This is a genomic window from Nocardioides sp. NPDC006303, assembly GCF_040613175.1.
Lineage (GTDB): Bacteria > Actinomycetota > Actinomycetes > Propionibacteriales > Nocardioidaceae > Nocardioides.
Map to the genome: position 1 here is coordinate 1 of NZ_JBEXRR010000013.1, position 55,751 is coordinate 55,751.

Genomic DNA, 55,751 nt, shown 5'->3' on the forward strand with positions numbered 1-55,751 from the left:
AACCGTAGCGCCGAACGACGACTTCCTTTGGTAAAGAATCGCTGCCCCGACGAACTCTGGGTGATTGCGGCCGATCAGGCGTCGACGGTGATCAAACCTTGCCAAGGTTGAGGTCGCGAGTTCGAGCCTCGTCGTCCGCTCCACATCGAGGGCCGCCCGTTCGGGCGGCCCTCGATCAATTTCCCGTGGCGAAACCAGCATCTCGCCGCAACTGCTCTAGGATTTCATTGCTCTGGGATTTATGCGCCAGGTGTGGATGAGCCCGGGGGCGAGGCCGACAACCGAAGGACTGTGCGTGGGGGGCGTTGAGTGAGCGGGAAGTTCATCGACGCCTATGCCGTGCTCGAAATCGGTCCGGACGCGGACGACGCGGCCGTCCGAGCACGCCATCGTGAGCTCGCCAAGCAGTTCCACCCCGACCGTGGGGGTCGTGCCGCTGACGGCGAGTTGATGATGCGCATCAACCGGGCGCGCGACGTGCTGCTCGACCCGGTCGCCAGGGCCACCCTCGACGAGGAGCTCGCCCGGCGCCGCCGTAAGGCCGCTGCCTCGGCGGCCGCGGGGAAGGCGCCCGCGTCTGCTTCTCCTACTCCGCCGCTCAGCCGCGACCGGCGTTGGCGGGCCGAGTGGGGTGCCGCGACTCCGCGGCCCGCCCCGGCGCCCGGAGGCAGCTCGCCGGCCCCGGTTCCTCCACCCGCCCGGGTGCGCCCGTCGGCCAACCGGCTGCGGCAGGCCACGCGGCAGGCCCGAGCGGCCAACGCCGCGCTGTCCTCGCGACAGCGGACTCCGGCGCCGAAGCCTCCTCGCACCGTGACGGAGCCGCCTCCTTCGCAGCCCGCCGCCGCGCCGCAGCCCCCGAACCCTCAGCCGGTGGCTCCGCAGCAGGCTGCCCCGCAGCAGCAGACCGCGCCGTCCGCGGACAAGCCGGCCAACGCCTGGTCGCTCTATTCCGTGCCGCTCGACGCGGTCTCGGTCGCGTCGCTGCTCGCCAGCGTGCTGATGTGTGGCCCGCTCGGCTTCATCCTCGGCATCATCGGCTTGGCCCGCACCGCCGACGACAAGCGTCGCGGCCGCTGGGCCGCGGTCGCCGGCATCGCCATCAGCAGCCTGACGATGCTCGTCGCCGTCGGCTACGTCATGCAGGCGATGTCCGCCCCTGGACCCTGACGCTGGGCTCCGCCCAGTGGCCACTCGGCGATGGTCCGGCAGCCGTGGTTCGCGTACCACTGCAGGCTGACCCGGTCCGCGTGACATCGCGCGGGGAGAAACGGCGCCAGGGACGTACGTGTCGAGTCGAGGTCCACTCCCCCGGCGATGTGGTCGGCGGTCAGGTGCGGCACCGGTTCGAAGAGGCCGTCATAGGGCGGGCATTGCGGAAACGCCGCGCTCAGCTCGGCGGTCAGTGCCGCGAACGGCTCCGCGGGATCGGGATGCAGATAGATCGTGCCGCCGGCGAAGAGACGTACGTCGTCCAGTCGGAAGTCGAACGCGGCTGCCGCGGCCGCGATCTTCCCGACCCGCTCCAGATCGTCCGAGGCGGGCGAGGCCAGAAACGGTGCGAGCAGCGTGATGTGCGCGTGCACGAACGTGGGGTCAGCGGAGACGAACGAGTCGTCGTAGTGGCGCGTCCGCTCCAGGACGTACGTCTCCAGTTCGGGCACCGGCACGACGATCACCGCGTGCCCGGCGGGGGAACTGCTCATGGCGGGATTCTCGCCGTGATCCCAGGTTGATGACCACTCGACGCAGGCCGCGCTCCACTCGGCTAGGGTTCCCGGGTGTCTACGCCTGAGATGCCCGCGGAACTGCTGAAGCACGCTCTCGACGCTACGGGGTTCATGCCTCCCGAGGAGGGCATGGCGCTGTTCGAGTACGCCGTGGAGCGACTGCCCCACGGACCGGCGGTCGAGATCGGGACCTACTGCGGGAAGTCGTCGGTCTATCTCGGCGCCGCGGCGAAGCTGACCGGCGGCACGGTGTTCACTGTCGACCACCACCACGGCAGCGAGGAGAACCAGGCTGGGTGGGAGCACCACGACACGGCCCTGGTCGATGAGCGCACCGGGCGGCTGGACACGCTGCCGACCTTCCGGCGCACGATCGAGCAGGCCGGCCTCGAGGACGAGGTGGTCGCGGTGATCGGCGCCTCGACGACGGTGAGCCGGTGGTGGACGACGCCGGTCTCGCTGCTGTTCATCGACGGTGGCCACGGCGTCGAGCCCGCGCAGCTGGACTACCGCGGCTGGGCACCGAAGGTGATGCCCGGTGGCCTGCTGCTGGTCCACGACGTCTTCCCGGACCCGGCCGAGGGCGGCCGGCCGCCCTACGAGGAGATCTACCTCCCTGCGCTCGCTTCGAAGCAGTTCGAGGAGATCGACGCCGTCGGTTCCCTGCGGGTCCTGCGTCGGCTCAGCTGACCCCAGGCGCCACAGGAGTCACATCGCTCAGGGTATTCCTGCACTTCTCGGGTGTTGCATTGCCCGAGAAGTGCAGGGATACCCGGTTAACCGGGTATCCCTGCAGAACTCGTCTCGCACCCACACTCCAGCGCCAGCTCCTCGAACGGAGCGGCGAGGGAGGTGCCGCGCATGATGGCGGAGCCCGGGGTGGACCCGCCGTAGCGCTCCCCCAGCGCGTCCGCGGCCAGGATGACGGCGGCGGCGGTGAAGGTGGAGTGCTCCTCGGGCCAGTAGGCGTTGGGGTTCGGATTGGGATAGTCGGGCGACTCGTAGACCCAGCCGGTCCAGTAGCCGCCGTCGTCAGCGCGCATGTGCTGCATCTCGGTCAGCAGCCGCAAAGCGCGGCGGTGGTCGCCGATGTTGTCGAGCGCCATCGCCAGCTCGCAGGTCTCCGCGCCGGTCACCCACGGGTTGGTGTCGACGCAGAGGGCGCCGAGGCCGGGGCGTACGAAATGGTCCCAGCGCGACTCGATCAGGTCGTGGCCGTCGGCACCGACGACGGCGCCGCCGAGGACCGGGTAGTACCAGTCCATCGAGTGGTGCGACTTGTCCTCGAACGAGTCGCGGTGGTGGCGCAGCGCGTGACCGAGCCGGCCGCCGACGATCTCCCACTCCGGCTGCGGGTCGTCCATCAGGTCGGCCAGGGCGACCCCGGCGCGCAGCGACTGGTAGATCGAGGACGAGCCGGTGAGCAGGGCGAACGGGTCGCGCGGGGTCCAGGCGATCCCGCCGAAGGGCAGCTGCAGGCCGACCACGAAGTCGAGTCCGGCGCGCACCGAGGGCCACAGCCGCTCGACGAACGCCCGGTCACGGCGGATCAGCCAGTGGTGCCAGAGCCCGACCGCGAAGTAGGCCGACATGTTGGACTCGCCGATCGTCTCCACCGGCGAACCGGCGACGATCTTCATCGGCCAGGACCCGTCGCCGTTCTGCAGGGACGGGATCCAGTCGTACGCGGCCTCGGCCTCCTCCACCAGGCCACCGACGAGCAGGCCCATGGCCGCCTCGACGTGGTTCCAGATGTCGGTGTGCTGACCGGGGACCCACGGGATCGCGCCCGACGCCTCCTGGGCGCGGGCGATCGACCCGGCCGTGGCGACGATCTGGGCAGGGGTCAGCACCCCGTCGACGTACGGGATCTCGACTCTCATCCGCGAATCAGGCAGCCGAGGTGGGGTCGGTGGCGATGGGGCCCGGCTTGCGGAAGTAGAGGACCATGCTCTTGCCGATCATCGGGTCGAGGACCTTCCCGGCGAGGCGCAGCGGCAGCGGGTTCTTCATGATCTCCCAGACCAGGATCTGGTGGTACGCCTTCACCAGGACGTGCTTGTCGTTGTCGACGCCGACGGCCGACTTCAGCCACCAGTAGGGCGCGTGCAGGCCGTGGGCGTACGACTTGCCCTCGAAGATCATCGCCTCACCGGGGGTGCCGTCGTTGGGCCGGCCTGCTTTGGTGACCTTGTCGATGAGCTCGTGGTCGGTGTAGATGCGGATGTGGCCGCCGGTGGTGTTGTGGTAGTCCTCGGAGAGCTTCCAGTTGACGACCTCGGGCAGCCAGCGCGGCACCGAGATGGCGAGGGTGCCACCGGGACGCAGCACCCGGACGAGCTCCTTGATCGCGTCGACGTCGCGGTGGATGTGCTCGAGCACCTCGGCCGCCACGATCCGGTCGAACTCGCCGTCGCCGAAGGGTAGCGACAGGGCGTCGCCCTCCTTGACCTCCGCGTTCGCGCCCTCGGGGACCTCGTCGCGCATCGCGAAGAACCAGTCGCTGACCTTGGCCAGCTCCTCGGCGTCCTGATCGAACGCGATCACGTCAGCGCCGCGGCGGTACATCTCGAAGGCGTGCCGGCCACCGCCGGCACCCATGTCGAGCACGCGCTCTCCGGCTTGAAGGCCAAGGCGGTCGAAGTCAACGGTGAGCACGGCTCACTTCCTCTCGTCTGTGTGGAACTCGTCGATGGACTGCTGATAGAGGGCCGTCATCCGCTCGGCCACGGCGTGCCAGGAGAAGTGCTCCTCGACCCGGGCGCGCCCGGCGGCCGAGTAGCGGGCCCGGCGCTCGGGGTCGTCGAGCAGCGCCGCGATGGCCTGCTCGAGCTCCTCGGTCTCGCCCGGGGTGACCTGCTTCGCGCACAGGTCGTCGGGGCCGACGACCTCGGGGATCGCGCCTGCGCGGGAGACGACGAGCGGGGTGCCGCACGCCATCAGCTCGGCGGTGGGCAGGGAGAACCCCTCGTAGAGCGACGGCACGCAGGCGATCTCCGCGGAGCCCATCAGCTCGACGAGCTCGGCGTCGGAGATGCCGCTGACGAAACGTACGTGGTCCTTGATCGCGAGCTTCTCGATGAGCTGCTCGGTCGGGCCGCCCTTCTTGGGCTTGGAGACCAGTACCAGCTCCAGATCACGTTCAGTACGCAGCTTGGCGAAGGCCTCGAGCAGGAAGGCGATGCCCTTCAGCGGGGCGTCAGCGCTGGCCATGGCCAGGATCCGCCCCGGGATGCGGGGTCCGGTCGGCGGGACGAACTCCTCCGGTACGCCGAGATGCACGGTCTGCACCCGGTCGGAGGGGACGCCGAAGTCGGTGAGGATGTCGCGCTTGGAGTTGTCCGAGGGCGTGATCACGTGCCGCAGCTGCGAGGCGACCTTCGCCTGCATCTTCACGAACGAGTACCAGCGCCAGACGCCGAACTTCTTCTTCCAGCCTTGAGCGCTGTCCAGCTCGATGCGTCGGTCGAAGGAGATCGGGTGGTGGATCGTCGTGACCAGCGGCAGGCCGACCTCGTGCTCGATGCTCAGCAGCGGCGTGGCCAGGGTCTGGTTGTCGTGGACGATGTCGAAGTCGTCCTTCCGCTCCTTCAGCACCTTCAGGACGCGCTTGGCGAAGGTCAGCGGCTCGGGGAAGGCGCCGGTGCGCATCCGGGCCCATTCCTCGACGTCGACCAGGTCGCGCAGCTCGGAGAGCTTCGGGTTGCCGAACGGATTGGGCTCCTCGTAGAGGCCCAGGCTCGGCACCTTGGTGAGGGTGACGCCCTCCCCGACGAGGTCGAGCTCGGGATAGGGCTGACCGGAGAAGACCTCGACCGTGTGCCCGAGCTTGGCGAGCTCCCGACTCAGATGGCGGATATAGACGCCTTGACCGCCGACGTGCGGCTTGCTGCGATACGACAGCAGAGCGATCCGCATCCGCCACCTCCCTCAAACCTAGGCAGAGCAAAACTAGAACGTGTTCTATACTAGCAGGTAGCCAGCGCGAGTCACTCTAATGCAGGCGCTTCAACAGACGGTGTCGGGCTTGGCGTCTAGGCTGGTGGTGTGGAGGGTTTCTGGACCCGGTTCCGCCTCGACCCGAGGCAGGCCGACAACGCACGTATGCGCGCCTCCGATGCCGATCGGGAGGTTGTACGCGACGTTCTCACCGATGCCTTCGCCGACGGCCGGCTGACCCGCGAGGAGCACGAGGAGAGGGTCGGCACCCTCCTGGAGGCTCGTACGCTCGGTGAGCTGCCCGCGCTCGTGGACGATCTCGTGGTCGCCGAACCCGCTGCCGGCGAGCCCGGAGCGAACCTTCCCGAGACCCTCAGGTTCCGCGAGCAGGGTGCGGCCGCCTACCGCAAGGAGCTCCAGGAGGCGGTCGCCACCTTCTTGATGGTCAGCCTCATCACCTGGGGCATCTGGCTGTTCACCGCAGCCCCTGACGGGCATCCGTGGCCGATCTATCCGATGCTCTTCCTGGTCGTGAACCTGGTCGGCACCGGCGTACGCCGCGAGGCGATCGTCCAGCGCGAGGTGCACCGCCTCGAGAAGAAGGCCGCCAAGAAGGCGGCGAAGAAGGCGGCCAAGGCCGAGATCGAGGCAGCCCCCGAGACAGCTGCCCCGATCCTCGACCCGCCGGCCCAGTCCGAGAAGGACCGGCCCGGCGATCCCTCCTAGGCGCCCAGCAGCGGGTCGCTCACGGAGGGACGTCCGGTTTCCAGGTGGCCAGCGAACCCGCGTGCCCAGGTGGTGCCCGGGACGGTCAGGGTCAGGTCGTACCAGCCCCCGGTAGCGCGGGTGTCCAGGTGACGGGAGCGGATCTTGCCGGCGTACGCGCTGGTGATCTCGGCCTTGCGTGGCCCGGTCACGGTGAGCCGCTGCGAGCGGCCATCCCGCCGGAGGTTGGCGGGCGCTGGGTCGGCGCCCGCGGTGCCGGCGTAGGAGCGGAAGAACCCGTTGGGCCCGTGCAGGTGGATCTCGTAGTCGCCGCTGACCGGCCAGCGCACCGAGAGGGTGTCGCCGGCGCCGACGGTGTAGCTGTGCGGTGCACCCTCCGGGGCGAGCAAACGGGCCTGGAAGTGGGCGCCGACGCTGCCGGTGTTGCGGATCTCGACAGCGATCTCGCCGGCGGCGGCGATCTCGACGACCTCGAGCCGGTAGGGCGTCGGGCGAGCCGGGCGGGTGCCGCGCTCCTGCGTCGGCATCGTCCCGTTCGCCGGCGCCTCCGGGGCGTAGTCCGGGTGGCGCTCGCGGTCGGCGGGCTCCCACCCGCTCGTGTCGGGGAGCGCGGGCGGCTCGGCGGTGCGGGAGAAGTCGAAGGCCGAGGTCAGGTCACCACACACGGCGCGACGCCAGGGCGTGATGTTGGGCTCGGCGACACCGAAGCGCTTCTCCATGAACCGCAGGATCGAGGTGTGGTCGAAGGTCTCCGAGGAGACCCAGCCGCCGACGCTCCACGGGGAGACGACGAACATCGGCACCCGCGGCCCGAGACCGTAGTGGCCGTCGCCGTGGGTGCCGGTGTAGAGCTCGTTCTCGGTCGGGACGGTCGACTCCCCCGGCACCAGCGGGCTGTTGATGTGCGGCGGCACCAGGTGGTCGAAGAAGCCGTCGTTCTCGTCGTAGGTGATGAACAGCGCGGTCTTGGCCCACACGTCGGGGTTTGAGGTGAGCGCGTCGAGGACCTTGGCGATGTACCAGGCGCCGTAGTTGGTCGGCCAGTTCGAGTGTTCGGAGAACGCCTCCGGCGCCGCGATCCAGCTGACCGAGGGCAGGTTGTCGGCCTCGACGTCGGCGCGCAGGATCTCGAAGTAGTCCTGGCCGTCGATCGCGCGGGTGCCGGTGCGGGCCTTCTCGAAGAGCGGGTCGCCGGGCTTGGCGTCCTGGAATTTGTTGAAGTAGAGCAGCGAGTTGTCGCCGTAGTTGCCGATGTAGGCGTCCTTGGTCCAGCCCCACCAGTTGTCGCCCTCGGCGTTGAGGCCGGTGCCCTCGTCCTGGTAGACCTTCCAGCTGACCCCGGCCTTCTCGAGCCGCTCGGCGTAGGTGGTCCAGTCGTAGCCGGCCTCGTCGTTGTAGAGCACCGGCCCACCGCCCTTGCCGTCGTTGCCGGTCCAGCCCGAGAGCATGTAGTAGCGGTTGGGGTCGGTGTTGCCGATGAAGGAGCAGTAGTAGGCGTCGCACACCGTGAACGCGTCGGCCAGCGCGAAGTGGAAGGCGGCGTCCTGCCGCTGGAGGTACGCCATCGTGGTGGTGCCCTTGGCCGGGACCCATTGGTCGTAGCGACCGCCGTTGATCGCCTGCTGGCCGTCGGGCCAGCTGTGCGGGAGGCCCTCGAGGAACGCGGCGCCGAGGTCGTCGACCTCGGGATGGAACGGGAGCAGCTCGCCGTCACCGTTCGGCTGGTGCCACACCGGCTTGCCCGAGGGCAGGATCGCCGGGTGCGGGTCGCCGAAGCCGCGTACGCCGCGCAGGGTGCCCAGGTAGTGCTCGAAGCTGCGGTTCTCCTGCATCAGCACGACCACGTGCTCGATGTCCCGGATCGTGCCGGTCCGGCGGGCGGCGGGGATGGAGGCGGCTCGCGCGATGCTCTGGTCGAGCATGGTCAGCGCGGCTGCGCCGCCGGCGAGACCTAGGAACCGACGACGATCGATGTCAACCACAGAAGCTCCTTGACGTGGGGGTGGGCGGCCACCATCGCGGCTCAGATGTTCGCCGCGGCAACAGGTGACTGGTCGCCAGACGACCGGCGGGTGAAGAGTTCGCCGCCCGGGCGCAGCCGGCGGCGCAGCTGCGCGGTGACGTACGCGGCGACGACGAACATCACCAGGTCGGCCGCGATCAGCGCGAACAGCCAGGAGGCGTCGGCCGGTCCGTCGATCCGCTGCTGGATGTGGAGGTGAGCGACCATCGCCGAGACGATGAACCCGACGCCGGCATAGAGGGTGATGCGCAGGTCGGCTCGCTCCTCATCGACGCCGCGCACCCAATGGCGGCCGACCCGCAGGATCGAGAGCGAGGTCAGTGCCGCGATCACCGGCAGGAACGGCACCGCGTAGCGGGCGTGGATCCAGCCGCCACCGGCGTGGAACGAGGCCAGGTTGACGATGATGATGACGCAGTAGATCCCCATCAGCAACCGAACGGCCACCTCCAGGCGGCGCTCCAGGACGGTCGGCTCCAGACCGGGGATCACGACGCGGCGCATCACCCCGTCCGGCCTCGGCCGGGCCTTCGCGTTGACGTCGAGCACCATGCCGGTGACCGTGACGGCCAGGGTCGCCGCGGCGGCCACGATCCAGATCTTCGGGATGACGTCGTCGGCCCACAGCGAGCCGTAGAGGTGCAGGTAGAGCTCCGGGTTGACCAGCTGGAAGAGCGTGTCGCCGTGGGTCTGGCGGGAGAACTTCTCGAAGAGGGCCGCGGAGGCGGTCGCGTCGCCGTAGAGCACGATGTTGCGTACGTAGAACCAGCCGATCACCACCACCGGCGCCAGCCCGATCCGGATCGCCAGGACCACGCCCCGACGGAACGTACGCAGCGTCGGGTCGCGCAGCCACAGCGCTGCCAGCACGCACGCGCCCAGCACGAGCACCGCCACCAGGCCGGTCGAGCGGAAGCTGGCGGCCGCGACGCCGGCGACCGTCGCCCAGATCAGCCGGTCCCGGGTGACGCCCTCGCGGACCATCCGGAAGCCGAGCAGCAGGGTCAGCGAGGCGGCGACCGTGCCCCAGCCGTCGTTGTAGATCGCGCCGCCGTCGTAGGTCACCGCACCGCAGCCGAGCACCATCGCCGCGGAGAGGACCGGGACCACCCGGCGTCTGGGCACCAGCTCGCGCGCCAGCAGCCCGACCAGGATGATGCTCAGCGCGTAGCCGAGCGCGTTGAGCAGCCGCATCCCGAGCAGGGTCACCCCGACGTTGCCGACGGCGTCGCCGAGCCAGACCAGCGGTAGGCTCATCACGTAGAAGAGCGGCGGGTGGTTGGCGACCCAGATGTCGCGGCGCGGCTCGTCGAGCCCGAAGAGCGCCTCCGCGAACTGCGGGTAGCGCACCGGGTCGGCCGGGGTGTTCGTGTCGATCGTGGGCAGGACGCCCTGGGACAGCACGATGGCGTAGGCCGCGTGCTGCTTCTCGTCGGCCTTCAGCAGCGCCGGCATCCCGATCGCGTACTGCGCACTCATCGCGAAGCCGAGCACCCCGAGCAGGAGCAGGCAAACGGTCACCTGGGAGAGCGAGCGCGAGGGCTTGAGCACCTCGACAAACTAGTGGGGCCAGATGCCGTTCAGCCGGCGTCGTGGTTGGCGCTCAGGTGACGAGTGGGCGAAAACTCCGCGCTCGCTATCGGACCGAACCTCGGTCGGCGACCATCGAGGAGCCGGAGGCGACCTGCTCCCTGGTCGTACGCCGCCGCACGTCGCGCCGGTGACGCCAGATCTGCACCACCCCGAGGCCCCAGAACAGGTACTGCACCGACATCGCCCAGCGGAACGCCTCCGGCGTGTAGGAGGTCGAGGCCCCCGGCGTACGCCAGTCGAGGATCCAGCCGACCAGGACGATCACCAGCAACGCGGCGACGAAGCCGCCCTGGTTGATGATCCCGCTGGCGCTCGCCATCCGCGCGGGCGGGTTGCTGGTGCGACCGACGTCGAAGCCGATCATCGAGGCGGGACCGCCGAAGCCGACCACGGCCATCAGGAGCAGCAGCACCGGCAGTGGCGCCTCGCCCGGCCAGGCGAGCACGAGCGTCCACACCGAGACCAGGGCGGCGATCATCGTCAGCGCCACCGTCGAGCGGTGCCACGGGTGGCGTCCGGCCAGGATGCCCATCACCGGACCCGCGGCCAGGGCGGCGACGACGGTGACCGAGAGCAGCGTGCCGGCGAGGGTGTCGGAGAGCCCTTCGGAGGTCACCAGGAACGGGAAGCCCCACAGCAGCCCCATCAGGTGGGAGCTGAACGGGGTCGAGAAGTGGATCCAGAACCCGAGGCGGGTGCCCGGCTGGTACCAGGACGCCATCAGGCTCCGGCCGAGCTCGCGCGGCTTGAGGGTGGTGCCTCGGCGGTGCCTGTCACCGGGGCCGTCGTCGACGAATAGGCGCAGCAGCACCAGAAGCACCGGGCCGATCAACGCGGCCGTGAGGTAGGCCCGGGTCCAGCCGAGATGGCCGAGCGCCCACGTCATCGGCACCGCGGCCGCGATCGCGCCCAGCTGCCCGACGGTGCCGGTCAGCTGGCTGATCAGCGGCACCCGTCGACGCGGGAACCACGACGGGACCAGGCGCAGCACGCAGATGAACGTCATCGCGTCGCCCATCCCCACGAACGTACGCGCGAGCAGAGCCAGCGCGTAGGAGTCCGCGAACGCGAACCCGACCTGAGCGACCGCCAGGATCAGAGCGCCGGCGGAGAGGACCGTACGCGAGCCGAACCGGTCGACCAGCAGCCCGACCGGCACCTGCATGAGGGCATAGACGAGCAGCTGCAGCATGACGAAGGTCGCCAGCTGCCCGGCGCCGATCCCGAAGCGCTCCGTCGCCACCAGACCGGCCACCGCGAGGCTGCTGCGGTGGAAGACTGCCAAGCCGTAGACCGCGAGGGCGATACCCCACACGACCCATGCTCGTGTTGTCTGCTGGGGATCGTGCTCATTCACATAGTGAGGCTACTTTGCCTGCAGGCCCGTGGAGGTACGGGCGTCCTGGCGTGGACGCGCGATCTCGGTCACAGGAGCGGCGAGAGTGCGCGGAGCGTCGAAGGTGCCGGGCCGCATCCGCCGGCGCAGCTCGGTGGCGACGTACGCGGCGACCGCGAACATCACCAGGTCGGCGGCCACCAGGGCGACGAGCGCGAAGGTGCTGCTGACCGGCCCGTCGACGTACTGCTCGGTGTCGAGATGGCACACCAGACCGACGACCATGAAGGCCAGCGAGACACCCAGGCCGATGCGCAGGTCGCGGGCCTCGTCGATCGCGGTGACGCCGGTGCGCGAGCCGGTCGGGACCCGCAGCGGCAGGAGCCGCCCCAGGCGCAGCGCGGCGATCCCGGCACCGGCGGCGAGGAACGGCAGGAACGGCACCGCGTAGCGAGCGTGGATCCAGCCGCCACCGGCGATGAACCCGGCGACGTTGACCAGGATCAGCAGGCAGTAGCCGCCCAGGAGCGCCCAGATGGCCAGGTCCTGGCGGTGCTGCATCGTGCTCTGCGGGGCGAGCTGGATGCGCCGCAGGACTCCCGTACGACGCGGGTTGGCCTTCGCGGCGGCGTCCAGCACCAGGCCGACCAGGGTGAGCGTGAGCACGATGACGGCCGCCTGGCTCCAGGTGTTGGCGATGTTGCCGTCGGTCCACAGGCTGCCGAGCAGGTGGCCGTAGAACTCCGGGTTGACCAGCTGGAACAGGGTGGTGCCGTTGGGCTCGCGCCCGAACTTCTCGAAGAGCGAGCCCGACGCGGTCGGGTCACCGTAGATCTGGATGTTGCGCACGTAGAACCAGCCGAACACGGCCACCGGCGCCATCCCGATGCATGCCGCGATCCCGACAGCGCGCCAGAACGTGCCGCGCAGGAACGTACGCAGCGACGGCTCCCGCAGCCACATGGCCACCAGCACGCAGGCGCCGAGGAAGAGGACCGCGACCAGACCGGTCGAGCGGAACCCCGCGGCCGCGACGCCGACCGCGGCCGCGGCGATCAGGCGCTCGCGGGTCACTCCCTGGCGGATCATCCGGAACCCGAGGTAGAGGGTCATGAACGCCGCCGCCGAGGACCAGCCGTCGTTGTAGATCCCGCCGCCCACGAAGGTCATCGCGCCGCAGCCGATGCACATCGCCGAGGCGATCACCGGCACCGCCGGGCGTCGTGGCACCAGCTCGCGCGCCAGCAGGCCGACCATGATCGTGGTCAGGGCGAAGCCGAGGGCATTGAGCAGCCGCATCCCGAGCAGCGTCAGGCCTGGCGAGCCGACGGCGTCGCCGAGCCAGACCAGCGGCAGGCTCATCGCGTAGAAGAGCGGCGGGTGGTTGGCGACCCAGATGTCGCGGTGGGCCTCATCAGCCCCGAAGAGGCTCTCGGCCAGCTGCGGGTAGCGCGCCGGGTCGTCGGGGATGTCGGTGTCGATCGTCGGCAGCGTCCCCTGGGACAGCGCCACCGCGTACGCCGCATGAGCCCGTTCGTCGGCCTTGAACAGGGCCGGCATCGCGATCGCCACCTGGGCGCTCATCGCGAAGCCGAGCACACCCAGCAGCAGGACGCAGATCGTGGATTGGGACATCGAGACCCGTGGAACAGTCACATCGGCGACGGTAATCGCCGAAACTGACGAGACACACGAGCCACGGCTCACGGGCGGTGAACAGCACGCGACGGGCGGGTGAGCGAAGGTTGACGCAAAACTCGGTCGCATCGGTCCTTTACGGGCCGATAGCGTCCGGAGGTGTCATGACTACTTCACCGCAGCGGTCGTTGCCGCACCACATCGCCATGGTCGCCTCCCCCGCGATCAGCCATCTCCTGCCGAGTCTCGAGCTGATCAAGGAGCTGGTCGCGCGCGGCCACCGGGTCACGTACGCCACCCACGAGTCGATGTCCGACGCGATCAAGCCGACCGGGGCCGAGCTGGTTCCGGTGCCGACGGTGCTGCCCGTCGAGGACCGACTCTGGCCCGAGGACCCGGTCGCCGGGATGGGCGTCTTCCTCGACGATGCCATCCAGGTGCTCCCGCATCTGGAGGCGTTCTACGGGGCCGAGCCGGCCGACCTCTACCTCTACGACATCGGCGGCTATGCCGCCCGGGCTCTCGCGGAGAAGCAGCAGCGACCGTTCGTGCAGCTCTCGCCGACCTTCGTCGCCTGGGACGGGTACGCCGAGGAGGTCGGCGCCCAGGTGCGGCAGCTGCCGGGCTACGACGGCTACTTGGACCGGTTCGGCGCCTGGCTCGCGGACGCCGGTGCGATCACTCGTGACCCGGAGACGTTCGCCGGAGCGCCGAACCGGGCGCTCGCCCTCATCCCGCGGGCGATGCAGCCCCACGCCGACAAGGTCGACGAGAAGGTCGTCACCTTCGTCGGACCGTGCTTCGCGCTCGACTCCGACGAGAGCTGGACCCGCCCCGCCGGCGCCGATCACGTCCTGCTGGTCTCCCTCGGCTCGGCCTACACCGCCGACGCGGGCTTCTTCCGCGCCTGCATCGAGGCGTACGCAGCCCTCCCCGGCTGGCACGTCGTGATGTCGATCGGCACCCAGCTCGACCCGGCCGACCTCGGCGACCTCCCCAGCAACGTCGAGGTCCACTCCTGGCTGCCGCAGCGCGCCGTCCTCGCCCAGGCCGACGCGTTCGTCACCCACGCCGGGATGGGCGGGAGCAGCGAGGGTCTGATGGCAGGCGTCCCCATGGTGGCCGTCCCGCAGGCGGTCGACCAGTTCATGAACGCCGACCGTCTGGTCGAGCTCGGCGTGGCTCGGCGGATCGACGCCGAGGACGTCACTGCCGCGGCGCTGCGTACGGCACTGCTCGAGCTGCTCGACGACCACGACCGCGCCGCGCGGTCTGCTCAGCTGCGCGCAGACGCGATCGCCGAGGGTGGCACCCGTCGCGCTGCCGACCTGATCGAGTCCATGCTCGCTGGTTGACCCAACACCGCTGGTCGAGCCGCGAGCGCCAGCGAGCGTGTCGACCAGCGGAGCGGTCTACTTAGTGGCTTCCATCATCTGCCGCAGTTCCTTCTTGAGGTCAGAGATCTCGTCGCGGAGACGGGCGGCGACCTCGAACTGGAGCTCGGCGGCGGCGCCCTTCATCTGGTCGGTGAGGTCGCCGATGAGCTGAGCCAGGTCGGAGGAGGGGAGGCCGACGAGGCCGCGCTCGCGGGCCTCGCGGGCCGCGTCGCCGAGCATCGGGGTCGGGGACTTGGCGGCAGTCTTGCCCGCGCGGCCCTTGGCCTCGGTGCCGGCCCAGGTGTTGAGCAGCTCCTGGGTGCTCTCCTCCTCGCGGGCGAGCATGTCGGTGATGTCGGCGATCTTCTTGCGCAGCGGCTGCGGGTCGATGCCGTTGGCCTCGTTGTAGGCCATCTGGATCGCGCGGCGGCGGTTGGTCTCCTCGATCGCCGACTCCATGGAGGGGGTGATCTTGTCGGCGTACATGTGCACCTGGCCGGAGACGTTTCGGGCCGCACGGCCGATGGTCTGGATCAGGGACTTGTCCGAGCGCAGGAAGCCTTCCTTGTCGGCGTCGAGGATCGAGACCAGCGACACCTCGGGGAGGTCGAGACCCTCACGGAGCAGGTTGATGCCGACCAGGACGTCGTACTCCCCCAGCCGCAGGTCGCGGAGCAGCTCGATCCGCTTGAGCGTGTCCACCTCGGAGTGGAGGTAGCGCGTCCGGATCCCGGCATCGAGCAGGTAGTCGGTGAGGTCCTCGGACATCTTCTTGGTGAGCGTGGTGACCAGGACGCGCTCGTTCTTGGCGACCCGGTCGTTGATCTCGCCGATCAGGTCGTCGATCTGGCCCTTGGTCTGCTTGATGATCACCTCGGGGTCGATCAGACCGGTCGGGCGGATGATCTGCTCGACCACGTCGGGCTCGCCGCCGTCGCGGCTGACCAGGTCCAGCTCGTAGTTGCCCGGGGTCGCGGAGAGGTAGATCGTCTGGCCGATCCGCTCCAGGAACTCCTCCCATTTCAGCGGCCGGTTGTCCTGGGCGCTGGGCAGCCGGAAGCCGTGCTCGACCAGGTTGCGCTTGCGGGACATGTCGCCCTCGTACATCCCGCCGACCTGCGGGACGGCGACGTGGGACTCGTCGACGACGAGGACGAAGTCCTCCGGGAAGTAGTCGAGCAGACAGTTGGGCGCCGAGCCGCGCTCGCGGCCGTCGATGTGCATCGAGTAGTTCTCGATCCCGGAGCACGACCCGACCTGCCGCATCATCTCGATGTCGTAGGTCGTACGCATCCGCAGCCGCTGCGCCTCGAGCATCTTGCCCTGCTTCTCGAAGGTGTTCAGCTGCTGGTCGAGCTCGGCCTCGATGCCGTTGATCGCGCGTTCCATGCGCTCGGGGCCGGCGACGTAGTGGGTCGCGGGGAAGACGTAGAGCTCCTGGTCCTCGGTGAGGACCTCGCCGGTGACGGCGTGCAGCGTCATCAGCCGCTCGATCTCGTCGCCGAAGAACTCGATCCGGACCGCGTGCTCCTCGTAGACCGGGAAGATCTCCAGGGTGTCGCCGCGCACCCGGAACGTGCCTCGGGTGAAGGAGAGGTCGTTGCGGGTGTACTGGATCTCCACCAGCCGCCGCAGGATCGAGTCGCGGTCGTGCTCCTCCCCCACCCGCAGCCGGATCATCCGGTCGACGTACTCCTGCGGGGTGCCGAGACCGTAGATGCAGGAGACGGTCGAGACCACGATGACGTCGCGCCTGGTCAGCAGCGAGTTGGTGGCCGAGTGGCGCAGGCGCTCGACCTCCTCGTTGATCGAGGAGTCCTTCTCGATGTAGGTGTCGGTCTGGGGGACGTACGCCTCGGGCTGGTAGTAGTCGTAGTAGGAGACGAAGTATTCGACCGCGTTCTCCGGGAAGAGCTGGCGCAGCTCGTTGGCGAACTGGGCGGCGAGGGTCTTGTTGGGCTGCAGCACCAGCAGCGGGCGCTGCAGCTGCTCGGCGGTCCAGGCGACCGTCGCCGTCTTTCCGGTGCCGGTCGCGCCGAGCAGGACGACGTCCTTGACGCCGCCCTGGATCCGCTTGGTGATCTCCGCGATCGCAGCCGGTTGGTCACCCGAGGGCTGGTAGTCGGAGACCACCTTGAACGGGGCGACACGACGCTCGAGATCGGTGACAGGACGCATGACAACCAGGCTACGCGGGACCACCGACAGTTTCGCGTGTGCTTCCGCTTCGCCGCGGCTCCACGATGCGTGCGTGCACGGGTTCCGCCAGTTCGGCGCGTGGCCGCCAGAGCATCGGCAGCACCACCGCAGCGACCGCACAGATCGCCCCGACACCCAGAACCACGTACGGCATCGGCCGGAGCTCCGGGAGCATGAGATCCGCGCCCACGCGGATCTGGGTGCGCACCCAGACGGCGAAGGTGGCGGTCGCCATCCCCACCAGGAACGCCGAGATCAGCACTGCCGCGACCTCCTCACGCCGACGGACCTCGCCCCACGGCAACGCGTGGACGATGGCCAGCAGGCCGACGGAGAGCACGATCGCGACCAGCGGCATGATGGTCATCAGGTAGCGCTCGTGCGGGTTGCCGCCGCCGGAGCGGAACTGGGCGAGGTTGACAACGATCACGAAGGCGTGGGCGATCAGCACGAGCAGACCGACGGCCGCCACCGACGGGACCCGGGGCGCGCTGACGACGACACCCCGCTCGCGACCGTGGTCCCGCAGGCGTGCGAGGACTCCCAGGGCCAGTCCGAGCAGAGCGACGAGCGTGATGGCGTCGATCACCCAGTGCAGCGTCGTGCCGCGCAGCTGGAGCGGCACCCACAGGTGGTCGTACCAGCCGTGCCAGAAGCGCGGCGCGGTCATCACCTCGAACCAGGAGTCGATCTGCACCCGCTGGTAGCGCGCCAGCAGCGCCGAGCTCGCGGTCGCGTCGCCGTAGAGCACGATGTTGCGTACGTAGAACCAGCCGATCACCAGGCCGGGCACCCCGGTGGCGATCGCGGTCAGCCAGGTCGCCCGGGCGAAGCCCTTCCAGGTGCGGTCGCGGAGCAGCAGCGTCACCCCGAGCGCGGCACCGCACATGATCACCGTGATCACGCCGGGCGCCTTCGTCGCGGCGGCCAGGGTGCCGGCGACCGCCATGACGATCATCCGGTTCCGGGTCACCCCGAGGCGGAGGATGCGCAGGGTCGCGAGCACGGTCAGCGACGAGGCCGCCACCGCGACGCTGTCGTTCATGACGAACCCTGCCGCGATCGCCAGCACCGCCGGCGAGGCTGTGATCGCGGTGGCGAGCATCGCGGCGGCAGGGCGCCGTGGGGTGACCTCGAAGGCGATCAGGCCGACCAGGAACACCAGCGCCCCGTACGCCAGAGCGCTCGTCGCCCGCATCCCGGCGATCAGCACCTGCGGGTTGTCCAGCGCGTCGGCCAGGGCGACCCACGGCACGCCGAGGAGGTAGTAGAGCGGCGGATGGTTGGCGGTCCAGATCATCCGGTGGCGATCGAACTCCTCCCGGTTCGCGCCGCGGGTGATCTGGGGGAAGCGCTCCCGGTCCTGCGCCACCGGCGTGTCGATCGTGGGCAGCTCGCCCGCGTGGAGCGAGATGGCGTACGAGGCGTTCGGCCCCTCGTCACGCGCGTGGTACGACAGCGCCTGGGTGGTGGCGATGTAGAGGCTCATCGAGGCCGCGAAGGCGCCCAGCAGAGCGAGCACCGTGACCAGCCTGACCGACGGCCTGGCCGGCGCATCCGTCGGGTCAGCACTCAGCACCGCAGCGGCATGGTTCATCACATGGCTCCCGAGGTCGGACGGCGTCATGAGCCGCACACCCGTGAGCTCGCGTGGAACCGTAGGGCACCTCGATGGAGCAGCGGTGGATGCCGTACGGAATCAGAGGGTGAACGCCTGGCGAACCTCGTCCTCCGTCAGCCCGTAGTCGGCCAGGTTGTAGTCGTGCTTGGGTCGGGCGCTGCCCGATCGGGACTCGGCGTCGATGCGGGAGACCTCGGCTCGGGCGGCGTCGCTCCAGGGGATGTCGAAGTGGGCGTAGATGTTCTCGACGGTGCCGACCGGGTCCTGGACGAACCCGCGGTAGTCGACGTCGAGGAACTGCGCCGCGTCGTACCGCTTCCGGGTCTCACCGAACGAGCGCCACGAGCGGGAGAGCATCTCCAGCTGGGTCTTTCCGATGATCTCCCCGACGAACGTGGTCGACATCCCGGCGGTCGCCTCGGCGGAGAGCGAGCAGCCGGAGGCGACCGAGACGACCGGGTCGCGGTGGGTGACCACCACGAGTGCGTCCGGGTAGACCTCCATCAGCGCCTCGAGGGCGACCAGGTGCGAGGGGTTCTTGAGCACCCAGCGCTTGTCGGTGTCGTTGAGCCCGATGAGCTGCAGGGTGCGGCGGTGCAGCTCGTACGCATCGCGCCAGTCCTGCTTCGCCAGCCAGGCCGAGTAGCGCGGGACGTGGGCCAGCGACTCGAACGAGATCGACTTGCCGCTCTGGCGCAGCACCCGCCAGCACTCCTCGACGCTGGTGGCGTCCATGTAGTGGATCCCCATGAACTCGGGGTTGGAGACATGGTGCTGCCGGTAGGCGCCCTGCAGCGCGTTGAAGACCGGGTCCTGCTCCCAGGTCTCGCGCGGAGGCCGCGGCTGGGGGAACTCGGTCAGCCAGGTCTCCAGACCCTGGTGCGCGGGGTCGGCGGCCAGCAGCCGGTGCAGGGCGGTGGTGCCGGTGCGGACGAGTCCGGTGACGAAGATCGGGCGCTCGATGCGTACGTCCTGGTGCTGGGGGTACTCCGCGAGCCTGGCCTGGGTCATCAGCCGGCCGACGAGTGCCGACTTCACCTGGGACCGATGGAAGTAGTTGCCGACCGGGGTCAGCCCCGCCTCCGGCGAGGCGAGGTCCTCGACCAGGAGCCGAAGCCCCTCCTCGTGGTCTGTCCCACCGAAGTCATTCAGTCCCGTGGTGCGGATGGCGGCGCCGCAGATGTCCTCGTACGTCCCCACATCCGCCCGCTCGCGCTGTGTCGTCTTTCCTGGGCCAGTCTCAGTCATGGAACTCCCCGCAGTCCACGTTGAGCACAGTCCCGGTGACCGCGGAGGCCAGGTCGCTGCCCAGGAACAGCGCCGCCCGGGCGACCTCCTCGGGGGTCGCGAGCCGCTTCAGGTCGGTGGGTGCGGCCTTCTCGGCGTACACCTCCTCGTGGGTGCGCCCCGACTCCGACGCCATCCAGTCGAAGTAGGCCTTGTTGACGTCCTCGTAGATGTAGGACGGCGCGACCGAGTTGACCCGGATGCCGCGCGGGCCGAGCTCGGTGGCCAGCGAGGAGGCCAGATGGGCGAGAGCGCCCTTGGAGAGCTTGTAGCCCGCGAACTCCGGCTGGCTCTGGTAGAGCACCGCGGAGTTGATCATCACGATCGCGCCGCCGGGCTTGTCCAGCGTGGCCGCAAGCGCGTCGGCGAAGAGCGCCGAGAGCCGCAGCGGGGCGTACACGTTGGACTCCTGGGCCAGCCGGAGCGCGTCGAGCGGGATCTGGGTGAGCGGGTCCATCGGCGGGATGCCGAAGGCGTTGTTGAGGAGTACGTCGACGCGCCCGAACTCCTCCAGCGCTGCATCGACCAGGTGCCGGCGCGCGTCCTCGTCGGTGATGTCGGTCGGCACCACCAGCGCACGTCGCCCGTGCTCCTCGATGACACCGGCCATCTTCTGCAGCCGCTTCTCGGTGCGGCTGGCGAGCACCAGGTCGGCGCCCATCAGCGCCGCCTGCTCGCCCAGCGAGCGGCCGAGGCCGGGGCCGACCCCCGAGAGCACGACGACCTTGCCATCCAGGAGTCCAGTCATGGCGCCTAGACTAGAACGTGTTTCACTTTTGCGGAAGGGGTGTGCCGGGTCAGGTCGGGAAGCTGAACCTGGCGACCTCGTCGACCCAGGCGGCGTACGCCCCGACCTCCTGCGGCACCTGCTGCGCCCGGACGAGGTCGGCGTGGGCACGGAGCACCCGGGACCAGTCGGCGCACGAGCCACAGGTGGCCCGTCCGCAGCCCGCCGTGTGCTCGCGTGCGACCTTCTCGAGCAGCTTCCGGAACGTCGTACCGTCCTCCCCCGCCGCCAGCGACTCGACCACGGCCCCGAGCACCTGGACGGCCTGCGCCGGCGCCCCGACCAGGATCGCCATCAGAATGCCGAGGGCTTGGTGGCCGGCCGGCTCGGTGCTCGCGCTCGCCACCGGGGCCGTGCGCGCGAGCCGGTAGACCGCGAGCAGCTTCCGGGCCGCTCCGGGCGTCGGACAGAACCTGGCCAGCTCGCTCGCGAACAGCGCCTCGCCCGGGGTCATCTCGAAGCTCTCGACCGGGCTCGTACGCCCGGTCCGATCGCCGGTGCCGGTGGCCAGCGCGGCCGGCCACGACGGAACCGCCTGACGCATCAGCGACCGCATGAACCGCACCGCGGGGTCACCCGCGAACGCCCGCAGCCCGAACGGCACGTCGAAGACCCGGGAGAGGTACGCCGCGGGCTCCGCCACTCGGCCCCCGATCGCCCGCCGCAGCGTCTGGGCGTCCACAGCCGCCACGACCGCGACACCCTCCTGGCTGCTCAGCTCGTCGATCGCCTGCAACACCCCGGCCGCGGTCGCCGGGTCGCACCTGTCCAGGTCATCGACGTAGACGATGGTGCGGCTCGCCAGCGGCCCTCTCAATGAGCCGGCCGGCGGGCGCGGCGGCGGTCCGGGCGGCGCCGCCCGTAACGCCGCCTCGTAAGCCGCGACCTCGCGGTCCATGGCCGCCAGGGCCATCGTGGTGCTCATCGGCTGCGCGCGGCGCTTGCCGCGGTGCCCGTCGTCCTCCGGCACGCCCGCGAGCGCGGCCCGCAGCTCGGCGGTCCGCCGCTGTGCGGCCTGATGCTTCGCCACCAGCGGCGGCGGCTCGCTCTTCCCGGCGCTCCGCACACTCTCGAGCACCGCGCCCGCCACGTCTCCGTCGGCGTACTGGCGGGCGTCGATACGCACGTGGGTGGTGCGGGCGGGGTAGGTCTCGTCGTTCTCGGTGAGCCACTCGATGCGCTCCTGGACCTTCCGCAGGAAAGTCGACCGGCCGCTGCCGGGCAGTCCCTGGACGGCGACCGAGATCGGCAGCTGGGTGCGCGCGGAGGCGAGCAGGCGGGCCAGCCGGTCGACGTCGACCCGGTGGCCGAGGACGTCGTCGTCGGTCTGGTCGAGCACCGGCGCGGGGGCGATCACGGGTTCCGCCACCGGCTCGATCACGGGCTCGGTCACAGGCTTGACCACAGGGCCAATGACGATCGGGACCTCGGCCGTGTCCCCCGCCCCCGGCGACTCGGCCTGCGACGGGAGCGGGTCCGGGGCGACCTCGATGACATCTTCCCGGGGCTCGGACATGTCCGCGAGCGGCGTGACCGGCAGCCCGAGCTCCTCCTCGACTGCCTGGAGCGCCTTGGCGAAGTCGGCGGCGCTCCAGTGTCGTCCGGCCCGGCGCTTGAACATCGCCTTGCGCAGCGCCTCGTCGAACGATGCCGGGACGTCGTCGCGCTCGATGGGCAGCGGGTCGTACTCCCGGATCCGCTCCGACAGCGCCGCGGGGGCGTTGCCACCGCCCGGCCCCTCGAACGGCGTACGTCCCGCCAACAGCGTGTAGCAGGTCGCGGCCAGGCTCCAGATGTCCGCCCAGCCGCTCGGCTCGGGCGGATCGGAGAGCATCTCCGGAGCCATCCACGGCAGCGACGTCGAACCGGCACCGCCGGGGCGCCCGGCCGAGGAGAGCCCCCCGAAGCCGACCAGCTGCGGCTCACCGCCGCTGGTCAGCAGGATGTTGGCGGGCTTGACGTCACCGTGCAGGATCCCGTGCCGGGCGGCGACATCGAGCGCGCCCGCGACCTTGATCGTGATGCTCAAGGCCTCGGCGACCGAGAGCCGCTCGCGCTGCCAGCGGGCCTGCAGATCGCCGCCGGCGCGATGGTCCATGACCACGAAGCACCGGTCGTCGTCACTGACGCCGACGGCGTGCAGGGGCAGCACATGGGGGTGGGCGGCGAGCTCGGCGACCTCCTTGGTCTCCTTGGCGAGCGCGTCCTGGGTCTCGCCGCTGAGCTGGTCGTTCCAGACCTTGACGACGACGTCGACCTTCTCCTGCGGCCACTCGTAGAGGAAGACCTCGGAGGATCCGCCGGCGCCGATCAGTCGACGATGACGGAAGCCCGGGATCGTCGGTGGCTCGTGGTGGGGACTGGCCATGGGCGGCAAGCATAGGCGTCCTACGCCTTCGCGTCGCGCCCCCTCTCAGCTGAGCATCCTGCGCGCAACTGCCCGCTGACGTGCAGTGATCCGCTCGGCATACCCCCCGGGGCTCAACGCCTCGGTGTGCGGCAGCAGGTCGCGTACGTCATCCATGCCCACCTTGTGGACCACCGGCCCGTCGGCGGCAACGAGGTCGCGTTCGAGCCGCTGCCAGCGCAGCATCAGCGAGCCGGTGCGATGGCCGGTGGTCTCGAGCCAGTTCGCGATCGGCTTGCCGTCCAGGGGTGGGCGCTCGGAGATCACGAAGCGCATCACGCCGTCGGGGTCGGTGACGGCCTGGGCCTTGGTGAGGCTGGTCTGGTGGGTCTCGTAGTCGGTCGAGGCGTACCAGTCCGAGCCGACCTGGATGCCCTGGTAGCTGCAGTCGTCACAGCGCGGCACCTCCACCACGAGCGCCTCGTCCTCGGCAAGCTCGTAGTGACCGATCGAGGAGAACTGCGACTCCAGCCCGCCCGGGGTCCGGGCCGGGACGGTGAGTGTGTTGACCGGCTCCTTGTACTGGAAGAACTGGGGGAAGGCGAACCAGGTCTGGATCGAGCCGGTCAGCGACCGGGCGGCGACCTCGTACTTCTTCCGGAGCAGGTCCTGGGTGAGCGGGCGGCGCGGCCGGCCAAGGGTGTCGGGGCGCTCGATGGTGATCATGCCGCGGGCCTCGGTGTCCCAGTCGTTGAAGACCTCGCGCACGATCAGGGTCTTCGCGCCCGGCTCGGCCACATAGGTGAACTCGAAGGAGCCGTCGTAGTCGAGCTGGAGCTTGCGGTCGTCGAACGCCATCAGGCTGGTCGCGGCGGAGTACGCGGTGTAGGCGCCGCCCATCACCTGGAAGGAGAGGTCGGCGCTGGTCCCGCGACGGCCGCGGACGACGTACTCGACGCCTTCTCGCAGGTAGGCGTTGAAGTAGATCGCGTCGGGGTTGTCCAGACCCTGCTTGGAGAACTGGTGCGTCGGGTTCACGAAGAGCGGTTGCTCGAGGTCGTAGTCGAACGCCGTCTGCATCGCCATCCGGATCCGGCCGGAGAGGTACTCGTAACCCTCGAGCCGGTCGGCCTCGGTCCGGATGAACGGCGCGTTCGCGATGAGCTCCTCCGCCTCAGCGATCGCCCGCTGCAACGGCTCGGTCAGGCCGTACGCCGCGCTCTGCTCGGTCACTGCGCAGCCTTCGCGATGATGTTCTCCCCGTACCACTCCAGGTGCTTGATCTTCTTCTCCAGTGGCTCGGGGTCGGCGCCCTTCACATAGGCGTCGCGGAAGCCGACGATGCAGTCGGTGACGCCCTTGTCCTCGAGCCGCTTGATCCCGTCGAGGTCGTACGCGTCGTAGCTGATCACGTGGACCTCGAAGTCGTCCCGGGTGTCGCCCTCCTCGCGCCGGATCTCGGCGAGGCGGACCAGGAGTCGGTCGAGCTCCTCACCGTCGCCGCCGGCGTGCATCCAGCCGTCGCCCTTGAGCACCGCGCGGCGCAGGGCGGCGTCGGCGTGGCCGCCGACGAGGAGCGGGATCTTCTCGGTCGGCGCGGGGCGCTGCTGGAGCGGCGCGAACTCGTAGAACTCCCCCTCATAGCCGAAGAAGTCGCCACTCGGGTCGGTGAGGCCGCGCAGGATGTCCATGCACTCGTCCATCCGCTTGCCGCGGCGCTTCCAGTCGACGCCGAGGGCGGCGAAGTCCTCCGGCCACGGGGACAGGCCGACGCCGAGCCCGAGCCGGTTGCCGGAGAGGAAGGCGAGGCTCGAGGCCTGCTTGGCGGCCAGCACCGGCGGGCGTACCGGCAGCTTCACCACGAACGGCGTCAGGCGCAGCGTCGTGGTCACCGCGAAGAGATGGGCGCACAGGATGAACGCCTCGATGAACTCCTTGCCCTGCAGGAACTCCCGGTCGCCGGTGTCGGTGTAGGGATAGGTGGAGTCGGACTCCTCGGGATAGATCAGGCTGTCGGCCACCGTCATGCTGGTGTAGCCGGCGGCCTCCGCCGCTCGGGCCAGCGGTGCGTAGTAGTCGGCCTGCGTCATTGCCTCGGCATAGGTGAAGCGCATGTGCCAACACTAGAACGTGTTCTAAGTTTCTGCCAGAGTGTTCGTCATGTCGCCTTCTCTCGAACGTCCCGCAGGCCTCGACTCGCCGCTGACGGCGAGAATCATCAAGTACGGCTCCCGCGCCAACACCGCGCTGTTCAAGCTGACCGACGGCCGCATCGGCGGCACCTGGCGGGTGATGGCCGGCTGGCGCAAACCCGCTCCGGTCCTGCTGCTCGAGCACATCGGCCGCAAGTCGGGCCGGACCTTCACCACTCCCCTGCTGTTCATGCGCTCGGGAGCGGATCTCGTCGTGGTCGGCTCCCAGGGCGGGCTTCCGAAGGACCCGCAGTGGGTCGCCAACCTGCGCGCCCAGCCCGATGTCGCGGTCCGCGTCCCCCGTCAGGGGCGCCGGCTCGTCCGGGCACGCGTCGCCGACTCCTCCGAGCGGGCTGCGCTGTGGCCGCGGCTGCTCGAGACGTACGCCGACTTCGAGACCTACCAGACCTGGACCGACCGGGAGATCCCGGTCATCGTCCTCTCGCCCCGCTGAAGGAGACCTTTTCATGGACGTTCAAGAGCTGATCGACCGCGCGGAGATCACCGACGCGCTGACTCGCTACACGCTGGCCGTCGACGACGGCGACTGGGACGCGCTCGACACGGTCTTCGCGGCCGACGCGACGATCGACTACTCCGAGTCCGGCGGTACGGTCGGCGAGCTCGCCGAGGTCAAGAAGTGGCTCGCCGAGATGCTGCCCGCGTTCTCCCAGAAGCGCCTGCACACGATCGGCCAGGTCGGCATCACCTTCACCGGCGAGGGCGCGGCACCGGATGCCTCGGGCTTCGCTTCGGCGGAAGTCATCGCATACTTCGACAACCCGATGGTCATCTCCGACGGTTCCGGTGGCGAGCGCGTCGTCGAGGTGGGCGGTCGCTACCGCCACTCCTTCGTGCGTACGCCGGAGGGCTGGCGCTCGCGCCACCTCCATGAGGAGGTCTTCTGGACCCGGGGCTTCTGAGCCTCAGGCCGCTTTCCCTCGGACCACCCAATCAGCGAGCCCGGCAAGGGGCACCAGCAGCTCCCGGCCGCGGTCGCTCAGTCCGTACTCCACACCCGGCGGCACCGTCGGGAAGACCGTACGCGTCACGATCCCCTCCTCCTCCAGGACGCGCAGCGTACGGGTGAGCATGCGCTGGCTGATCCCCTCGACGCGGCGCCGCAGCTCGTTGTAGCGATGCGGCCGCTCGGCCAGCATCATCACGACCAGCAGCGTCCACTTGTCACCGAGCATCTGCACGGCCTGCGTCACCGGACAGGTCTCGTACTCCCCCGCCGGGACCTTCTGCGGCAGTCCTGGCCCGAGCGCCGCGCTCACCATGTGCCGGGGCACATCGGTGTTCCCATCTGACATTGAAGTGCCTTCTTCCGCGAACGCCGCCGGGCGGCGAGGGTTGCTGACATCAGCAACCTACCCATGAGGGAGAAGAAGATGAGCACGATCGCGGTCCTCGGCGCCGGCCCCGGCCTCGGCATGTCGGTGGCGAGGAGGTTCGCCAAGGAGGGGTACGCCGTCGGCCTGGTCTCGCGCAGCTCCGACCGGCACCCGGGCTATCTGGAGACGCTGGCGGCGAGCGGCGTGCCCGCGGTTGCGGTCGCCGCCGACCTACGTGAACCGGGCGGCCCCGCCCGCGCCCTCGCCGAGATCACCTCCGAGCTGGGCCCGATCGATGTCGTCTACCACGGCCCCGGTGCCCACGACCTGAGCGCGCCCACGATCGGAATCCTCGAGACCGGGCCAGCAGACATCCGCCGTGCGATCGCCGCGACCGTCGAGCCGGCCGCCGAGGTCGCCAGCCTGGTCCTTCCCGCGATGCGCTCGCGCGGCAGCGGCTCCCTGGTGTACGTGTCCGGCCTCAGCGCGCTTGTCCCGCTACCGTTCCTCGGCCCCTACGCCCCCGCCTCAGGTGCCCTGCGGACCTACGCCCGCACCCTGGCCGCCGCCGCAGCCGAGGACGGCGTACACGTCGGCTCCCTCGTCGTCGGCGGCCTGATCGAGCGCGGCGACATCCACCAGATGCTCACCGACCCCACCACCCCCTCCCCCTACGCCACCCTCGACCCTGACGAGCTCGCCGACGCGATCTGGCGCCTGGCCTCCGGGCTCGAGGACGAGGTGGTCTTCGACGTGCTCACGCCGCAACCCGCTGAGGGCTGAGAGACCGCCGCAAACTCAGTGGCATGGCGACCTTCGGGTCTGGTTCGCTGGACGACGAGCGGTGGGCAGGGCAAACACGGAGGTCCCGCCGACGGATGACGGAGGTGATCACTGTGGCCGGCTATGGCGCACTGTCCGAGGCGTACGAGTGGTTGATTCGGGACGAGAATCTCTCCCCTGTCGGCGCTGCGGCGAGGTTCGAGGACCTGGTGACGTCTCTGCCACCGAACGCACGGGTCCTCGACTGCTCCTGCGGCACCGGCCAGCTCGCGGTCGGTCTCGCCGGACATGGCCTGGACGTCGTGGCGACAGACGCCAGCTCCGGGATGATCCGCCGAACAACAGCGCTCGCCGGCGAACATGGCGTACGGCTCGACGCACGCCAAGTCAGCTGGGAGGAGCTGACCGGTCGCTTCGAGGCCTCGACCTTCGACCTGGTGTTCTGCGTCGGCAACTCCCTCGGTCACGCCGAAGGCAGGCGCGGCCGTCTGGCCGCGCTTGCCTCGATGGCCCAGCTGCTGCGTCCAGGCGGACGCCTCGTGCTCACCTCCCGCATGTGGGAGGTCGTGCGCGCTCGTGGCTCCCGGATCGATGTCCGCGATCGCCTGATCCGCCGCAACGGTCGCGACGCAGTGGTCATCTACCACACCCAGATCGCGCCGGACTGGGAACAGGAGCACCACATGGAGATCGCCGTCACCGAGGTGAGGCCTGACGGGTCGCTCCAGACGTGCGCGGAGCGGTTGTCGTTCTGGCCCTATCGCTACGAGGAGCTCGTCGCACAGTTGCAGAGCCTCGGGCTGACCGTCGAGACAACGACCCTCGACTCCGACGGCGCCGGCTATCTGCTGGTCGCTCAGTCGGGCGTCGGCCGATTGAGCGACGAGACCGGCTTGCCGGTCGCGCAGGCGTAACCGATCTCCCTGCTCGTCGACTCACCGACGTACCCACCCGCGTTGACGATCCAGAACCCGGTCGGCCAGGTCGATCTTGCGCAGGTGGAAGCCGTCGAGCGCAGCCTTCTGATCCTCGGCGCGGCGGGCCTCGGGCAGCCCTTCACTCGCGATCTCGTCACCAGGCTGTCTGACGTGCAGTCGCGGCGAGAACCCAAACACCGAGCCCCGTGGGCGCCAAGGTCGTCCATGTCGCCGCCAACTCGGAGTCGCCCGAAGAGAGGCCGAGACCGACGAGGGTCACCGCTGGCGCAACCGCAGTCGCGATGCTCACGGCCGACCAGAACCTTCGCGGTCTCGACGAGAGGGGGATCAGCACGGACAGGACGCCGACCAGCATGAACAGGCAGAGCGCGACCGTGGCAATCAGTCCTATGAATACGACGACGTGCGATGCGTGGCTTCCGAAGTCCGCATCCGGGTTGGTCACCAAGACCTTCGCATACGCCAACGCTGACCAGACTGCCTTGACGTCGCGGTGATCATCCCCAGTCGAATCGTCGATACTGACCAGCACTGGAGCGGTCAACGACACAACCAGCAGGATCAACGCGCCCACCGCCTGGCTCGTCCGCAGACGCTGGTCCATCTCCGCCACGGCGCGCTCGACTGCACTGCTTGGTTCGTTCGTGATCGCCATCTGGCAAAGGTAAACGCCGAAGGCGAGCTGACGGGCGCATAGGAGCGGCGCGTCCGTTCAGTCCTGCACGCAAGCGAGGAAGACAGACTCCTTGCCGGGACGGTCGGGGGCGTCGCGTACGTCGGTCACGGTGAAGCCGTGGGCTACGAGGTCACGCTCGATCTCCTCCCGGCCGCGGAAGCGGAGGGTGGAGGACGAGGTCAGGGTCTCGTCGCCGATGGTGGTCGACCCCTCGAAGGTGACCAGCGGGAGGTCGACGACGGTGACCGTGCGGGTGACGACCGCGGTGCGGCCATCCGGGAGATCGACGGTTGTCGGCGCGATGTCCCAGTCCTCCCAGGCTCGGACCTCCGGGCGGCGGGTCTCGAAGACGAACCAGCCACCGGGCCGGAGGGCGGCATGCATGGCGGTCAGGGTGTCGGACCAGTCCTCGTCGGAGACGAAGACCTGGGCGACGTTGCCGGTCATGACCGCCATGTCGGCAGCGCCGGCGAGGCTGGCGAGGGCGGTCGCGTCGCCGTTGATCCAGGTGACGCGGTCGGCGTACGGCTTGGTGCGGGCGACGTCGAGAGATGCCACGGCTGGGTCGAGGCCGACGACGGAGAGCCCTTCACCGGCCAGCCGAACGGCGAGCGAGCCTGTCCCACATCCGATGTCGACGATGTGGCGAGCACCGAGCTCACCGGCGATCGCGACATAGGCATCCAGGTCGGAACGGTCGTCGTCGAAGACGTCGTAGAGGACTGCTTGACGTGGGTCCGCGAACGCGGCATCGGGTTCTCGCATCGGCTCCGAACCTAGCCAGGTCGCGGTCCTGGACGCACCTGGTTATCCCCTGACCTTCGACGTCGCCCGTCAGGTCGCCTGGAGGTGGTCGACGATGGCGCGGGTGATGATCTCGGGTTGCTGGGCGTTGGCCAGGTGCGCCGAGTCGGGGACCACCAGGAGCCGGCCGTCCTGGACCGCATCGGCGATCGACTCGAGGTGCGGGGGCGGCGTCGCGGGGTCGTCGGCACCGGCGATGGCCAGAGTCGGGGCGGTGATCACCGGGAGGTCGGCGCGGAGGTCCATGGCTGCGATGACCTCGCAGCAGCCGGCGTAGCCCTCGTCCGGGGTGGCGGCGACCGTGGCCTCGCAGGTCGCCTTCACCTCGGGGTTCGCCTCGAGGAATCCCGGCGTGAACCAGCGGGCGACGACCGTTTCGGCGACGGCCTGGGTGCCTTCGGCTCGCACCGTGGCCGCTCGGTCCTGCCAGGCGGAGGCAGGAGCCAGGTGCGCTCCGGTGCACAAGAGTACGAGGCGGTCGACGCGCTCAGGGTGGCGCGAGGCTAGGCGCATCCCGGTCATGCCGCCGAGCGAGAGACCCACGAAGTGGGCCCGCCGGACGCCGAGGCGATCCAGGAGGGCGACGACATCGTCGGCCAGGTCGTCGATCGCGTACGGGCCACCGGGCACGGGCGAGGACCCGTGTCCGCGGGTGTCGTACCGCACCACGCGGAAGTGCCGCTCGAGCTCAGACAGGTTTTCGTCCCACATCGCGTGGGTCGCGCCCAACGAGTTGGACAGCACCACCGCCGGACCGTCCGGCCGGCCCGAGACGACGTGGTGCACTCGGATGGCTTCGCAGGTGACGTCCATGCCCGAGAATCTAGGATCGACGACCTGTTGTTGTGAAGTATCGATCCCAAGGCGATTGATACGCCCGGAGTATCAAGCTCCGCGCGGCGCGCTCAGCCGAGACCCGGACGCGCGTGCAGGCCGCCACCGGACTCGTAGAGCAGACCCTTGTCCTTGATGAGCTGGCCAGCGGCGGCCAGGATCGGGCTGTCGCCCACGGCGGAGCCGGCCATCGAGGCGATCGCCTCGAACATCTTGATCGCGGCGTCGTCGACAGCCGGCCAGTTCCACTCCGAGGGAGCGGCACCGATCGGCTCCACAGCGTGCCAGCGAGCCGCACGGGCCTCGGCCATCGTGTTGAGCGTGCTCCAGCCGAGGCCGCCGAGACCGACGACGCCACCGAAGTTGAGCCCGATCAGACCCCAGCCATTGCACCGATACTCGAAGGCCGAGGGACCGAACTCCGACTCCTCCAGCTCGACCCGGGTGATCACCGGCTCAGGGCCGGTGTTGGGGGCGTACAGCTTGAACGCGGGCCTCGCGGCGAGCAGCGATGCCGATGCCGTCGTGGTGATCTCGGTCAACGGCTGGCCAGGTGCCGAGTAGGCATCGAAGACTCGGAAGCCGAGGTCGAGGGCATAGCCGACGACGAAGCGCCGATCGTCCTGGGCGGCGTAGAAGTTGCGATTGAACACGTTGGGGGAAACCTCGCTTGAGCCCTACCGGTCAGCCGACGACGTTCCTCGGGGTGACACGGTGGGATGTGGTTCGGGCAGCGCGACACTATCGCGCCGCGCGCCTCGACCTGGCAACCGGTTGGTGATCTGTGTCTCTCGCGAGTCCCTCAGGAGTAGGTGCCGCGGACGGTGTCGGTGGTCGGCAACGACTGGCAGCCGAGCCGGATCCCGTCGTCGAGGTCCTCCTGCTCGAGCACGTCGTTGCGCACCATCTTGACCTCACCCTCGAGCAGCCGGAACGCGCACGCCGAGCACTCGCCCTCGCGACACGAGTAGGGCGCCTTCACACCCTTCGCCTCGAGGAACTCGAGCATCGGAGTGCCGGGGTCCCAGTCGTCGTACGTCGCGGTGGCGCCGTCGAGCTCGATCTCGAGCGTGGCGGGCTGCTTGGGGCCGTCGTCGACAACCTCGGTCTCCGCCTCCTCGACCGGGGCGACCTCGCCGAACGGGTTGCCGCCCAGGGAGGCGAACTTCTCCTGGTGTCGCCGCGCGCGCGGGAACTCGAGCTCCTTGAGCGCCGCGATCGTCGCCTTCATGAACGGCGCCGGCCCACAGACGAAGGCGTCGTACGTCAGACGGTCGGCCGCGAACGCCTTGAGCTGCTCACCGGTGGGCAGCCCCTGGACCGACTCGAGCCAGTGGACCACCTGGAGCCGGTCGGGGTGCTCGGCGGAGAGCCGCGCCCACTCCTCGGCGAAGATCACCGAGCGCTCGTCGCGGTTGGCGTAGAAGACCACGATCCTTCCCGTGCCCTCTCGCAGGGCCGTGCGGGCGATCGAGATGATCGGCGTGACGCCCGAGCCGCCGGCGAAGAGCAGGAAGTCGGCGTCGATGTCGGCAGGGGTGAAGATCCCGCTCGGCGGCAACACCCGAAGCGTGTCGCCGGGGCGGAGGTTGTCGCAGATCCAGTTGGACGCGTAGCCGTCCACGGTGCGCTTGACGGTGACCGTGAGGGGGTCGCCCGGGGCGCTGGAGAGCGAGTAGCAGCGCGCCGCCAGGCCGTCGCGGTCGCTCGGAACGGCGACGGTGAGGAACTGCCCCGGCTTCGGCTGGAACGCGTGCCTCACGTCTTCGGGCACCTCGAAGACGATCGAGTGGGCGTCGGTGGTCTCCTTGACCACGTCGCTGACGGGCAGCAGGAAAGAGTCAGTAGCCATCCTCGGCTCCGATCTGGATCCGGCCGTCGGCGACGGCTGCTTCGATGGACGCCGCCAGACGAGGGCAGCGGGCATGGATGAGCCGCTCGCCGTTGGCGGCGGCCTTGCGGCGTACGAGATCCGGACACTGGGCCTGCGCCTCGGCCGTCCACTGGACGGAGGTCTGGTGCTCGCTGTTCTTCTTCACCCCGACGCGGGCGAGGCAGTCGAGGCACTCCACCTCGACCAGGCGGGCCTGGGTGTAGAGCCGCTGGTCCTCGACGGTGTCCTCGGACGTCGGGACGAACGAGGCCATCAACTGACCCCTGCGTCGCTCGACTCAGGGTTCTCCGCCTTCTCGGCCTCGATCCGGCGCAGGTTCTCGGCCACCTCCTCGTGCCAGAACTCGTTGGCCTTGGTGGTGTCGACCTCGAACTCGAAGCGGGCACGCATCTCGGGCTCGATGTCGGCGACGTCGACGTAGAACTGCTCGTACCAGCGGCGCAGCTGGTAGACCGGGCCATCCTCCTCGCACAGCAGCGGGTTCTGCACCGGCGCCTTGTTCTCCCAGATCGCTACGTCCTGGAGGAACCCGTCACCGAACATGTCGGCGTACTTCCTGCCGATGAAGTTGGCGGTCTTGTCGTCGAGACCCTCGGGCTTCTTGACGGTGATGCCGTACTGCAGGAGGAACGAGTCGGGGCCGGTCGGGATGTGGCAGTTGATCAGGATCACCTCGGTCACGAAGCCCTTGTAGTCGACCTCGAGCCAGTTGATCATGTACGCCGGGCCGTAGTAGGTCGCCTCAGACTTGAGGAACATCTCGGCGTCACCGTAGCCACCGGACACGTCCGGACGCCCTCGGGAGGCCATGTACTGCGTGGCCGTGTGGTCCTCGAAGACGTTGCGGAAGTCGGTCGGGAAGGCGAAGTGCACGTAGTAGAAGTGCGCCATGTCGACCACGTTGTCGATCAGCTCGCGGCAGTGGCTGCCCTTGATCGGGACGGTGTTCCAGATCCAGTCGGTGTAGATCTCGCGGTTGCTGACGTCGGGCAGCTCCGGCGGCAGGATGTCGTAGTCGGGCTTCGAACCCTCGGGGTCGTGCCAGATCAGCAGCGAGTCGTTGCGGATCACGGTCTCGTACGCCTTGGTGCGAGCGCGCAGGGGGACGCGGCGGGCATACGGGATCTGCTTGCAGCGGCCGTCGGCGCCCCAGCGCCAGTCGTGGAACGGACAGCCGACCTCGTCGCCCTTCACCGTGCCCTGAGTGAGGTCGCCGCCCATGTGGCGGCAGTAGCCGTCGAGCACGCCCAGCTCGCCCTTGGTGTTCTCCCAGACGACCAGCTTGCCGCCGAACGCCTCGACGGCGTGGGGCTTGCCGTCCTTGAACTCGCTGGCCAGACCCAGACAGTGCCAACCGCGCGCGAAGCGCTCCGGCTGGGTGCCGTGGTCGAGCGTGCGGGTCTGGGTGGTGGGGTCGGCCATCGTCGTACCTTCCGCTGGTTTGAGCCTGGTGGGCCTATTCGCTGGGCCTGTTCAAAACGTAGAACCTGTTCTAGTTTTATCACATGCATGTGGCCTTGACACCCGCCCAGGAGCAACTTCGCTCAGAGCTCAACTCCTATTTCGCCCAGTTGGTCACGCCGGAGCGCCGGGCTGCTCTCGCGCGGGCCTCGGGCGAGTTCGGGGATGAAGCGGACAAGGAGGTCTACCTCTCGACCATCCGGCAGATCGGTGCCGACGGCTGGCTCGGGATCGGCTGGCCGAAGGAGTACGGCGGCCAAGACCGCTCCATGGTGGAGCAGCTGATCTTCACCGACGCCGCCGCCGTGGCCGGGGTGCCGATCCCCTATCTCACGCTCAACACGGTCGGACCGACGATCATGCGGTTCGGGACCGACGAGCAGAAGGCGTACTTCCTCCCGAAGATCCTCGCCGGCGAGCTGCACTTCTCGATCGGCTACTCCGAGCCGGGCTCCGGGACGGACCTCGCCTCGCTGCAGACTCGCGCTGTGCTCGACGAGGGCTCCGGCGAGTGGGTGATCAACGGCCAGAAGATGTGGACCTCGCTGATCCAGTATGCGGACTGGATCTGGCTCGCCTGTCGGACAGAGCCGGAGGCGTCCCGCCACAAGGGGCTGTCGATGATCCTGGTGCCGACATCGTCCGAGGGGTTCTCATACACGCCGGTGCAGACCGTGGCCGGGGTGGGCACCTCGGCCACCTACTACTCAGACGTGCGCGTGCCGGCGTCGAACCTCGTCTCCTCGCGCGGCGGGGGCTGGGCGCTGATGACCAACCAGCTCAACCACGAGCGGGTCGCGCTGACCTCCGCGGCACCGCTGGTCCACTCGATCGGACTGGTGAAGGAGTGGGCGCGGACCACGGTGCTCCCTGACGGCAGCCGGGTGATCGACGCCGAATGGGTCCAGCTGGCACTCGGGCGAGCCCACGCACGCATCGAGGCGCTCTCGCTGATCAACTGGAAGCTCGCCTCGGACGCCGACCACGGGGTCGCGCTCTCGCCGGCCGAGGCGTCGGCGACCAAGGTCTACGGCTCCGAGCTCGCGACCGAGGTCTACCGCACACTGATGGAGATCGTCGGACCGCACGCGGGGATCACGGCCGACTCCCCCGGCGCTGTGCTCGCCGGCCGCCTCGAGCGGTTCCACCGCTCCTCGCTGGTCATGACCTTCGGCGGCGGCACCAACGAGATCCAACGAGACATCATCGGCTACGTGGGCCTCGGCCTCCCCGCCGCCAAGCGCTGACCCATCCACCCGTCGGTCGAGCCGCGAGCGCCAGCGAGCGTGTCGAGACCAACACAGTCGATTGCGAGAACACCATGGACTTCTCCTTCACCACCGAATCCGACGATGCCGCCGAGCTCGCGGCCAAGATCATCGGCGATGCGACCTCGGTCGAGCGGCTGCGTACGGTCGAGGCGGCTGCCGGCGACCGCGGCCGCTTCGACGCCTCCCTCTGGTCCGCGCTCGGCGAGGCCGGGCTGCTCGGGCTGCATCTGCCCGAGACGTACGACGGTGCCGGGCTCGGGCTCGTCGAGCTGTGCCGGGTGCTGGTCGAGGCCGGGCGGCAGGTCGCGCCGGTACCGCTCGCCGTGCACGGGCCGTGCGGCCTGTTCCTCGCCGAGACCGCGGCGGACGCCCTGACCGGCGTCGCCGACGGATCTCGCGTCCTGACGGCTGCGGTCGCCGAGGAGCACTCCCACCTGCCCGACGTCCCCATGGTCGTCGCCACGGGGGACACGGTCACCGGCGTGAAGACGCTGGTCAGGGCCGGAATGATCGCCGATGCGTTCCTGGTGACCGCGGCATCCCCGGACGGCACCGTCGGGGTCTTCCTGGTCGAAGCATCCGCCGAAGGCGTCGACCGCCGTCCGCAGCACACCAGCGACGGCGACGTCACCGCGCTCGTCTCGTTCGCCTCAGCCCCTGCCCGTCGCGTCGGGGACTCCTCGGCCGCTGCCCGGCTCGGCTCTTTGTTGACCGTGGCGGCGGCCGCCGAGCTCCTGGGCGTCACCGAAGGAGCCCTCTCGCTCACCTCGTCGTACGCCAAGACCCGGGAGCAGTTCGGCCGCCCCATTGGCACCTTCCAGGCCGTCTCCCAGCGACTGGCCGACGGATTCATCGACGTACTCGCCCAGCGGCTCACCCTCTGGCAGGCCGTCTGGCGGGTCTCCTCCGGCCTCCCCGACGCCGACCAGGTCGCCGTCGCCAAGCTCTGGGCCGCCGACGCCGCCCACCGGCTCGCACACACCACCGTCCACGTCCACGGCGGTGTCGGCATCGACCTCGACGGCGAGGCCCATCGCTATTTCACGACCGCGAAGCGCTTCGAGTTCGTCTTCGGCGGAGCCACGGAGCAGGCGCTGCGGATCGGGCGGTCTCTCGCTGCATCCTGAAACGTACCGACGTCTTGAGAGGCTCCGGCGGCTGCCGGGGCCTCTCTTTCGTGGCTGGTGTTTGTGCTGTATCGCGGAAAGTACCCATTGTGTGCGATAGCGCTTTGTCTTATTGACCACAGTCAATTCCTCGTCCAGGGCTGGCCGCCTTCGAGTGGGGATCTGGATGTGTGTCCGTTGGTCTCGTGCGGAGTTCCAGCGCGGGTGGGGCCAATACGGTGCCTGGGTTGGGAGATTTAGAAGCAGGGTGCCTGAGTGGGTGCCATTTGGCTGTCTTGCGGGCTTCCAGCAGCGGTCTGGCTTGGGTTTGGGATATCTGTCCCTGATTGGGTTTGGGTTCATTGGCTTTGTGTTGTGTGGTAGGCTCGGCGCAGGCGTAAACGTGAAGGCCGACCACCTCAACCGAGGCGTGCCCTATCCATCCGAGACACAACGGGTGTGGGGTAATCCAGGGGAACCAGGGGCGTGAACGCTGAGCTGCGAGGGTAAGTAATAGCCCGTGCTGCCGGGCCTCCGAGACCAGCGAACCCACCGGGATTCTGCACAGGCAGAAACCCTTGAGTTCGTACGTCGGGAGGTGACCGTGATGACCACGCTGCAACAGCCACAGCACCCTGTGCTCGGGGCGGTAGTCGCGGTCACCGCCTCGCTCGGCGCGGTTGCTGAGGCGAACCCTTCGTTCATGGCCACCGATCAGAAGGCCGCCGCCCTGCTCGAGATCACCCGGGCCAAGGCGCAGTTGGCTGAGCTCGAGCTGCGCGTGCTCGCCGTTGCTGACGATGTGGCCGCCGAGTCCGCGGCGCGGGATGTGGCGGCGTGGTTGCATCACCACACCCACCAGCGCCCCGAGACCCTGCGCGCCGACCTCCGGCTCGCTCAGGCACTGGACCGTACCTACGAGCTGATCGCGGCCGCGATGCGCCGTGGCGACTGCAACCCCGCCCAAGCCCACGTGATCGTGAATGCCCTCGACGACCTCCCCGCCGATCTCGATCCCGAGATCCGGGTCAAGGCCGAAGAGGCGCTGGTGGTCTATGCGACCCAGTTCGACCCCACCCAGCTCCGCCGCCTGGGCCGCCGGATCTTGGATCTGATCGCGCCCGAGATCGCCGAGGCCGAAGAAGCCAAACGGCTCGCTGCCGAGGAGGCCCACGCCCGGAAGAAGACCCGGCTCAGTATGCGGCGCCTCGGCGACGGCACCACCCGGATCACTGCGGTGGTCCCGGACGCGGCCGCGGACCGGCTGGCCACCAACCTGGAAGCCTTCGCCTCACCCCGCCGCGACGACGGCACCCGCACCGACACCGGCGACTACCTGCCCTACGACCGCCGCCTCGGGCGCGCATTCTGCCAACTGCTGGAGACCCTCGACCCGACCCGGCTCCCGATCCACGGCGGCGATGCCACCACGGTGATCGTCACGATCGACATCGACCAGCTCCGCAAGGAAGCCGGCATCGGCGACATCGTTGGCGGAACTCCGATCACCGCGGCCGAGGCACGACGCCTGGCCTGCACCGCCAACATCATCCCCGCCGTCCTCGGCGGCGAATCCGAAGTCCTCGACCTCGGCCGCAAGGAACGCTTCTTCACCGCCGCCCAACGCCGAGCCCTCCTACTCAGGTCGGCGACCTGTGAGGCCGAGGGCTGCGACATCCCCGGCACCTGGGCCGAGGCCCACCACTGGCTCGAATGGGCCCAAGGCGGGCCGACCGACCTCGACAACGCCGCCCTCCTCTGCAGCCATCACCACCACCGCGCCCACGACACCGCCTACCTCCACGAACGCCTACCCAACGGCGACATCCGCTTCACCAGACGCACGTAGAGATCCCAGGATCACCTGGGCCGTGTCTCCGCCTGCCCATCGGACACGCGCACATGGACGCGATTCCGCATGTTCGTGGCGGGCGTCTGTGCTGTATCGCGCCAAATCACAACCGCGTGCGATAGCGCTATGGCCTATCAGCCACCGGCGGAGGGCCGCCTGGGTGGGTCTTGGACAAAGGCCGGTCAAATCGCGTGCGGTGCCGGCCGATGCATGTCATCATCGCTCACAATTGAGAGCACTGCTCTCATTGCATCCACAAAGGAGCCCCGCAGTGACCGTCCCCCACGCCTCCCCCGACCGCCGCACCCAGATGGGCGCCGTCGCGTTTGCGATCGCTGGCATCCTCTTTACCGTCTACGAGGTCGTTGCCCCACGCGCCGACGAGACCACGCTTGACGGAGCGGCGGCGTGGGCCTCCGCCGGCTGGAGCATCGCGCACATCAGTGCCATCGTCGGACTCATTCTCATCCCGCTCGGCTATGGCGCGATCCGGGGCTTTCTCGACGGTACGCCACAGGAGAGGACCGCATTTCTCGCGGCCGTCATCGGCTACATCGGCTCCGGTCTGACGATCTCCTACTACGGCGCCGAGGTCTACGGGCTCAAGGCCATCGGCGAGCGCGCCGTGGCCGACGGCGACCCCAGCCTGACCGACGTGGGCAACGACTTCCGGCTCGACCCGACCGCGATGACCATCTTCGTGATCGGACTGTTGCTCGTCGCCGTCGCCGCCGTGCTCGTCGCGATCGCGGTCTGGCGCTCGGGGTCCCTGCCCCGCTGGAGCGCCGTCCCGCTGGCCGCTCTCCTGGTCACGATGCTCCCCCAGTACTTCCTTCCGCACGCGGGGCGGATCGTCTGGGGCGTCCTCGTCGCCGTCGCAGCCCTGTGGCTTGCCACTGCACTCTGGCGTGCTTCAAGGGTCCGCTCGTAACGTCCTCGCAACTGCGGGTCGTTCAGGCGCCGTCGCCGCCATCGCGCAGGGAGTGGATCATGCCTTGCAGGATCCGGAACGCGTCGGACTGATCGGCCGGACTCATGCCGGCCAGCATCCTCACCTCGACGGATCGGACCGCGACGGTGGCCTCCTCGAGCTTCCGCCGGCCTTGGGGCGTGAGTCGCGTGGGGAGGACCTTTCCGACGGGGGCCTCCGCCGGCCTGGTCACGTCGCCGTCTCGCTCCAAGGAGCGGAGCAGCACGTTCATCGTCTGGCGCGTGACGAACGCGCCCCGGGCGAGCTCGGAGTTCGACAGACCGGGCCGCTGCGCCAGCAGTTCCAGGCAGGCGTAGTGGGTGACGCTCATGCCGAGCGGGCGCAGCACCTCCTCCATCGCGGCGCGCAGGGCGCTCGACGCCTCCTTCAGCAGGTAGCCCAGCGACTTGTCCAGATCGACGCCATCTTGACCCATGTCAGTATTCTGACATAACTTCGTTGTGTCAGATAACTGACACACATCGAAGGAGCATCCCATGCCCGTCACCGGCCCCGACTTCATCTCGCTGCAGGCGCGCGACCTCGACGCGTCGCAGGCGTTCTACGAGCACTACCTCGGCCTCGTTCGCTCGCCGGCCGGGCCGCCGCACGCCGTCGTCTTCGAGACGAAGCCGATCGCGTTCGCGCTTCGCGAGGTCGTTCCGGGCACCGATCTCGACTCCGTCGCCCAGCCTGGCATCGGTGCCGCGATCTGGCTTCATGCCACCGATGTCCAGGCCATCCACGATGCTCTCGTTGCCGACGGGCACACCATCGTCTCCCCCGCGATCGACGGTCCTTTCGGGCGTACGTTCACCTTCGCCGACCCCGACGGCTACCAGATCACGCTCCACGACCGCGGCTGACGGCAGCTGAAGGGACTGCCAGCAGCGTCAGCCGCCGACACACTCGTCGTTGTCGCCGCCGGAGTAGCAGGGCGGGGCGCGATACCCGTCGTCCTCCCGCTCCGGCGCTGGTAGATCCACCGCGCCAGGGATGTAGCAGAGCAGGATCATCGCCGTGCCGACGATGACCAGCAGGCCCTGCCAGAAGGTCCCGAGCATTCGGCGGGCGGGGTTGAGCATGTGGGCGACCGCGCCGCACAGAAGCGCGGCGAGCGCGATCGCAGCCCAGACGCGGTACGCGGCGATGTTCGCCGGGTCGATCTCCGGCTGCTCACCGAAGAAGACCAGATAGACATCCAGCCAGTTCGCGGCCAGCTTCCCGATGGCGAGGAGAGCCACGACAGACGCAAGAGCCGTGGTGACGGGAAACCAGGGCACGCGCGTGATGCGCCAGCGGACACTGGCCGGGCGGTCGAAAGCGAGCATGCGACGAGTCTCGCGGCGCCGCGGCGTGGCGTGATGAGCCCGCGTACTCAACTCTTGACCTTCAGGTCGGTCGAAGGCCCAGCATCGAGGCATGACCGCGACCCCTGCAGCTGATCCGACGATGGACGCCATCACCACCGCCGTGACCCTTGGCCACCAAGGCGAGACCGCCAGAGCACGACAGGAGCTGCTCGCCGTCTGGGAAGAACTCGGAGTGCTGGGCGATCCGCTTCACCGGTGCACGCTCGCCCACTACCTCGCCGATCTGTATCCCGATCCGGCCGAGGCACTCCTCTGGGACGTACGCGCCCTCGACGCCGCAGCCGCCCTCACCGACGATCGAGCCGGTGAGCACCATGCGGGCCTCGAGGTCGCCGGCTTCTATCCGAGCCTGCACCTCAACATCGCCGACAACCTGCGTCGCCTCGGCTCCTTCGAGGCAGCCGCCGAGCAGATCGACAAGGCGGAGGAGCGTGTGGCCGCGCTGCCGCAAGGGCCGTACGGCGACATGATCCGTACCGCGATCGGCGGTGTCCGCGACGCGATCACAGCTCGCGACACCATGCCCCGGTCGAGCTCTCCGACCGTCAATGGGACCGAGGATGGCTGAGCCTGCGCATCACGGCCGAGTCGCCTTGGCGATGGTCGAGAGGATCGCGTCGGCCGCCGCCTGCGGAGCCTTGGTGGGGATCCAGTGGCTGACCCCGGTCAGCTCGATGAACTCGTAGGGACCGGTGACGGAGTCCTCGTTTCCCTCCAGGGCCGTCCGGCCGATCGCGACGTCGCCGTTGCTCCAGAGCATCGTCGTCGGCACCGAGACGCGGCCGACGCGCGGGGCCAGGGGCAGGGCGCGATACCAGCCCAGACCACCGGGCAGCGCGCCGTAGTCGACGATCTCGTCCCGGAAGCGCTCGACGTCTTCGTCGTTCCAGCCACTCCCCCGCATCATCCGCTCCATCCGGCCGTCTCGCCCGGAGACCAGCTCGGGCAGCAGCGGGATGTTGAAGAGCGCGATGTAAGCCGACTTGCGCCGCTGCGGACCCTTCATCGACCGAGCGAACGGGACCGGGTGCGGCACCGACATGGCGGTCCAGCTCCGGACCAGGTCGGGTCGCTCGGCCGCCACTCCCCAACCGACAGCACTGCCCCAGTCGTGACCGGCCAGGTGCACCGGCCGGCCGATCTCGTCGATGAGCGCCACCACGTCCTCGACCAGCTTGCCGGCGCCATAGCCGAGGCGCGTACGCGGCCGGGCGCCCGGCGAGTAGCCGCGCTGGTCCGGGGCGATCGTGCGGAAGCCGGCCTCGTGCAGGATCGGTGACACCTCACGCCAGCAGGTCGCCCGCTCCGGGAACCCGTGCAGGAGCACGACCGGGTCACCGTCGGCCGGGCCAGAGTCGATCACGTCGAAGGTGAGTCCGTCACGTACGTAACTCGAGATCGTCACGCGGCCATCCTGTCAGTGCCTCTTCCGCCTCTGTGGCGGAGTTGTGGTGTGCGGTAGCGGCGCCGACGACCACGGTGTGCGATAGCGCGCTGAGGTAAGGCGCGACGGAGTCGCGGCATGAAGAAAGGCGCCGGCTCGGTCGACGAGCCGGCGCCTTCGTGGCGCTTCGGACTATCCCTCGGCGATCGCGTCCAGGCGCTTGACGGTGGCCTCGAACTCCGCGATGAGGTCGGCCATGACCGCGGCGACGGGGCGTACCTCGTTCATCCGGCCGACGATCTGCCCGACCGGCATCGCGACGACGTCGGGATCCCCGGCGGCGTTGATGCGGTTGTGGGCGTCGGAGACGAGCAGGTTCTGCAGCGGCATCGGCAGCGGCGCGGGCGAGCCCTCGGCTTCCCAGGCGTCGGTCCACTTCGACTTCAGCAGCCGGGCGGGCTTGCCGGTGTAGATCCGCATCCGGCGGGTGTCGGCGGAGGTGGCGCGGGTGAAGGCGCTCTCCCAGCCGGCGTGGGTGTTGAGGTTGCGATACTCGCTCGTCCCGAGCCAGATGGAGCCCGTCCAGACTCCCTGCGCACCGAGCGCCAGCGACGCGGCGATCTGCCTACCCGAGCCGATCCCGCCGGCACCCAGCACCGGCACATCCGGACCGACCGCGTCGACGATGTCGGGCTGGAGCACCATCGAGGCGATCTCCCCGGTGTGCCCGCCTGCCTCGTAGCCCTGGGCGACGATGATGTCGACGCCGTTGGCGACGTGCGAGACCGCGTGCTTCGGGGCGCCGGCCAACGCAGCGACCTTGACCCCGTGCTCGTGCGCCTTCTCGATCACGTCGTTGGGCGGGGTGCCGAGCGCGTTGGCGATCAGCACCGGCCGGTGCTGCAACGCGACGTCGACGTGCGAGCGCGCGGTCGAGTGCAGCCAGCCGAGGACGCCCTCGCGCCCCTCCCCCTCCGGCAGCGGCGGTACGCCCAGCGAGAGCAGCGTCTTGTCGACCCACTCGGTGTGCTCCGCCGGGATGTAGGCGGACAGGTCGGTCGAGGTGCCCTCGGTCGGGATCTTCATCGGCATGACGACATCGACGCCGTAGGGCTTGCCGTCGGTGTTCTCGTCCATCCACGTCAGGGTGCGGTCGAGCTCCTCGGCGTCGTTGAAGCGTACGCAGCCCAGCACGCCCAGGCCGCCGGCCTTGGAGACCTCCGCGGCCACGTGCTCCGAGGGGGTGAAGGCGAAGATCGGGTAGTCGATCCCGAACGCCTCGCACAGTGCCGTACGGATCATGCCTTTGCTCCTTCGGGGTCCTGCTCTGTTGCGGTCGCTTGGGTGGCCAGGGCGATCTCCTTGGCCTTGGGGTACTGGGCCTTGCCGGTGGCGTTGCGGGGCACCTCGTCGACGATGGTCAGGGCACGCGGCAGCTTGTAGCCGGACAGGTGAGCCCGCAGGAAGGTACGCAGCCCCTCCAGCTCGATGGTCGCGCCCGGTCGCGGCTGGACCACCGCGGCGACGGCCTGGCCGTAGCGCTCGTCCGGGATGCCGACGACGAGCGTGTCGTAGACGTCGGGGTGCGCCTTGATGGCGGCCTCGACCTCCTCGGGGTAGACCTTCTCGCCGCCGGTGTTGATGCAGTTGGAGCCTCGTCCGAGGAGGGTGAGGCGGTTGTCGGTCTCGATCCGGGCGTAGTCCCCCGGGATCGCGTAGCGGATGCCGTCGATCTCGACGAAGGTCTTCGCCGACTTCTCGGGGTCCTTGTAGTAGCCGACCGGCACATGGCCCTTGCGGGCGGTGCGCCCGATCTTGCCGACGTCGGTGGCGAGGTCGAGCGGGTGGCCGTCGTCGCCGATCACGGCGGTGTGGGCACCCGCGGTCACCACGGGTCCGTCGGTCGAGAGCGCGGAGGCGTCCTGCAGGCCGGTGCCCTGGAAGCCGGTCTCGGTCGAGCCGATCGAGTCGGTGAAGACCGCGTTCGGGAAGGCCCTCATCCAGCGTTCCTTGACCGACTTGGAGAAGATCGCGGCCGAGGAGGCGATGGCGAACAGCGACTGGCCGTCGAAGCTCTGCCCGTTGCCGGGACCGGCTTCGTAGGCGTCGATGAGCGGCACCGCCATCGCGTCACCGGTCATGAACATCATCTGGACCTTCTCGCGGTCGACGATCTCCCAGGTGCGTACGGGGTCGAACTTGGGCTCCAGGATCGTCACCTGGCCGGCGAAGAGGTGCATCAGCAGGCTCGCCTGGGCGCCGCCGTGCATCAGCGGGCTGAGCGGCAGGGTGATGAGCCCGTCGCCGGCGGCCTGCTTGGACTGGTCGTACTCCTCCAGCGGCACGCCCGTCATGAAGTCGATGCCGCCACCGAGCACGCGCCAGAAGTCCTCGTGGCGCCACATCACGCCCTTGGGGAAGCCGGTGGTGCCACCGGTGTAGATGACGTGGATGTCGTCGGGGCTGCGCTCGCCGAAGTCGCGCGCGTCAGACTGCCCGGCCAGGGCCTCCTCGAGCGTGACGCCGCCGAACGAGCTCAGGTCGGAGTCGTCGTGGGGCTCGAGCGGGTTGGGGACGGCGACGAACGTCTTCAGCCCCTCCAGCTTCGGGGAGACCTCGGCGACCAGCGGCGCGTAGACGCGGTCGTGGACCAGGGCCTTGAGGTCGGCGTTGCCGAAGAGGTACTCCAGCTCGCCGGCGACGTAGCGATAGTTCACGTTGATCGCGACGGCACGGATCTTGAGGATCGCGAGCAGGGCGATGACGTGCTCGACGGAGTTCTTGGAGTAGAGCCCGACGTGATCGCCCTTCCCGATCCCCTGGCCGGCCAGGTAGCGGGCCAGCTTGTTGGACTCACGCTCGAGCTCTGCGTAAGTCACTTTGCGGTCGCCGACTTGGACCGACACCTTCTCGGGCGCGGCGTCGACGGCGTGTTCGAAGAGGTCAGCAAGGTTCAGCGCCATGACTGCGAGACTAGAACACGTTTCAGTTTTCCGCTAGGGTCTGATGTTATGCCGATCACAGAATCTTCTGCTCAGCCGCACGCGATCGTCGAGCAGGACGGCCACAAGCTCATCGTCACGATGAACCGTCCCGAGCGCCGCAACGCCCTCTCCTCCGAGATGCTGCGGATCATGGAGGACGCCTGGGACCGGGTGAACTCGGACCCCGAGATCCGGGTCTGCATCCTGACCGGCGCGGGTGGCTACTTCTGTGCCGGGATGGACCTGAAGAAGGCCGACGAGAAGCCGCCCTCGGAGTCGTTCGAGGAGGGCTTCGACCCGACGGTGATCAAGGGCCTGCTCAAGGGCTTCCGGCTCACCAAGCCGCTGGTCGCCGCCGTCGAGGGCCCCGCGATCGCCGGCGGCACCGAGATCCTGCAGGGCACCGACATCCGGGTCGCCGGCGAGTCGGCCAAGTTCGGCGTCGCCGAGGCCCGCTGGTCGCTCTACCCGATGGGAGGCTCCGCGGTCCGGCTCCCCCGCCAGATCCCCTACACCGTCGCCGCCGAGCTGCTGCTGACCGGACGTACGCTGCTCGCCCCGGAGGCCAAGGAGCTCGGCCTCATCGGCCACGTCGTCCCCGACGGCACCGCGCTCGAGAAGGCCCACGAGCTCGCCGACATGATCGCCGCCAACGGGCCTCTGGCCGTCCAGGCGATCCTCCGCACCATGCGCGAGTCCGAGGGCAAGCACGAGGAGGAGGCCTGGGCCGACGACGCCAAGGTCGGCGCCGCCGTCTTCGCCTCCGAGGACGCCAAGGAGGGCCCCAAGGCCTTCCTGGAGAAGCGCAAGCCCGAGTTCAAGGGACGCTGAGGCCCCGTCAGGCCCGACCCTTCCTGACGTACGCAGCCCCTGGCAGCATCCGCGGAAGCAGCCCACGCCGCAGCACCAGCAGCAGATGGGCGCCCAGCGCAACGAAGAACGCGATGTGGGCGGCGATGTGCAGCGCGACCACGTCGTCGGAGACCGCCACCAGCGCGAGGCCGGTGAGCGGGACGACGAACATCAGCGAGAGCAGCACCCGCTCGGTGACATGGGCGAGCCGTCGGTCGGTCGCGGTGAGTCGCGGGTCCCACGGTGGTAGCGGGGCGATCATGCGCCAGGCGACACGCAGACCGCCGAGAAGCAGGATGGCCAGGCCGAGCAGGATGTGCAGCTCCGGCAGGCTGATGCCGTCGGCGCCGATGCTTCCGCCCCACAGGTCGGCCCAGGCGGTGTCGAGCGAGCCCTCGTCGCCGACCCGGGCCTCGCAGGCCTCCTCGAGGCGGTCGATCCGCTCCTCCTCCGCGTCGGAGGTGTCCCCGCCGCTGCGGTCCTCCGCCGGCGGGTCGCAGTCGGTCTCAGTCGACATGGCATAGCCGACCACGAACTGCATCACGAAGGCGGCGACCGTCAGCCAGTGAAGGGTCTTGGCGACGACCCCATAGCCCGTTGCCGACGTGCTTGACATCAGGAGGCAGCGTAGCGGGACCGCCGAGCTCATCGTGTCGGATCGGCAGGATCTCGATCGTGGTGTTGGTGAGCGCCGCCGTCCGCGGCGCCTGACCACCACCAGGAGGATCCATGTCCAGCACCTCACGCACACCTGTCCGTCTGTCCATGTCCATGACCCTGGACGGCTTCGTCACCGGCCCGGACGACCGCCGCGGCCAAGGGCTCGGTCGGGGCGGCGGGCGGATCTTCGACTGGCTCGACGACCGTCACGGCGCCGGGGTGAACGGCGACGTCTATCGCGAGTACCTCGCCACGGGGGCGCTGATCTCCGGGCGGCGTACCTATGAGCTCGCCGACCGCTGGGGCGGCGACCACCACGACGGCGTGCCGATCCACGTGCTCACCCATCACCCCGACGACGTCCCGCCGGGCAGCGCCCGCTACTTCACCGACGTCGACCGGTGCGCCGACGAGGCCCGGCAGGCGTCCGGCGAGAAGGTCGTCATGGCCCACGGCGCCGGGCTCGCTCAGGCGCTCCTCGCCGCGCGCCAGCTCGACGAGATCGAGGTCCATCTCGTGCCCGTGCTCCTCGGCGCCGGGAGACGGCTCTTCCCCGACGACGGCGTCGGGCCGGTCGAGCTCGAGCTCACCCGGCGCCTCGAGGGCCGCGGGGTGACCCACCTTCGCTACGTGGTGCGCTACCCCTGACGTACGTCACTGCGAGAAGCGGGCGCGCAGGGCCTTCTTGTCCGGCTTGCCGAGGGCGGTCATCGGGATCGCGTCGATCTCGATGACCGACTTGGGCGCATGGACGGAGCCCTTCCGCTCCTTGACCAAGGCCTGGATCTCGGTGACGACCTCGTCCGAGAGCACGGCGTCAGGACGAGGGACGACCACGGCCGTGACCGCCTCGCCGAACTTCTCGTGCGGGGTGCCGATGACGGCGACCTGGGCGACCACGGGATGGGTCGCGATGACGTCCTCGACCTCACGGGGGAAGACGTTGAAGCCGCCGGTGACGATCATGTCCTTGGTGCGGTCGACGATGTACCAGAAGCCGTCCTCGTCCTCCCGGGCGACGTCGCCGGTGTGCATCCAGCCGTCCCGGAACGTCTCGGCGGTGACCTCGGGCAGCTGCCAGTAGCCGCCGGAGAGCAGCGGTCCGGCGACGCAGATCTCGCCGGGCTCACCAGGAGCGACCGGATGGCCGTCCGCGTCGAGCAGGGCCGTACGGACCAGGGCGGACGGCCGGCCGCAGGAGGTGAGCCGATGGGTGAGCGGCTTCCCGTCGGCGTCGACGTGGTCGCCCTTGGCGAAGTAGGTGATCGCCATCGGCGCCTCGGACTGGCCGTAGTACTGCGCGAAGATCGGCCCGAATCGCTCGATCGCCTCCGCCAGGCGCACCGGGTTGATCGCGGAGGCGCCGTAGTAGACGGTCTCGAGGGAGGACAGGTCGCGGGTGCGGGAGTCCGGGTGGTCGAGGAGGGCGTACAGCATCGTCGGGACCACCATCAGCGAGGAGATCCGCTCGCGCTCGATGGTCTCCAGGACGGCGGCCGGGTCGAACCTCGGCATCACGAAGAGGGTACCGCCCTTGATCACGACGGGCACGAAGAAGGCGGCGCCGGCGTGCGAGAGCGGTGTGCACATCAGGAACCTGGGCGCCTCGGGCCACTCCCACTCCGAGAGCTGCACCTGGGTCATCGTCGCGAACGACCCGGACAGCCCGATCACGCCCTTCGGCTTCCCGGTCGTCCCGCCGGTGTAGGTGATCGAGGTGACATGGTCGGGCGGGAGCAGCCTCGCCGCGAGCGGCTCGACCGGATAGGTCTCCGCGGCGGCGACGAGATCGACGCCGACATCGGCCAGCTGCGGCGGGACCGGCCCGATGGTCAGCACCCGCTTCAGCCCAGGACACATCTCCAGCAGCTCGACCGCGCGATCGGCGAAGTAGGGGTCGATGATCAGACCGGTGATCCCGGCATCGTTGATGACGTACGCCTGGTCCTCCGCGCTGCCCAGCGGGTGCAGCGCCGTGCGCTGGAATCCCTGGGTCTGGCCGGCGCCGAGGATGAAGAGCACCTCGGGGCGGTTGAGCGCGAGCAGCGCGGTCGCCGAGCCGGTGCCGGCGCCGAGCGCCTCGAAGGCCTGGACGTACTGACTGATCCGCGCCGCCACCTCCGCCCCGGTCAGACTCACGTCTCCGAGATGAATGATCGGACGGTTCTTGTGGCGCTCCAGCGCCGAGACCATCAGATGACCGTTGTGGGGACCGATGCGCCTGGTATCCATGCCCGCACCCTACCGCGAAACTAGAACGTGTTCTAGTCCCGTGCGAGGCTGCTGCGGCGAGAGTCGATTCAGGCGTCGCCGACGTGGTCCCGGTCGACGGCGGCCATCGCCTCGCGGGCCCAGCGCGGCAGGATGAAGATGCCCTCGGCCTCGACGCACAGCACCGGCTCGGAGCCGTCGGCCGGCCGGGTCAGCAGCCGGCCGCGCACGACCGCCTTCACACCCTCGGTCGATGCGATCCGCGCCTCGCCGCGCAGCGGACCCAGCGGGGTCCCGTGCTTGTAGACGATCGTCAGGGTGCCGGTCATCCCGGGGCGACCACCCGCCGAGGCGGCCTCACCCAGCAGCTGGTCCAGGATCAGCGCCGAGACACCACCGTGGACCAGCCCCGGCGGGCCCTCGTACGCCGGACCAAGCTCGAAGTCGGCCCAGACATTCTCGCCGTCGCGCTGGACCGCCAGCGGCGGGGCGAAGGCGTTGCCCTTCCCGACCACCGGGTTGCCGTAGTTGCGGAAGCCGCCGTCCGCACCGAACCGGACCCCGTGCGGACCAGGCAGCGCCTCGGCGAGCAGCTCATCGGTCAGCGCCTCGACCCGGCGGCGTACGTCGTCGAGGACCGCGTCCGAGACCTGGGTGCGTACGACCGCATCGACGAGCCCGCGCACCGAGTCGGTCAGCGGGACCAGCGTGGCCTCCCGCTCCTTGATCTCAGCCTTGGTCATGTCGTCGTGGACGTATCCGGCAGGAGCCTGCGGGTGGTGGGCGCGTCCGTAGTGCATGGACATCTGGTTCCTCGCCTTCAGGATGGGCTCAGCACGATGGGGGCAGCAGGATCGGGTGAGCCTCACGGTAGACGTGCTCGTCGTCGAGGTGGCAGTGGGTCCCCGGATAGATGGTCGACATGCACAGGTTGCAGTGGGTGCATCGCGACACCGTCGCGGGGTCGGTCCGGAGCCGGTTGACGAGGTCCGGCTCGCGAAGCAGCGCGCGGGCCATCGCGACGTACTCGAAGCCCTCGTCCATCGCGGTCCGCATCCCGGTCAGGTCGGTGACCCCGCCGAGGAGGACCAGCGGCATGCTAAGCGCGCGGCGGAACTCGCGGGCGTTGTCGAGGAAGTAGAGCGGCTTGTAGGGGTACTCCTTGAAGAAGCCCTTGCCCACCATCCGCATGCCCATCCTGATCACCGGGTGCAGCGGCATGTTGGCCGCCATCTCGCGGTAGGGAGCGTCGCCACGGAAGAGGTACATCGGGTTCATGAACGAGGAGCCGCCGGTGAGCTCGAGCGCGTCGAGGTGGCCGTCGGACTCGAGCAGGCGCGCGAACTCGACCGACTCGGGCAGGTCGAACCCGCCGCGGTAGCCGTCACGCATGTTCATCTTGGTGAGCACAGCGACCTGGTCGCCTACCGCCTCCCGCACCGCGGCCAGGATCCGGCGCGGGAACGAGGCCCGGTTGGCCAGCGACCCGCCGTACTCGTCGGTGCGCGGGTTGAGGCGCGGGCTGAGGAACGAGCTGGGCAGGTAGTTGTGGCCCAGGTGCACCTCGATCGCGTCGAAGCCGGTCTCGACCGCCATCCGGGCCGCGGCACCGTGCTGCTCGACGACCCGGGCGAGGTCTGCCGCGGTCGCGGCGCGGTTGAACGCCATCCCCAGCGCGTTGAACGACCGCGTCGGCGCCAGCGACGGCACCCCGTTGGACTTGGCGTTGGCCACCGGGCCGGCGTGACCGATCTGGGCCGAGACCTTCGCGCCGGTCGCCTGGACCTCCTCGGTCAGCCGCCGCAGCCCGGCCAGCGCCTCCGGGCGCCAGTAGATGCAGTCGGCATGCGTACGTCCCTCCGGGGACACCGCGAGATAGGCGACCGTGGTCATCCCGACGCCGCCCTCGGCGACGGCGAGGTGGTAGTCGATCAGCCGGTCGGAGACCAGCGCCCCGGGCGAGGCGCCCTCGAAGGTCGCCGCCTTGATCACCCGGTTGCGCAGGGTCACCGGACCCAGCGACGCCGGAGCGAGCGGGTCGGTCGTGGAGTCGGTCATGCGCGTACCTTCCTGAACTCGCGCATCCTGCGCAGATAGCCCCGCAGTCGTCTGCCCGGCACCGGCCGCGGCCAGTCGTCGGCGCGGAACCAGGCGTCGGTACCGCCGTCGACCACGACGACGCTGCCGACCATGAAGTCAGCCGCAGGGCCGAGCATGTGGATCACCCAGTCGGCGACCAACCCCGGGTCGCCGTAGCCGCCGGCCGGGACCGGGAACGACCGGATCGCCTTCGCCTCCCCCGGCGTCGCGAGCTGCTTCTCCAGCAGCGGCGTCAGCACCGCGCCCGGCGCGATCGCGTTGAGCCGGATCCCGGCCTGCACCCACTCGGGCTCGACCGCGCGCCGCCGCACCCAGCGGGTCACGGCGACCTTCGAGGCGCCGTAGGCCATCGCCGGCGCCTGCTTCCCGAAGATCCGGTACGCCTTCAGCGCCCGCTCCGCGTCGCCCTCGAGCAGCGCCGCGACCGCCCGTGCCGGGATCAGCGGCATGGTGGTGGTCGAGTTGCTGGAGAAGACCACGACCTTGGCGTTCCCTGTGGCGGCGAGCGCCTCGCGCCAGCCCTCGAGGAGCTCGACGACGCCGAGGTAGTTGACCTGCGTGATCAGAGCGGGCCGATCGCGCCCCGGCGCCGGCCCCAGCCCGGCCGCGAGGACCGCGCCGTCGAGCCGGCCGCCACAGGCGGCGAGCACCTTCTCCGTCGCGTCGCGGCGACCCTGAGGCGTCGACAGGTCGGCGACGACATCGGCCCCGGCGACGTCGACTGTCACGACCCGGTCACCGGCGGCGAGGAGCCGTTCGACCACCGCCGCTCCCATCCCCGAGGCCGATCCGGTGACGGCGTAGACCGCCATCAGCGTGCTTTCCCGGAGATGCACCCAGCCGTCATCCGAGCACCTCGGCGATGCGGTGGACGTCGGCGGCCGAGCCGAGGCTCAACAGCAGCGTGGTCACACCGGTCTCCTCCCACTGCGCCACCTTGTCGCGTACCTCGCCCTCGGTGCCGATGATGTGCAGGTCGTCGACGAGCTCGTCGGGGATGAGGGCGGTGGCCTGGGCCTTGTCGCCGGTCAGGTAGAGCGCCTGGACCTGCCCGGCGAGCTCGGCGTAGCCCATCCGCTCGAAGACCTGGTTGTGGAAGTTCTGCTCCTTGGCGCCCATCCCGCCCATGTAGAGGGCCGCGAACGGCTTCATGGCCTCGAGCGCGGCCTGCTTCTCCTCCGCATCCGCGACGATCTGGAGATGGCAGGTCGCGGCGATCTCGAAGTCCTCGGCCGTACGCCGCGCCCCGGGTCGGGCGAAGCCCTCGGCCAGCCAGTCGGCGTACATCGGGGCGGATCTGGGGGTGTAGAAGATCGGGATCCAGCCGTCGGCGATCTCGGCGGTCTGGGCGACGTTCTTGGGACCTTCGGCGCCGAGCCAGATCGGGATGTCGGCGCGCAGCGGGTGCACGATCGGCTTGAGCGGCTTGCCGAGCCCGACCGAACCCTCGCCCGTGAAGGGCAGCGGGTAGTGCGGCCCGTCGTTGGTCACGGGCGCCTCCCGGGCAAGCACCTGGCGGATGATCGAGACGACCTCGCGGGTTCGGGCCAGCGGCTTGCCGAACGGCTGGCCGTACCAGCCCTCGACCACCTGCGGACCGCTCACGCCGAGCCCGAGGACGAACCGGCCGCCGGAGAGATGGTCGAGGGTCAGTGCGTGCATCGCGATCGAGGTGGGCGTACGCCCGGACATCTGCACGATCGAGGTGCCGAGACGGACCCGGGAGGTCTCCCGGCCCCACCAGGCCAGTGGCGTGAGCGCGTCGCTCCCCCAGGCCTCGGCGGTGAAGATCGCATCGAACCCGGCCTCCTCCGCGGCGGCGACGAGCTCGCCGACACCGGTCGGTGGCTGTGCGCCCCAGTAGCCAAGCTGTAGCCCCAACTTCACTCTCATCGACTCCTTAGTCACCACGTAAAGGTTGTGGCCAATACTAGAACGTGTTTCACTTTCTGTCATGAGTCGCACCTTGCAGGCACCCGTGACGGTCGCCTTCGACTACACCAGATCCACAGGCCCGGTGATCGGCCGCTTCCTCACCGGACTACGAGACACCACCATCGTCGGCGGCCGCCTCGGCGACGGTCGAGTCGCAGTCCCACCCCCTGAGTACGACCCGGTCACGCACCAGGCCGTGACCGAGTTCGTCGAGCTTCCCGACACCGGCACGGTCACCTCGTGGACCTGGGTCAGCGAGCCCGTCGCCGGCCAACCGTTCGAGAGGCCGTTCGCGTACGCCCTGATCACCATCGACGGCGCCGACACGCCGTGGCTGCATGCGGTCGACGTCGCCTCCCCCGACGACATCGAGACCGGGATGAGGGTCCGAGCCAGATGGGCGCAGGAGCGGACCGGCTCGGTCAACGACCTAGTCTTCGAGGCCGACGGCGGCGACCAGCCAGGCACCCCGGCGCCCGCCGGAGGCGAAGACGTCAGCCTGATCGTGACCCCGGTCAGCCTCGACTACCACTACGCGGCCTCGCCGGAGGAGTCATCGTTCTTCCGCGGCCTGGCCGAAGGCCGGATCCTGGGCCAGCGGTGCCCGAAGTGCCGGAAGGTCTACGTCCCGCCGCGGGGCGCCTGCCCGACCGACGGGGTGCCGACCGCGGAGGAGATCGAGCTCTCCCACGTCGGCACGGTGACCACGTTCTGCGTCGTCAACGTCCCGTTCCTGGGGCAGAAGATCAAGCCGCCGTACGTCTCCGCGTACGTCCTCCTCGACGGCGCCGACATCGCGCTGCAGCACCTGATCCTGGACATCCCGGCCGACGAGGTCCGGATGGGGATGCGGGTCAAGGCGGTCTGGAAGCCGCGCGACGAGTGGGGCACCAGCATCGAGAACATCAGCCACTTCGCGCCGACCGGTGAGCCGGACGCGGACTTCGACAGCTACAAGCACCACCTGTGAGGAGCGCTCAGTGAGAGACGTTGCCGTCGTCGGGTTCGCCCAGCGACAGATGAAGGACTTCGACGGGTCGCCGAGCATGGCCGAGCTGCTCGTGCCGATCCTGGCCGAGTGCTACGAGCAGACCGGATGGGCCAAGAAGGACATCGGGTTCTGGTGCTCGGGCTCGTCCGACTACCTTGCCGGCCGGTCGTTCTCGTTCGTGAGCGCGATCGACGCGATCGGGGTGCTGCCTCCGGTCAACGAGTCGCACGTCGAGATGGACGCCGCCTGGGCGCTCTACGAGGCCTGGCTGAAGATCCAGACCGGCGAGGTCGACACCGCGCTGGTCTTCGGCTTCGGCAAGGCGTCGGCGGGTGTGCTGCGCCGGACGCTGACGCTGCAGCTCGACCCCTACACGATGACGCCGCTGTGGCCCGACACCGTCTCCCTGGCCGCGCTCCAGGCGCGCCTCGGGCTCGACGCCGGGCTCTGGGACGAGACCGCGCTGGCCGACGTGGTCAACCGGTCGCTGACCGATGCGGAGAAGAACGAGTACGCCGTCCGGGCCGGCGGCTCCACGGTGAGCGAGCTGCTCGCCCGGCCGATGTTCGCCGACCCGCTGCGCAAGCACGACTGCGCTCCGGTGACCGACGGCGCGGCCGCGATCGTGCTCGCCGCCGGCGACCGGGCGTACGACGCCAACCAGCGTCCGGCCTGGATCACCGGCATCGCGCACAGCTCCGACGGTCTCCACCTCGGCACACGCGACCTGACGATCTCCGGCTCGGCCGCGCGGGCAGCGGCCGCCGTGGGCGGCACCGCGGGTGTTCAGGTTGCCGAGCTGCACGCACCGTTCAGCCACCAGGAGCTCGTCCTGCGCTCGGCGCTCGGGCTCGGTGATGACGTACAGATCAGTCCTTCGGGTGGCGCGCTCGCCGCCAACCCGATGTTCAGCGCCGGCGCGATCCGGATCGGCGAGGCCGCCAAACGGATCTGGGACGGGTCGGCCGACAAGGTGCTCGGCCACGCGACCAGCGGTCCGGCACTGCAGCAGAACCTCGTGTGCGTGATGGAAGCCCAAGAGAACGGGAGTGGCAAGTGAGCAAGGTTCCCGCGGCCGTGATCGGGATCGGCCAGACCCACCACCGCGCCAAGCGCGAGGACGTCTCGATGGCCGGGCTGTGCCGGGAGGCGATGGACCGGGCCCTCGAGGACGCCGGGCTGACCCTCGACGAGGTCGACGCCATCGTCATCGGCAAGGCACCGGACCTGTTCGAGGGCGTGATGATGCCTGAGCTCTACCTCGCCGAGGCGCTGGGGGCGGCCGGAAAGCCGCTCCTGCGCGTGCACACCGCTGGCTCGGTGGGCGGCTCGACCGCGATCGTCGCCTCCTCGCTCGTGCAGGCCGGCGTCCACAAGAAGGTCCTCACCGTCGCCTTCGAGAAGCAGTCGGAGTCCAACGCGATGTGGGCGCTCTCCGTGCCGATCCCGTTCGTGATGCCGGTGCACGCCGGCGCGGGCGGCTACTTCGCTCCGCACGTACGCTCCTACATCCGCCGCGCCAACGCGCCCTCGCACATCGGCGCGATCGTCGCGGCCAAGGACCGCAACAACGCGCTGAAGAACCCGTACGCGCACCTGCACAACGAGGGCACCACGGTCGAGTCGGTCCTCGCGTCGCAGATGCTCTGGGACCCGATCCACTACGACGAGACCTGCCCGTCCTCCGACGGCGCCTGCGCGATGGTGATCGCCGCCGAGGACGTCGCCAAGACGTACGAGGCGCCCGCCTGGATCCACGGCACCGTGATGCGCTCCGAGCCCACCTCGGCCGCCGAGCGCGACCAGGTCAACCCGCAGGCGGGCCGCGAGGCCGCGGCGGCGCTGTGGAAGGCGACCGGGATCACCGACCCGGCCCGCGAGATCGACTGTGCCGAGATCTACGTGCCGTTCGCCTGGTTCGAGCCGATGTGGCTCGAGAACCTAGGCTTCGCCGCCGAGGGCTCGGGCTGGAAGCTCACCGAGGCCGGCGAGACCGCGATCGGCGGCAGCCTCCCGGTCAACATGAGCGGCGGAGTGCTCTCCTCCAACCCCATCGGCGCCTCCGGCATGCTCCGATTCGCCGAGGCCGCCCTGCAGGTCAGGGGCCGGGCCGGCGAGCACCAGGTCGACGGCGCCCGGCGGTCGCTCGGGCACGCCTACGGCGGCGGGTCGCAGTTCTTCTCGATGTGGGTCGTGGGTTCACAGCCGCCCTCGAACTGAAACGCACACGGTCGTTGCAGGTGTGACAGACGAGGTGCCTCATTCGTCACATCCGTAACGACCGTGTGCATCGGCTAACGTGAATCGGCATGGAATGCCAGACCTGTGCCATCGGCGAAGCCGAGGCCCATACGCCTCGTGGATCGATCGTGACGACCAAGCACTGGCGGGCCGCGCATGCGTTCAACACATCGCTGCCCGGCTGGCTGGTCCTGGTCGCCCGTGAGCATGTGACCGCCCTCGATGCGCTGGATGCCGAGGGGCATGCGGAACTGGGCACACTCCTCGGACAGCTCTCGCAGGCGCTGCGCACCCTGACCCAGT

54 protein-coding genes and 1 tRNA gene (1 of these 55 running past the window's edge) are annotated in these 55,751 nt (G+C 69.4%); 21 read left to right on the forward strand and 34 right to left on the reverse strand.

Features of this window, described 5'->3' with window-relative positions:
• Nucleotides 1–66 precede the first annotated feature (66 nt).
• Nucleotides 67–143, forward strand: a tRNA-Ser gene (locus tag ABZY89_RS12215).
• A gap of 166 nt (nt 144–309) precedes the next feature.
• Nucleotides 310–1,167 carry a DnaJ domain-containing protein gene (locus ABZY89_RS12220; protein ID WP_355227434.1) on the forward strand — a complete coding sequence of 286 codons (858 nt, stop codon included), beginning with the start codon at nt 310–312 and terminating at the stop codon, nt 1,165–1,167.
• Here ABZY89_RS12220 and ABZY89_RS12225 read toward each other — a convergent pair.
• On the reverse strand, nt 1,131–1,703 hold the full coding sequence (locus ABZY89_RS12225) for a 2'-5' RNA ligase family protein (RefSeq protein ID WP_355227436.1): 573 nt from the start codon (nt 1,701–1,703) through the stop codon (nt 1,131–1,133). The two genes, ABZY89_RS12220 and ABZY89_RS12225, sit on opposite strands and share 37 nt — an antisense overlap.
• Nucleotides 1,704–1,778: 75 nt before the next feature.
• Between ABZY89_RS12225 and ABZY89_RS12230 the strand changes: the two genes are divergently transcribed.
• Entirely contained in the window at nt 1,779–2,417 is a 639-nt protein-coding gene (locus ABZY89_RS12230) for a class I SAM-dependent methyltransferase (protein WP_355227438.1), read from the forward strand.
• Nucleotides 2,418–2,503: 86 nt separating this feature from the next.
• Here the strand turns inward: ABZY89_RS12230 and ABZY89_RS12235 are convergent, their stop codons facing one another.
• From ABZY89_RS12235 to ABZY89_RS12245, 3 genes are read right to left on the reverse strand one after another with little or no spacing between them, the layout of a single operon-like run.
• Nucleotides 2,504–3,610: a prenyltransferase gene (locus ABZY89_RS12235; RefSeq protein WP_355227440.1), complete on the reverse strand. Its 1,107-nt coding sequence runs from the start codon at nt 3,608–3,610 to the stop codon at nt 2,504–2,506.
• Nucleotides 3,611–3,617: 7 nt separating this feature from the next.
• A complete protein-coding gene (locus ABZY89_RS12240) occupies nt 3,618–4,385 on the reverse strand; it encodes a class I SAM-dependent methyltransferase (RefSeq protein WP_355227442.1) in 768 nt (255 codons plus the stop codon).
• 3 nt (nt 4,386–4,388) lie between these two features.
• The gene (locus ABZY89_RS12245; RefSeq protein ID WP_355227444.1) at nt 4,389–5,645 is read right to left on the reverse strand and encodes a glycosyltransferase family 4 protein; all 1,257 of its coding nucleotides are present in this window, start codon (nt 5,643–5,645) and stop codon (nt 4,389–4,391) included.
• A 129-nt stretch (nt 5,646–5,774) separates the two neighbouring features.
• Between ABZY89_RS12245 and ABZY89_RS12250 the strand changes: the two genes are divergently transcribed.
• Nucleotides 5,775–6,392, forward strand: coding sequence for a DUF1707 domain-containing protein (locus tag ABZY89_RS12250; protein ID WP_355227446.1), 618 nt, complete (start codon nt 5,775–5,777; stop codon nt 6,390–6,392).
• Here the strand turns inward: ABZY89_RS12250 and ABZY89_RS12255 are convergent.
• The 4 genes from ABZY89_RS12255 to ABZY89_RS12270 form a co-directional block, all read right to left on the reverse strand.
• Nucleotides 6,389–8,374 carry a phosphocholine-specific phospholipase C gene (locus ABZY89_RS12255; protein ID WP_355227448.1) on the reverse strand — a complete coding sequence of 662 codons (1,986 nt, stop codon included), beginning with the start codon at nt 8,372–8,374 and terminating at the stop codon, nt 6,389–6,391. The two genes, ABZY89_RS12250 and ABZY89_RS12255, sit on opposite strands and share 4 nt — an antisense overlap.
• 41 nt (nt 8,375–8,415) lie before the next feature.
• Nucleotides 8,416–9,966 (reverse strand): hypothetical protein, encoded by a 1,551-nt coding sequence (locus tag ABZY89_RS12260; RefSeq protein ID WP_355227450.1) that lies wholly within the window; start codon nt 9,964–9,966, stop codon nt 8,416–8,418.
• An 85-nt stretch (nt 9,967–10,051) separates the two neighbouring features.
• Nucleotides 10,052–11,365, reverse strand: a complete 1,314-nt coding sequence (locus tag ABZY89_RS12265; RefSeq protein WP_355227452.1) for an MFS transporter — start codon at nt 11,363–11,365, stop codon at nt 10,052–10,054.
• A 9-nt stretch (nt 11,366–11,374) separates the two neighbouring features.
• Nucleotides 11,375–13,000 (reverse strand): hypothetical protein, encoded by a 1,626-nt coding sequence (locus ABZY89_RS12270; protein WP_355227453.1) that lies wholly within the window; start codon nt 12,998–13,000, stop codon nt 11,375–11,377.
• 146 nt (nt 13,001–13,146) lie between these two features.
• Between ABZY89_RS12270 and ABZY89_RS12275 the strand changes: the two genes are divergently transcribed.
• Nucleotides 13,147–14,337 (forward strand): macrolide family glycosyltransferase, encoded by a 1,191-nt coding sequence (locus ABZY89_RS12275; RefSeq protein WP_355227455.1) that lies wholly within the window; start codon nt 13,147–13,149, stop codon nt 14,335–14,337.
• A 57-nt stretch (nt 14,338–14,394) separates the two neighbouring features.
• Here the strand turns inward: ABZY89_RS12275 and uvrB are convergent, their stop codons facing one another.
• The 7 genes from uvrB to ABZY89_RS12310 all read right to left on the reverse strand — a co-directional run bounded on the left by uvrB (nt 14,395) and on the right by ABZY89_RS12310 (nt 24,713).
• Nucleotides 14,395–16,536 carry an excinuclease ABC subunit UvrB gene (gene uvrB, locus ABZY89_RS12280; RefSeq protein WP_355227457.1) on the reverse strand — a complete coding sequence of 714 codons (2,142 nt, stop codon included), beginning with the start codon at nt 16,534–16,536 and terminating at the stop codon, nt 14,395–14,397.
• Between the two features lie 10 nt (nt 16,537–16,546).
• Entirely contained in the window at nt 16,547–18,154 is a 1,608-nt protein-coding gene (locus ABZY89_RS12285; RefSeq protein WP_355227459.1) for a hypothetical protein, read from the reverse strand.
• A 102-nt stretch (nt 18,155–18,256) separates the two neighbouring features.
• On the reverse strand, nt 18,257–19,426 hold the full coding sequence (locus ABZY89_RS12290) for a sulfotransferase (RefSeq protein ID WP_355227461.1): 1,170 nt from the start codon (nt 19,424–19,426) through the stop codon (nt 18,257–18,259).
• Nucleotides 19,419–20,213: an SDR family oxidoreductase gene (locus ABZY89_RS12295; protein ID WP_355227463.1), complete on the reverse strand. Its 795-nt coding sequence runs from the start codon at nt 20,211–20,213 to the stop codon at nt 19,419–19,421. Before ABZY89_RS12295 ends, ABZY89_RS12290 begins: the two co-directional genes overlap by 8 nt.
• 49 nt (nt 20,214–20,262) lie before the next feature.
• Nucleotides 20,263–22,620: a protein kinase gene (locus ABZY89_RS12300; protein WP_355227465.1), complete on the reverse strand. Its 2,358-nt coding sequence runs from the start codon at nt 22,618–22,620 to the stop codon at nt 20,263–20,265.
• Between the two features lie 45 nt (nt 22,621–22,665).
• Entirely contained in the window at nt 22,666–23,832 is a 1,167-nt protein-coding gene (locus ABZY89_RS12305) for a hypothetical protein (protein ID WP_355227467.1), read from the reverse strand.
• Complete coding sequence (locus ABZY89_RS12310; protein ID WP_355227469.1) at nt 23,829–24,713, reverse strand: TIGR03619 family F420-dependent LLM class oxidoreductase; 885 nt, start codon at nt 24,711–24,713, stop codon at nt 23,829–23,831. Before ABZY89_RS12310 ends, ABZY89_RS12305 begins: the two co-directional genes overlap by 4 nt.
• A 46-nt stretch (nt 24,714–24,759) precedes the next feature.
• Between ABZY89_RS12310 and ABZY89_RS12315 the strand changes: the two genes are divergently transcribed.
• Together ABZY89_RS12315 and ABZY89_RS12320 are read left to right on the forward strand one after the other, a co-directional pair.
• Nucleotides 24,760–25,245 carry a nitroreductase/quinone reductase family protein gene (locus tag ABZY89_RS12315; protein ID WP_355227471.1) on the forward strand — a complete coding sequence of 162 codons (486 nt, stop codon included), beginning with the start codon at nt 24,760–24,762 and terminating at the stop codon, nt 25,243–25,245.
• 13 nt (nt 25,246–25,258) lie between these two features.
• A complete protein-coding gene (locus ABZY89_RS12320) occupies nt 25,259–25,714 on the forward strand; it encodes a nuclear transport factor 2 family protein (protein ID WP_355227473.1) in 456 nt (151 codons plus the stop codon).
• Nucleotides 25,715–25,717: 3 nt separating this feature from the next.
• On the opposite strand, the gene ABZY89_RS12325 is transcribed toward ABZY89_RS12320, so the two are convergent.
• Nucleotides 25,718–26,107, reverse strand: a complete 390-nt coding sequence (locus ABZY89_RS12325; RefSeq protein WP_355227475.1) for a helix-turn-helix domain-containing protein — start codon at nt 26,105–26,107, stop codon at nt 25,718–25,720.
• A 63-nt stretch (nt 26,108–26,170) separates the two neighbouring features.
• Here ABZY89_RS12325 and ABZY89_RS12330 point away from each other — a divergent pair, with 63 nt between their 5' ends.
• Nucleotides 26,171–26,911, forward strand: a complete 741-nt coding sequence (locus ABZY89_RS12330; RefSeq protein ID WP_355227476.1) for an SDR family NAD(P)-dependent oxidoreductase — start codon at nt 26,171–26,173, stop codon at nt 26,909–26,911.
• A 95-nt stretch (nt 26,912–27,006) separates the two neighbouring features.
• The gene (locus ABZY89_RS12335) at nt 27,007–27,825 is read left to right on the forward strand and encodes a class I SAM-dependent methyltransferase (protein WP_355227477.1); all 819 of its coding nucleotides are present in this window, start codon (nt 27,007–27,009) and stop codon (nt 27,823–27,825) included.
• A gap of 157 nt (nt 27,826–27,982) precedes the next feature.
• Here ABZY89_RS12335 and ABZY89_RS12340 read toward each other — a convergent pair whose 3' ends face one another.
• The 7 genes from ABZY89_RS12340 to ABZY89_RS12370 form a co-directional block, all read right to left on the reverse strand.
• On the reverse strand, nt 27,983–28,504 hold the full coding sequence (locus ABZY89_RS12340; RefSeq protein WP_355227478.1) for a hypothetical protein: 522 nt from the start codon (nt 28,502–28,504) through the stop codon (nt 27,983–27,985).
• A gap of 57 nt (nt 28,505–28,561) precedes the next feature.
• Nucleotides 28,562–29,290 carry a class I SAM-dependent methyltransferase gene (locus tag ABZY89_RS12345; protein ID WP_355227479.1) on the reverse strand — a complete coding sequence of 243 codons (729 nt, stop codon included), beginning with the start codon at nt 29,288–29,290 and terminating at the stop codon, nt 28,562–28,564.
• A gap of 69 nt (nt 29,291–29,359) precedes the next feature.
• Nucleotides 29,360–30,142 carry a 3-oxoadipate enol-lactonase gene (gene pcaD, locus ABZY89_RS12350; RefSeq protein WP_355227481.1) on the reverse strand — a complete coding sequence of 261 codons (783 nt, stop codon included), beginning with the start codon at nt 30,140–30,142 and terminating at the stop codon, nt 29,360–29,362.
• Nucleotides 30,143–30,234: 92 nt separating this feature from the next.
• A complete protein-coding gene (locus ABZY89_RS12355; RefSeq protein ID WP_160023363.1) occupies nt 30,235–30,816 on the reverse strand; it encodes a hypothetical protein in 582 nt (193 codons plus the stop codon).
• Between the two features lie 149 nt (nt 30,817–30,965).
• Nucleotides 30,966–32,015 carry a ferredoxin--NADP reductase gene (locus ABZY89_RS12360; protein WP_355227483.1) on the reverse strand — a complete coding sequence of 350 codons (1,050 nt, stop codon included), beginning with the start codon at nt 32,013–32,015 and terminating at the stop codon, nt 30,966–30,968.
• Nucleotides 32,005–32,310: a hypothetical protein gene (locus ABZY89_RS12365; protein ID WP_141804673.1), complete on the reverse strand. Its 306-nt coding sequence runs from the start codon at nt 32,308–32,310 to the stop codon at nt 32,005–32,007. The genes ABZY89_RS12360 and ABZY89_RS12365 overlap by 11 nt, the downstream gene beginning before the upstream one ends.
• On the reverse strand, nt 32,310–33,479 hold the full coding sequence (locus tag ABZY89_RS12370) for a Rieske 2Fe-2S domain-containing protein (RefSeq protein WP_355227485.1): 1,170 nt from the start codon (nt 33,477–33,479) through the stop codon (nt 32,310–32,312). Before ABZY89_RS12370 ends, ABZY89_RS12365 begins: the two co-directional genes overlap by 1 nt.
• Before the next feature lie 83 nt (nt 33,480–33,562).
• On the opposite strand from ABZY89_RS12370, the gene ABZY89_RS12375 reads away from it, so the two are divergent.
• The 4 genes from ABZY89_RS12375 to ABZY89_RS12390 all read left to right on the forward strand — a co-directional run bounded on the left by ABZY89_RS12375 (nt 33,563) and on the right by ABZY89_RS12390 (nt 38,678).
• The gene (locus tag ABZY89_RS12375; RefSeq protein WP_355227487.1) at nt 33,563–34,765 is read left to right on the forward strand and encodes an acyl-CoA dehydrogenase family protein; all 1,203 of its coding nucleotides are present in this window, start codon (nt 33,563–33,565) and stop codon (nt 34,763–34,765) included.
• A gap of 74 nt (nt 34,766–34,839) precedes the next feature.
• Entirely contained in the window at nt 34,840–35,916 is a 1,077-nt protein-coding gene (locus ABZY89_RS12380; protein ID WP_355227489.1) for an acyl-CoA dehydrogenase family protein, read from the forward strand.
• Nucleotides 35,917–36,502: 586 nt separating this feature from the next.
• Nucleotides 36,503–37,744, forward strand: a complete 1,242-nt coding sequence (locus ABZY89_RS12385; protein ID WP_355227491.1) for a DUF222 domain-containing protein — start codon at nt 36,503–36,505, stop codon at nt 37,742–37,744.
• A gap of 274 nt (nt 37,745–38,018) precedes the next feature.
• Entirely contained in the window at nt 38,019–38,678 is a 660-nt protein-coding gene (locus ABZY89_RS12390; RefSeq protein ID WP_355227493.1) for a hypothetical protein, read from the forward strand.
• Nucleotides 38,679–38,700: 22 nt separating this feature from the next.
• Here ABZY89_RS12390 and ABZY89_RS12395 read toward each other — a convergent pair whose 3' ends face one another.
• Nucleotides 38,701–39,153 (reverse strand): MarR family transcriptional regulator, encoded by a 453-nt coding sequence (locus ABZY89_RS12395; protein ID WP_355227495.1) that lies wholly within the window; start codon nt 39,151–39,153, stop codon nt 38,701–38,703.
• Nucleotides 39,154–39,214: 61 nt separating this feature from the next.
• Here ABZY89_RS12395 and ABZY89_RS12400 point away from each other — a divergent pair, with 61 nt between their 5' ends.
• Nucleotides 39,215–39,583: a VOC family protein gene (locus ABZY89_RS12400; RefSeq protein WP_355227497.1), complete on the forward strand. Its 369-nt coding sequence runs from the start codon at nt 39,215–39,217 to the stop codon at nt 39,581–39,583.
• Between the two features lie 27 nt (nt 39,584–39,610).
• Here the strand turns inward: ABZY89_RS12400 and ABZY89_RS12405 are convergent, their stop codons facing one another.
• Entirely contained in the window at nt 39,611–40,048 is a 438-nt protein-coding gene (locus tag ABZY89_RS12405) for a hypothetical protein (RefSeq protein ID WP_355227499.1), read from the reverse strand.
• Between the two features lie 91 nt (nt 40,049–40,139).
• On the opposite strand from ABZY89_RS12405, the gene ABZY89_RS12410 reads away from it, so the two are divergent.
• Nucleotides 40,140–40,658, forward strand: a complete 519-nt coding sequence (locus tag ABZY89_RS12410; protein ID WP_355227501.1) for a hypothetical protein — start codon at nt 40,140–40,142, stop codon at nt 40,656–40,658.
• A gap of 9 nt (nt 40,659–40,667) precedes the next feature.
• Here ABZY89_RS12410 and ABZY89_RS12415 read toward each other — a convergent pair whose 3' ends face one another.
• From ABZY89_RS12415 to ABZY89_RS12425, 3 genes are all read right to left on the reverse strand, one after another.
• Complete coding sequence (locus ABZY89_RS12415; protein ID WP_355227503.1) at nt 40,668–41,495, reverse strand: alpha/beta fold hydrolase; 828 nt, start codon at nt 41,493–41,495, stop codon at nt 40,668–40,670.
• Between the two features lie 171 nt (nt 41,496–41,666).
• Nucleotides 41,667–42,776, reverse strand: a complete 1,110-nt coding sequence (locus ABZY89_RS12420; RefSeq protein WP_355227505.1) for a nitronate monooxygenase family protein — start codon at nt 42,774–42,776, stop codon at nt 41,667–41,669.
• On the reverse strand, nt 42,773–44,437 hold the full coding sequence (locus ABZY89_RS12425; protein WP_355227507.1) for an acyl-CoA synthetase: 1,665 nt from the start codon (nt 44,435–44,437) through the stop codon (nt 42,773–42,775). Before ABZY89_RS12425 ends, ABZY89_RS12420 begins: the two co-directional genes overlap by 4 nt.
• Before the next feature lie 54 nt (nt 44,438–44,491).
• Here ABZY89_RS12425 and ABZY89_RS12430 point away from each other — a divergent pair, with 54 nt between their 5' ends.
• Entirely contained in the window at nt 44,492–45,289 is a 798-nt protein-coding gene (locus ABZY89_RS12430) for a crotonase/enoyl-CoA hydratase family protein (RefSeq protein ID WP_355227642.1), read from the forward strand.
• Nucleotides 45,290–45,296: 7 nt separating this feature from the next.
• Here ABZY89_RS12430 and ABZY89_RS12435 read toward each other — a convergent pair whose 3' ends face one another.
• Nucleotides 45,297–45,926, reverse strand: a complete 630-nt coding sequence (locus ABZY89_RS12435) for a cytochrome b/b6 domain-containing protein (protein ID WP_355227509.1) — start codon at nt 45,924–45,926, stop codon at nt 45,297–45,299.
• A 113-nt stretch (nt 45,927–46,039) separates the two neighbouring features.
• Between ABZY89_RS12435 and ABZY89_RS12440 the strand changes: the two genes are divergently transcribed.
• Nucleotides 46,040–46,618: a dihydrofolate reductase family protein gene (locus tag ABZY89_RS12440; protein ID WP_355227511.1), complete on the forward strand. Its 579-nt coding sequence runs from the start codon at nt 46,040–46,042 to the stop codon at nt 46,616–46,618.
• 6 nt (nt 46,619–46,624) lie between these two features.
• Here the strand turns inward: ABZY89_RS12440 and fadD8 are convergent, their stop codons facing one another.
• The 5 genes from fadD8 to ABZY89_RS12465 form a co-directional block, all read right to left on the reverse strand.
• Nucleotides 46,625–48,202: a fatty-acid--CoA ligase FadD8 gene (fadD8, locus tag ABZY89_RS12445; protein ID WP_355227513.1), complete on the reverse strand. Its 1,578-nt coding sequence runs from the start codon at nt 48,200–48,202 to the stop codon at nt 46,625–46,627.
• A 68-nt stretch (nt 48,203–48,270) separates the two neighbouring features.
• Nucleotides 48,271–48,987: a PaaI family thioesterase gene (locus ABZY89_RS12450; RefSeq protein WP_355227515.1), complete on the reverse strand. Its 717-nt coding sequence runs from the start codon at nt 48,985–48,987 to the stop codon at nt 48,271–48,273.
• Nucleotides 48,988–49,012: 25 nt separating this feature from the next.
• On the reverse strand, nt 49,013–50,239 hold the full coding sequence (locus ABZY89_RS12455) for an NADH:flavin oxidoreductase (RefSeq protein WP_355227517.1): 1,227 nt from the start codon (nt 50,237–50,239) through the stop codon (nt 49,013–49,015).
• Nucleotides 50,236–51,117, reverse strand: coding sequence for an SDR family oxidoreductase (locus tag ABZY89_RS12460; protein WP_355227519.1), 882 nt, complete (start codon nt 51,115–51,117; stop codon nt 50,236–50,238). Before ABZY89_RS12460 ends, ABZY89_RS12455 begins: the two co-directional genes overlap by 4 nt.
• Nucleotides 51,118–51,124: 7 nt before the next feature.
• Entirely contained in the window at nt 51,125–52,174 is a 1,050-nt protein-coding gene (locus tag ABZY89_RS12465) for an LLM class F420-dependent oxidoreductase (protein ID WP_355227521.1), read from the reverse strand.
• A gap of 61 nt (nt 52,175–52,235) precedes the next feature.
• Between ABZY89_RS12465 and ABZY89_RS12470 the strand changes: the two genes are divergently transcribed.
• The 4 genes from ABZY89_RS12470 to ABZY89_RS12485 form a co-directional block, all read left to right on the forward strand.
• A complete protein-coding gene (locus ABZY89_RS12470; protein WP_355227523.1) occupies nt 52,236–53,186 on the forward strand; it encodes an OB-fold domain-containing protein in 951 nt (316 codons plus the stop codon).
• Between the two features lie 10 nt (nt 53,187–53,196).
• Nucleotides 53,197–54,267 carry a thiolase domain-containing protein gene (locus ABZY89_RS12475; protein ID WP_355227525.1) on the forward strand — a complete coding sequence of 357 codons (1,071 nt, stop codon included), beginning with the start codon at nt 53,197–53,199 and terminating at the stop codon, nt 54,265–54,267.
• Nucleotides 54,264–55,427, forward strand: coding sequence for a thiolase domain-containing protein (locus tag ABZY89_RS12480; protein ID WP_355227527.1), 1,164 nt, complete (start codon nt 54,264–54,266; stop codon nt 55,425–55,427). The genes ABZY89_RS12475 and ABZY89_RS12480 overlap by 4 nt, the downstream gene beginning before the upstream one ends.
• 149 nt (nt 55,428–55,576) lie before the next feature.
• Nucleotides 55,577–55,751, forward strand: the 5' portion of a protein-coding gene (locus tag ABZY89_RS12485) for an HIT family protein (protein ID WP_355227529.1). 227 nt of this gene lie beyond the right edge of the window; the window shows 175 of its 402 coding nt (coding positions 1–175); the start codon lies at nt 55,577–55,579; its stop codon lies off the right edge, out of view.

Excerpts from the sequence above, each read along its gene's own strand:
- ABZY89_RS12225 (WP_355227436.1), bottom strand. The coding sequence starts at position 1,703 with ATGAGCAGTTCCCCCGCCGGGCACGCGGTGATCGTCGTGCCGGTGCCC.
- ABZY89_RS12235 (WP_355227440.1), bottom strand. The coding sequence starts at position 3,610 with ATGAGAGTCGAGATCCCGTACGTCGACGGGGTGCTGACCCCTGCCCAG.
- ABZY89_RS12245 (WP_355227444.1), bottom strand. The coding sequence starts at position 5,645 with ATGCGGATCGCTCTGCTGTCGTATCGCAGCAAGCCGCACGTCGGCGGT.
- ABZY89_RS12275 (WP_355227455.1), top strand. The coding sequence starts at position 13,147 with ATGACTACTTCACCGCAGCGGTCGTTGCCGCACCACATCGCCATGGTC.
- uvrB (WP_355227457.1), bottom strand. The coding sequence starts at position 16,536 with ATGCGTCCTGTCACCGATCTCGAGCGTCGTGTCGCCCCGTTCAAGGTG.
- ABZY89_RS12285 (WP_355227459.1), bottom strand. The coding sequence starts at position 18,154 with ATGAACCATGCCGCTGCGGTGCTGAGTGCTGACCCGACGGATGCGCCG.
- ABZY89_RS12290 (WP_355227461.1), bottom strand. The coding sequence starts at position 19,426 with ATGACTGAGACTGGCCCAGGAAAGACGACACAGCGCGAGCGGGCGGAT.
- ABZY89_RS12295 (WP_355227463.1), bottom strand. The coding sequence starts at position 20,213 with ATGACTGGACTCCTGGATGGCAAGGTCGTCGTGCTCTCGGGGGTCGGC.
- ABZY89_RS12300 (WP_355227465.1), bottom strand. The coding sequence starts at position 22,620 with ATGGCCAGTCCCCACCACGAGCCACCGACGATCCCGGGCTTCCGTCAT.
- ABZY89_RS12310 (WP_355227469.1), bottom strand. The coding sequence starts at position 24,713 with ATGCGCTTCACCTATGCCGAGGCAATGACGCAGGCCGACTACTACGCA.
- ABZY89_RS12315 (WP_355227471.1), top strand. The coding sequence starts at position 24,760 with ATGTCGCCTTCTCTCGAACGTCCCGCAGGCCTCGACTCGCCGCTGACG.
- ABZY89_RS12320 (WP_355227473.1), top strand. The coding sequence starts at position 25,259 with ATGGACGTTCAAGAGCTGATCGACCGCGCGGAGATCACCGACGCGCTG.
- ABZY89_RS12325 (WP_355227475.1), bottom strand. The coding sequence starts at position 26,107 with ATGTCAGATGGGAACACCGATGTGCCCCGGCACATGGTGAGCGCGGCG.
- ABZY89_RS12330 (WP_355227476.1), top strand. The coding sequence starts at position 26,171 with ATGAGGGAGAAGAAGATGAGCACGATCGCGGTCCTCGGCGCCGGCCCC.
- ABZY89_RS12335 (WP_355227477.1), top strand. The coding sequence starts at position 27,007 with ATGACGGAGGTGATCACTGTGGCCGGCTATGGCGCACTGTCCGAGGCG.
- ABZY89_RS12340 (WP_355227478.1), bottom strand. The coding sequence starts at position 28,504 with ATGGCGATCACGAACGAACCAAGCAGTGCAGTCGAGCGCGCCGTGGCG.
- ABZY89_RS12345 (WP_355227479.1), bottom strand. The coding sequence starts at position 29,290 with ATGCGAGAACCCGATGCCGCGTTCGCGGACCCACGTCAAGCAGTCCTC.
- pcaD (WP_355227481.1), bottom strand. The coding sequence starts at position 30,142 with ATGGACGTCACCTGCGAAGCCATCCGAGTGCACCACGTCGTCTCGGGC.
- ABZY89_RS12360 (WP_355227483.1), bottom strand. The coding sequence starts at position 32,015 with ATGGCTACTGACTCTTTCCTGCTGCCCGTCAGCGACGTGGTCAAGGAG.
- ABZY89_RS12365 (WP_141804673.1), bottom strand. The coding sequence starts at position 32,310 with ATGGCCTCGTTCGTCCCGACGTCCGAGGACACCGTCGAGGACCAGCGG.
- ABZY89_RS12370 (WP_355227485.1), bottom strand. The coding sequence starts at position 33,479 with ATGGCCGACCCCACCACCCAGACCCGCACGCTCGACCACGGCACCCAG.
- ABZY89_RS12375 (WP_355227487.1), top strand. The coding sequence starts at position 33,563 with ATGCATGTGGCCTTGACACCCGCCCAGGAGCAACTTCGCTCAGAGCTC.
- ABZY89_RS12380 (WP_355227489.1), top strand. The coding sequence starts at position 34,840 with ATGGACTTCTCCTTCACCACCGAATCCGACGATGCCGCCGAGCTCGCG.
- ABZY89_RS12385 (WP_355227491.1), top strand. The coding sequence starts at position 36,503 with ATGACCACGCTGCAACAGCCACAGCACCCTGTGCTCGGGGCGGTAGTC.
- ABZY89_RS12395 (WP_355227495.1), bottom strand. The coding sequence starts at position 39,153 with ATGGGTCAAGATGGCGTCGATCTGGACAAGTCGCTGGGCTACCTGCTG.
- ABZY89_RS12400 (WP_355227497.1), top strand. The coding sequence starts at position 39,215 with ATGCCCGTCACCGGCCCCGACTTCATCTCGCTGCAGGCGCGCGACCTC.
- ABZY89_RS12405 (WP_355227499.1), bottom strand. The coding sequence starts at position 40,048 with ATGCTCGCTTTCGACCGCCCGGCCAGTGTCCGCTGGCGCATCACGCGC.
- ABZY89_RS12410 (WP_355227501.1), top strand. The coding sequence starts at position 40,140 with ATGACCGCGACCCCTGCAGCTGATCCGACGATGGACGCCATCACCACC.
- ABZY89_RS12420 (WP_355227505.1), bottom strand. The coding sequence starts at position 42,776 with ATGATCCGTACGGCACTGTGCGAGGCGTTCGGGATCGACTACCCGATC.
- ABZY89_RS12425 (WP_355227507.1), bottom strand. The coding sequence starts at position 44,437 with ATGGCGCTGAACCTTGCTGACCTCTTCGAACACGCCGTCGACGCCGCG.
- ABZY89_RS12435 (WP_355227509.1), bottom strand. The coding sequence starts at position 45,926 with ATGTCAAGCACGTCGGCAACGGGCTATGGGGTCGTCGCCAAGACCCTT.
- ABZY89_RS12440 (WP_355227511.1), top strand. The coding sequence starts at position 46,040 with ATGTCCAGCACCTCACGCACACCTGTCCGTCTGTCCATGTCCATGACC.
- fadD8 (WP_355227513.1), bottom strand. The coding sequence starts at position 48,202 with ATGGATACCAGGCGCATCGGTCCCCACAACGGTCATCTGATGGTCTCG.
- ABZY89_RS12450 (WP_355227515.1), bottom strand. The coding sequence starts at position 48,987 with ATGTCCATGCACTACGGACGCGCCCACCACCCGCAGGCTCCTGCCGGA.
- ABZY89_RS12455 (WP_355227517.1), bottom strand. The coding sequence starts at position 50,239 with ATGACCGACTCCACGACCGACCCGCTCGCTCCGGCGTCGCTGGGTCCG.
- ABZY89_RS12465 (WP_355227521.1), bottom strand. The coding sequence starts at position 52,174 with ATGAGAGTGAAGTTGGGGCTACAGCTTGGCTACTGGGGCGCACAGCCA.
- ABZY89_RS12470 (WP_355227523.1), top strand. The coding sequence starts at position 52,236 with ATGAGTCGCACCTTGCAGGCACCCGTGACGGTCGCCTTCGACTACACC.